At 71.7% G+C, this 42730-nt stretch carries 36 protein-coding genes (1 of these 36 only partly in view); 21 read left to right on the plus strand and 15 right to left on the minus strand.

Features of this window, described 5'->3' with window-relative positions; all coding sequences use genetic code 11:
* Together ACZ6TI_RS37880 and ACZ6TI_RS37885 are read right to left on the minus strand one after the other, a co-directional pair.
* Window positions 1-1414, minus strand: partial view of an AfsR/SARP family transcriptional regulator gene (locus ACZ6TI_RS37880; RefSeq protein WP_465350063.1) — the 5' end (the start) only. The gene continues 1508 nt to the left of window position 1, outside the view; only the first 1414 of its 2922 coding nucleotides appear in the window; the start codon lies at window positions 1412-1414; its stop codon lies beyond the left edge, outside the window.
* Window positions 1415-1510: 96 nt separating this feature from the next.
* Window positions 1511-2557: a class I SAM-dependent methyltransferase gene (locus ACZ6TI_RS37885; protein WP_465350064.1), complete on the minus strand. Its 1047-nt coding sequence runs from the start codon at window positions 2555-2557 to the stop codon at window positions 1511-1513.
* Between the two features lie 95 nt (window positions 2558-2652).
* Between ACZ6TI_RS37885 and ACZ6TI_RS37890 the strand changes: the two genes are divergently transcribed.
* Window positions 2653-3555, plus strand: coding sequence for an NADP-dependent oxidoreductase (locus tag ACZ6TI_RS37890; protein ID WP_465350065.1), 903 nt, complete (start codon window positions 2653-2655; stop codon window positions 3553-3555).
* On the opposite strand, the gene ACZ6TI_RS37895 is transcribed toward ACZ6TI_RS37890, so the two are convergent.
* A complete protein-coding gene (locus tag ACZ6TI_RS37895; protein ID WP_465350066.1) occupies window positions 3539-5851 on the minus strand; it encodes a putative bifunctional diguanylate cyclase/phosphodiesterase in 2313 nt (770 codons plus the stop codon). The genes ACZ6TI_RS37890 and ACZ6TI_RS37895 overlap by 17 nt on opposite strands.
* 174 nt (window positions 5852-6025) lie before the next feature.
* Here ACZ6TI_RS37895 and ACZ6TI_RS37900 point away from each other — a divergent pair, with 174 nt between their 5' ends.
* Window positions 6026-8056: an N-acetylmuramoyl-L-alanine amidase gene (locus ACZ6TI_RS37900; RefSeq protein WP_465350067.1), complete on the plus strand. Its 2031-nt coding sequence runs from the start codon at window positions 6026-6028 to the stop codon at window positions 8054-8056.
* 137 nt (window positions 8057-8193) lie between these two features.
* On the opposite strand, the gene ACZ6TI_RS37905 is transcribed toward ACZ6TI_RS37900, so the two are convergent.
* Window positions 8194-8853, minus strand: coding sequence for a sigma factor-like helix-turn-helix DNA-binding protein (locus ACZ6TI_RS37905; RefSeq protein WP_465350068.1), 660 nt, complete (start codon window positions 8851-8853; stop codon window positions 8194-8196).
* A gap of 553 nt (window positions 8854-9406) precedes the next feature.
* Between ACZ6TI_RS37905 and ACZ6TI_RS37910 the strand changes: the two genes are divergently transcribed.
* The 6 genes from ACZ6TI_RS37910 (at window position 9407) to ACZ6TI_RS37935 (ending at window position 15123) form a co-directional block, all read left to right on the plus strand.
* Window positions 9407-9637, plus strand: coding sequence for a DUF5999 family protein (locus tag ACZ6TI_RS37910; RefSeq protein ID WP_465350069.1), 231 nt, complete (start codon window positions 9407-9409; stop codon window positions 9635-9637).
* 53 nt (window positions 9638-9690) lie between these two features.
* A complete protein-coding gene (locus ACZ6TI_RS37915; RefSeq protein WP_465350070.1) occupies window positions 9691-12018 on the plus strand; it encodes an ATP-binding protein in 2328 nt (775 codons plus the stop codon).
* 34 nt (window positions 12019-12052) lie between these two features.
* On the plus strand, window positions 12053-12454 hold the full coding sequence (locus ACZ6TI_RS37920) for a VOC family protein (protein ID WP_465350071.1): 402 nt from the start codon (window positions 12053-12055) through the stop codon (window positions 12452-12454).
* A gap of 69 nt (window positions 12455-12523) precedes the next feature.
* A complete protein-coding gene (locus ACZ6TI_RS37925) occupies window positions 12524-13111 on the plus strand; it encodes an ArsR/SmtB family transcription factor (RefSeq protein ID WP_465350072.1) in 588 nt (195 codons plus the stop codon).
* A 48-nt stretch (window positions 13112-13159) separates the two neighbouring features.
* Window positions 13160-14365 carry an MFS transporter gene (locus ACZ6TI_RS37930; protein WP_465350073.1) on the plus strand — a complete coding sequence of 402 codons (1206 nt, stop codon included), beginning with the start codon at window positions 13160-13162 and terminating at the stop codon, window positions 14363-14365.
* Complete coding sequence (locus ACZ6TI_RS37935; protein ID WP_465350074.1) at window positions 14362-15123, plus strand: polyphosphate kinase 2 family protein; 762 nt, start codon at window positions 14362-14364, stop codon at window positions 15121-15123. Before ACZ6TI_RS37930 ends, ACZ6TI_RS37935 begins: the two co-directional genes overlap by 4 nt.
* Window positions 15124-15147: 24 nt before the next feature.
* On the opposite strand, the gene ACZ6TI_RS37940 is transcribed toward ACZ6TI_RS37935, so the two are convergent.
* A complete protein-coding gene (locus ACZ6TI_RS37940; RefSeq protein WP_465350075.1) occupies window positions 15148-15639 on the minus strand; it encodes a TspO/MBR family protein in 492 nt (163 codons plus the stop codon).
* An 87-nt stretch (window positions 15640-15726) separates the two neighbouring features.
* Between ACZ6TI_RS37940 and ACZ6TI_RS37945 the strand changes: the two genes are divergently transcribed.
* Window positions 15727-15873, plus strand: a complete 147-nt coding sequence (locus ACZ6TI_RS37945) for a hypothetical protein (protein ID WP_465350076.1) — start codon at window positions 15727-15729, stop codon at window positions 15871-15873.
* Here ACZ6TI_RS37945 and ACZ6TI_RS37950 read toward each other — a convergent pair.
* On the minus strand, window positions 15863-17569 hold the full coding sequence (locus ACZ6TI_RS37950; RefSeq protein ID WP_465350077.1) for an alpha-glucosidase: 1707 nt from the start codon (window positions 17567-17569) through the stop codon (window positions 15863-15865). The two genes, ACZ6TI_RS37945 and ACZ6TI_RS37950, sit on opposite strands and share 11 nt — an antisense overlap.
* Before the next feature lie 151 nt (window positions 17570-17720).
* Here ACZ6TI_RS37950 and ACZ6TI_RS37955 point away from each other — a divergent pair, with 151 nt between their 5' ends.
* The 5 genes from ACZ6TI_RS37955 (at window position 17721) to ACZ6TI_RS37975 (ending at window position 24107) form a co-directional block, all read left to right on the plus strand.
* Entirely contained in the window at window positions 17721-18722 is a 1002-nt protein-coding gene (locus ACZ6TI_RS37955) for a glycosyltransferase family 4 protein (RefSeq protein WP_465350078.1), read from the plus strand.
* A gap of 134 nt (window positions 18723-18856) precedes the next feature.
* On the plus strand, window positions 18857-20005 hold the full coding sequence (locus ACZ6TI_RS37960) for a glycosyltransferase (RefSeq protein ID WP_465350079.1): 1149 nt from the start codon (window positions 18857-18859) through the stop codon (window positions 20003-20005).
* On the plus strand, window positions 20002-21090 hold the full coding sequence (locus ACZ6TI_RS37965) for a glycosyltransferase (RefSeq protein WP_465350080.1): 1089 nt from the start codon (window positions 20002-20004) through the stop codon (window positions 21088-21090). The genes ACZ6TI_RS37960 and ACZ6TI_RS37965 overlap by 4 nt, the downstream gene beginning before the upstream one ends.
* Before the next feature lie 8 nt (window positions 21091-21098).
* Window positions 21099-22577: a glycoside hydrolase family 130 protein gene (locus ACZ6TI_RS37970; protein ID WP_465350081.1), complete on the plus strand. Its 1479-nt coding sequence runs from the start codon at window positions 21099-21101 to the stop codon at window positions 22575-22577.
* 48 nt (window positions 22578-22625) lie between these two features.
* Window positions 22626-24107, plus strand: a complete 1482-nt coding sequence (locus ACZ6TI_RS37975) for a diguanylate cyclase domain-containing protein (RefSeq protein WP_465350082.1) — start codon at window positions 22626-22628, stop codon at window positions 24105-24107.
* Here the strand turns inward: ACZ6TI_RS37975 and ACZ6TI_RS37980 are convergent.
* On the minus strand, window positions 24019-24816 hold the full coding sequence (locus ACZ6TI_RS37980) for a response regulator transcription factor (protein ID WP_465350101.1): 798 nt from the start codon (window positions 24814-24816) through the stop codon (window positions 24019-24021). The genes ACZ6TI_RS37975 and ACZ6TI_RS37980 overlap by 89 nt on opposite strands.
* A 104-nt stretch (window positions 24817-24920) precedes the next feature.
* Complete coding sequence (locus ACZ6TI_RS37985) at window positions 24921-26300, minus strand: ATP-binding protein (protein WP_465350083.1); 1380 nt, start codon at window positions 26298-26300, stop codon at window positions 24921-24923.
* A gap of 129 nt (window positions 26301-26429) precedes the next feature.
* On the opposite strand from ACZ6TI_RS37985, the gene ACZ6TI_RS37990 reads away from it, so the two are divergent.
* Window positions 26430-27107 (plus strand): YqeB family protein, encoded by a 678-nt coding sequence (locus ACZ6TI_RS37990; RefSeq protein ID WP_465350084.1) that lies wholly within the window; start codon window positions 26430-26432, stop codon window positions 27105-27107.
* A gap of 188 nt (window positions 27108-27295) precedes the next feature.
* Here the strand turns inward: ACZ6TI_RS37990 and ACZ6TI_RS37995 are convergent, their stop codons facing one another.
* Entirely contained in the window at window positions 27296-28123 is an 828-nt protein-coding gene (locus ACZ6TI_RS37995) for a methyltransferase domain-containing protein (RefSeq protein ID WP_465350085.1), read from the minus strand.
* 180 nt (window positions 28124-28303) lie between these two features.
* Between ACZ6TI_RS37995 and ACZ6TI_RS38000 the strand changes: the two genes are divergently transcribed.
* Window positions 28304-29323: a Gfo/Idh/MocA family protein gene (locus ACZ6TI_RS38000; protein WP_465350086.1), complete on the plus strand. Its 1020-nt coding sequence runs from the start codon at window positions 28304-28306 to the stop codon at window positions 29321-29323.
* 1 nt (window position 29324) lies between these two features.
* On the opposite strand, the gene ACZ6TI_RS38005 is transcribed toward ACZ6TI_RS38000, so the two are convergent.
* The 5 genes from ACZ6TI_RS38005 to ACZ6TI_RS38025 all read right to left on the minus strand — a co-directional run bounded on the left by ACZ6TI_RS38005 (window position 29325) and on the right by ACZ6TI_RS38025 (window position 34200).
* Entirely contained in the window at window positions 29325-30164 is an 840-nt protein-coding gene (locus tag ACZ6TI_RS38005; RefSeq protein WP_465350087.1) for an SDR family oxidoreductase, read from the minus strand.
* 322 nt (window positions 30165-30486) lie between these two features.
* Window positions 30487-31569 carry an amidohydrolase family protein gene (locus tag ACZ6TI_RS38010; RefSeq protein WP_465350088.1) on the minus strand — a complete coding sequence of 361 codons (1083 nt, stop codon included), beginning with the start codon at window positions 31567-31569 and terminating at the stop codon, window positions 30487-30489.
* Window positions 31566-32771 (minus strand): kynureninase, encoded by a 1206-nt coding sequence (gene kynU, locus ACZ6TI_RS38015; RefSeq protein WP_465350089.1) that lies wholly within the window; start codon window positions 32769-32771, stop codon window positions 31566-31568. Before kynU ends, ACZ6TI_RS38010 begins: the two co-directional genes overlap by 4 nt.
* Complete coding sequence (locus ACZ6TI_RS38020) at window positions 32771-33628, minus strand: tryptophan 2,3-dioxygenase (RefSeq protein WP_465350090.1); 858 nt, start codon at window positions 33626-33628, stop codon at window positions 32771-32773. Before ACZ6TI_RS38020 ends, kynU begins: the two co-directional genes overlap by 1 nt.
* Window positions 33629-33825: 197 nt before the next feature.
* Entirely contained in the window at window positions 33826-34200 is a 375-nt protein-coding gene (locus ACZ6TI_RS38025) for a YchJ family protein (RefSeq protein ID WP_465350091.1), read from the minus strand.
* Between the two features lie 140 nt (window positions 34201-34340).
* Between ACZ6TI_RS38025 and ACZ6TI_RS38030 the strand changes: the two genes are divergently transcribed.
* From ACZ6TI_RS38030 to ACZ6TI_RS38040, 3 genes are read left to right on the plus strand one after another with little or no spacing between them, the layout of a single operon-like run.
* The gene (locus ACZ6TI_RS38030) at window positions 34341-34799 is read left to right on the plus strand and encodes a hypothetical protein (protein ID WP_465350092.1); all 459 of its coding nucleotides are present in this window, start codon (window positions 34341-34343) and stop codon (window positions 34797-34799) included.
* Window positions 34800-34858: 59 nt separating this feature from the next.
* A complete protein-coding gene (locus ACZ6TI_RS38035) occupies window positions 34859-35848 on the plus strand; it encodes an ATP-binding cassette domain-containing protein (protein WP_465350093.1) in 990 nt (329 codons plus the stop codon).
* Window positions 35845-36657, plus strand: a complete 813-nt coding sequence (locus ACZ6TI_RS38040; protein WP_465350094.1) for an ABC transporter permease — start codon at window positions 35845-35847, stop codon at window positions 36655-36657. Before ACZ6TI_RS38035 ends, ACZ6TI_RS38040 begins: the two co-directional genes overlap by 4 nt.
* Here the strand turns inward: ACZ6TI_RS38040 and ACZ6TI_RS38045 are convergent.
* The gene (locus ACZ6TI_RS38045; RefSeq protein ID WP_465350095.1) at window positions 36639-39920 is read right to left on the minus strand and encodes a BTAD domain-containing putative transcriptional regulator; all 3282 of its coding nucleotides are present in this window, start codon (window positions 39918-39920) and stop codon (window positions 36639-36641) included. The two genes, ACZ6TI_RS38040 and ACZ6TI_RS38045, sit on opposite strands and share 19 nt — an antisense overlap.
* 130 nt (window positions 39921-40050) lie before the next feature.
* Between ACZ6TI_RS38045 and ACZ6TI_RS38050 the strand changes: the two genes are divergently transcribed.
* Window positions 40051-41052, plus strand: coding sequence for a LacI family DNA-binding transcriptional regulator (locus tag ACZ6TI_RS38050; RefSeq protein ID WP_465350096.1), 1002 nt, complete (start codon window positions 40051-40053; stop codon window positions 41050-41052).
* 193 nt (window positions 41053-41245) lie between these two features.
* Window positions 41246-42607, plus strand: coding sequence for an ABC transporter substrate-binding protein (locus ACZ6TI_RS38055; protein WP_465350097.1), 1362 nt, complete (start codon window positions 41246-41248; stop codon window positions 42605-42607).
* The last annotated feature ends 123 nt before the right edge of the window (window positions 42608-42730 follow it).

The following is a 42730-nucleotide window of genomic DNA, read 5'->3' on the forward strand; positions in this document are numbered from 1 at the left end:
GCCCGTCCACGATGTCCGCCACCGCCGCGGAGTCGCCGTCCTCGACCGCGCCGCCGGCCCGGTCCGCGAACAGCCGCACCCCCGCCGCGACGCTCAGCGGCCCCAGCGCCAGCACCCGCTCGCCGTCCACCCGCAGCCGTTCCTGGCTGGTGACGACGACGCGCGCCGGCAGCAGCGCCTCGACCACCTCGGCCGCCGCGTCCAGCAGATGCTCACAGTTGTCCAGCACGATCAGCGTTTCACCGGCCCGGGCGCCGATCACCGCGAGCGGATCGTCGGTCGGCCCGAGGCGCGCGCCGACGCCGACCGCGACAGCCTGCAGGAAGTCGTCCCGCCCGCGCACGTCGGCCGCGTCCACCCAGGCGACGTCGGTGCCCGCGCGCACGGTCTCCGCGACCAGCCGGGTCTTGCCGACGCCGCCCGGCCCGACGACGGAGACCAGGCCGGGCTCGGCGAGCAGTCGCGCCAATCGCGCCTGCTCGGCGTCGCGTCCCACAAAGGACGAAAACCTGATGGGTACGCGTCCGGAGAAGTCCCGTCCTCCACCACCGGCCACACTGCCCGGTCCGGGCCGTGGGGCGGCATCCGGCCCGGCGGTGGGCGCCGCTGCCGGCGGAGTCCCGGTCACAGCAGCCGCCAGCGGCTCGCCGACCGTGGTCGCCCCTCTTGCAGCCGCCGGCGCACCGAGCACGGCCACCGCTTCCGCGGCCCGTGCCGGAAGGTCCAGGGGCTCGCCGCGCAGGAGCGCCACCTGCATGCGCTTGACCGCCGGTGACGGGTCCAGGCCCAGGGCGTCCACCACCGCGTCGGCGTGCCGGCGCAGGGCCGCCGCCGCATCACCGCGTCGATCCGCGCCGGCCAGCGCGCGGGCCATCGTCAACGCGCCGGGCTCCCATACCGGATCCGCCTCGACGGCCGCATGCAGCCCGGCGACCGCTTCTTCCGCACGCCCGGCGGACAGCAGTTCCTGAGCCTGCCGCACCAGCGCGCCTCGATAGCCGTCCGAGAGCCGCGCCGCCCACCCGGCGAACGGCTCGCCCGCGAACTCCGGCAGCGGCGCCCCGCGCCACAACTCCAGCGCCGCCGCCACCGCGCCCTCCCGCAGGTGCTGCTCGAACCGCAGCGCGTCCACGCACGAGGGCGGCAGCGCCAGCCGATAGCCGGCCGCGTCCAGCACGATCAGCGACGCGTCCCCCAGCGCCGACCGCAGCCGGGCCACATGCGACTGCAGACTGTTCCGCGCCGACTCCGGCGGATCCTCCTGCCAGACCGCGTCGATCAGCCGGGCCGGCGGCACCGGCGCCCCCGCGTGCATCGCCAGCGTCACGAGCACGGCACGCTGCCGTCCGCTCCCGATGGCCACCGGCCCCGCGGCGCCGTCCACCTGAAGCGGCCCGAGCAGCCGAATCTCCACCCCCAGACCTTACGACCGCGCACCGCCTCGACCGACACGATGCGGGACGACACCGTCCGCATCGACACCCCCGCAGCCGGGCCGGCGGCCGCGGCCTCAGTCGGTCAGCAGATAGAAGCGCCAGAAGTCGTTGGGGAGGTCCAGCACCTCGGGCGACGCGAAGCCGGCCCGCCGCGCCCACTCCACCAGCGTCGGCGCGCGCAGCACCGTGCCGTGCGCGGACTCGCCGCCCTCCGCGCGGGTCGCCGGCAGGCAGTGCAGCACGCTGAACGCATATTGCAGGCGCTCGATCTCGCCGGTCGGCGCCACGAACTCGTCGGACACCTTCTCGTCGCCGATGAACACGCTCGCGCCGGGGGCCAGCACCGAGCGCGCCGCGGCGAGCACCGCGACCGGGTCGGCCATGTCGTGCAGCGCCTCGAAGATCGTCACCAGGTCGACCGGGCCGAAGCCGTCGAGGTGGGCCGCGTCGGCGCGGATGAAGGTTACCCGGTCGGCGACGCCCGCGGCGGCCGCGTTGCGGCGCGCCTCGGCGATCGACGTGTCGTCCAGGTCGACGCCGCGCACGGTCAGATTCGGGTACGCCCGGGCCATCGCGATCGACGAGTGCCCCACCCCGCAGCCCAGGTCGAGCACCCGCGCACCGGCCCGGCACAGGCGCTGCTCGACCCCGGGCAGGGCGGGCAGCCACTCGCCGGCCAGCGAGTGCACGAACATCGGGCGGTTGAACCCGGCGATGCCGTGCCGGAAGTGGGTGCCGTAGTCCGCGTACGCGATGCCCTTGCCGGTGCGGAACGCCTCGATCACGGCCGGCGTGAGCAGTCCCAGGCCGAGCGCGAACTCGGCCGCCGCGCCCAGATAGCTCGGCCCCTCCTCGTCGAGCAGCACCTCGGCCACGTGCGCGGGCAGGGCGAACGAGCGGTCCGCGGCCACGGTCAGGATGCCGGCCGCGGCCTGTTGTTCGAGCCACTCGCGGGCATAGCGCTCGTCGACGCCGGCCGCCTCGGCCAGCCCGGCGGGGGTGCGCGGCCGCGCCCGCAACGCCTGATAGAGGCCGAGCCGGCGGCCCAGCTCGATGGTGTTCAATTCGGCGGCGCCGGTCAGGGCGGTCAGCAGCCGTTCGGCGAAAGCTTCAGCAGTCATGACCGGAACACTCCCGTGGGCCGCGTGCAGCGTGCTTGTGGCGTACATGAGAAGGGTCTTGACCTGAAGTTCGCTTCAACTTGCAGCATTCCCGGATGAGAGCTGCGGTGTTCGAGGAGTTCGGTCCGCCCGAGGTGCTGCGGGTGCGGGAGATGCCCGACCCCGAGCCGGGACCGGGCGAGGTGCGCGTGCGGGTGCGGGCCGCCGGGGTCCAGCCCTTCGACGTGTACGCGCGGATGGGCAAGATGCGCCTGCCGATCACCTTCCCGTCCACGATCGGCCAGGAGTACTCGGGGGTGGTCGATCGGGTCGGCGCGGCCGTGGTGACGTTGCGGCCGGGCGACGAGGTGATGGGTTCGACGATGCTCCGTGGGCAGGCGTCCGCGCTGGTCACGCCCGCGGAGACGGTGGTGTTCAAGCCGCCGGGGCTGGATTTCCCGACCGCCGCGGCGATGGTGGCGGCCGGGCAGACCGCGTCCGGCGCGCTGACCGAGTTGTCCCTGGGCCCGGCCGACGTGCTGCTGGTGCACGCGGCGGCGGGCTCGGTGGGCACGATGGCGGTGCAGCTGGCCCGGCTGGCCGGGGCGACCGTGATCGGCACCGCGAGCCCGGCCAACCACGCCTATCTGCGGCAGCTCGGCGCGGTGCCGGTGGCCTATGGTCCGGGGCTGGTCGCCGAGGTGCGGGCGACCGGGCTGACCCCGACGGTGGCGCTGGACGCGGCCGGCGCCGAGGCGATCGCGGCCTCGGTCGAACTGGGCATCGCGCCGCAGCGGGTGGGCACGATCGTGGACGACGCGGCGGCGGCCGCGCACGGCGCCCGGGTGGTGCGCGCTCCGCGGTCACCGCAGCGGCTGGCCGAGATCGCGGCGCTGGCCGCCCGGGGTTCGCTGACCATGCCGGTGCGGGCCTATCCGCTGAACGACGTGGTGGCCGCGCACGCCGCGGTGGAGACCGGGCACGGCCGCGGCAAGGTGGTGCTCATCGTGGAGCCATGACGACCTCGAGGTCGGCGGCGGCCCGGGGCCGGCCGAAGTGCCAGCCCTGGGCCAGGTCGCAGCCCTGCGCGCGCAGCCAGGCCCGCTGCACCTCGGTCTCCACGCCCTCGGCCACCACCCGGTGCCCCATCGTGTGGGTCATGGCCAGCACGGCCCGCACGATCGGCTCGTTCGCCGAATCCTCGCCGACCCCGGCCACGAACGCGCGGTCGATCTTCACCACGCCGACCGGGAGCCGGTGCAGATAGCTGAGTGACGAGTAGCCCGTACCGAAGTCGTCGATGCACAGCACCACGCCGAGCTCGCGCAGCGCGCCCAGGGTGACCAGCGCGGTCTCGATGTCCTCCATGACCGCCGACTCGGTGATCTCCAGCCACAGCGCCTCCGGCGGCAGGCCGGTCTCGGCGAGCACGTCGCGTACGATGTCGACCAGCGCCATGTCGCGCAGCTGGCGCACCGAGACGTTGACCGACACGTGCAGCTGGGCGGCGCCGGCCGGCCGGGACGCGGTCCACCGGGCCAGTTGCCGGGCCGACTCGCGCAGCAGCCAGGCGCCGCTCTCCACGATCAGGCCGGTCTCCTCGGCGATCGGGATGAAGTCCACCGGCGACACCGCGCCCAGCTCGGGGTGGGTCCAGCGCATCAGCGCCTCGAAGCCGGTCAGCTCGCCGTCCCACAGCTCGTGGATGGGCTGGAAGTGCACGGCCAGCTCACCGTTCGCGAGGGCGCCGCGCAGCGCCTGCTCCAGGTTGACCCGATGCTTCACCTGGTCCCGCAGCGAGGTGTCGAACATCGCGTACGCGTTGCGCCCGGACCGCTTCGCCTGATACATCGCGGTGTCCGCGTCCCGGATCAGCTCGAGCGCCTGGGCGCCGCTGTCGGTCCGGGCCACCCCGATCGACGCGGAGATCGCCACCGTGCCGACGGACAGGTCGAACGGCCGGGTCAGCTCGGCCAGCACCCGCCCGGCCAGCGTCTCGGCCGGCGTCGTGTGGGCGCCGCCGGCCAGCGCGATGACGAACTCGTCGCCACCGATCCGGCAGACCAGGTCCTCGTGCCGCACCTGGGCGCTGAGCCGCCCGGCGACCATGCAGAGCAGCTCGTCGCCGATCTGATGCCCCCAGTGGTCGTTCACCCACTTGAACCGGTCGAGGTCGATGAAGAGCAGGCTGATCCGGCGTCCCTCGGCCACCGCGGTGGCGGTCCACCCGCCGACGGTCTCCTCGAGCAGCTCGCGGTTGGGCAGGTCGGTGAGCGGGTCGTGGGTGGCCCGGTGCCGGGTGGCGCGTTCGGCGCGGACCCGGGAGTTGTTGGAGCGAACCACCCGGGCCACCACGGCGAGCACGAGCAGCACCAGCAGGGTCGCCCGGATCAGGTCGTTGGTCATCGAGGTGCGCGGGCCGAGCGCGGCGACCAGCGCCGGCACCACGACCATCACGGAGAGCACCGCGGTACGCAGCGGGCCCAGGTCGCGGGTCTCCACCCGCTGCGGTTCGGTCAGCGCCCGCATCGACGGGTGCAGCAGGGTCGCCCCGATGATCAGGAACGACGCCATGAAGATCGAGTCGACGGTGTGCAGCGGGATGTCGGCCAGCTGGCCGTCCCGCAGGGCATAGAGGAAGTCGCCGGCGAACAGCAGGCTGGACGTGCTGAGCAGCAGCCACAGCGCGGGATGCCGGGCACCGCCGCCCAGCGCCACCTGCACCACGATCACCATCAGCACCACGTCGATGGCCGGGAAGAAGGCGTTGGCCAGCCGCAGCGCGGTCAGGTCGGTCTGCTGCACGCTCGGCGCGATCATGAAGGTCCAGGCCAGGAACGCCGACGCGAGGCCGATCAGCACCGAGTCGACCCGGGCCGGGTCGTCGTCCATGGCCCGCCGGCGGCGCAGGATCTCGGTGAATCCCATGCCCATCAGCAGGTAGCCGGGCACCACGAAGGCGTCCGGGATCAACGCCCAGGTGGTCGGCGGCGAGACCGCGGCCTGCGGGAACACGATGCGGGACACCAGCGCGCCGACGAACAGCCAGCACGCGGCCAGCACCAGCTTCCACGGCCGGCGATCGTTCGGCGGGGCGTTGCGGCGCAGGCCGAGGTGCATGACGGTGAGGCTGCCGACCACGATCAGCAGGGCCATCGGGGTCTGCGCCCAGCCCGGCCCGGCGGCATAGACGCCCACCGCGATCGCGCCGAGCGCCAGATAGAGATGTGTGACGACGGCCGGGACCACGCGATCGGCCGGCGGCTCGGGGTCCGCGACGGCCGCTTCGGCCGGTGCTGCCACAGCGGAGGTCACGCTTCTCCATCGGCACGACCACTGCGGGGATTAACAAACCATCGGGTACGCGGGGCCGACGCGCGCGCCCTCCGGCGTGACGGCGGTCACGGGAACCGGCAACCTGGCACCTTGGCGTTCCGCACGATTCATCCTGTATTACGCCATTGGTAGCCATTCTGCGGGGGGACACGCGTGAATCTGGTACCTCGACTGATCGCGGCGGCAACCGGCGTCGCACTTCTCGTTCTGCCGGCACCGGCGGTGACCTGGGCCGCTCCGGCGGCGCCGGGCATCCCGGAGCCGGTCCCGGACGTGGTGCGGCCCGGCCCGGCGCTGCAGGCCATCGAACTCACCACGCCCACCGGGCGGTCGGCGTCCGTTTCGCTCGCGCGGGCCACCGAGCCGTTCGCGATGGCCGGGGTGACCTGGGCGGATCCCCAGGCCACGCTGGGCGCGAGCGTGCGGTTGCGGGCCCGGTCGGTGTCGACCGGCGCCTGGTCGGCCTGGCAGGAGCTCGAGAGTGACGGCCGCTCCCCGGCCGGGGACGTCGGCCGGGGCCGCACCGACCCGCTGTGGTTCGGCACCTCGGACGCGGTCCAGGCGCGCACGGCGGGCCCTCTCCCGGCCGGCCTGCGGCTGGATCTGATCAACCCGGACGAGAAGGCGGCCCAGGCACGAGCGGCCCAGCCGCGAGCGGCCCAGCCGGCGCGCGTCGCCGCCGCGCCCGCGGTGGTGGCCCGGCCGGTGCCGCGCTACGTGACCAGGTCCGCCTGGGGCGCGAACGAGAAGATCGTCGAGGACGCCCCGGAATACACGCCCAGCGTCCAGGTGATGTTCGTGCACCACACCGCCACCACGAACAGCTACAGCTGCGCGGACTCGGCCCGGATCGTCCGCGGCATCCAGGCCTACCACGTGCGCAGCAACGGCTGGAACGACATCGGCTACAACTTCCTGGTCGACCGCTGCGGCACACTCTTCGAAGGGCGGCGGGGCGGCGTCACCCGGGCCGTGCTGGGCGCGCACACGCTGGGTTTCAACGCGTACAGCAGCGCGATCGCGGTGATCGGCAACTATGACCAGGTGACCGCGCCGGCCCCGGCGCGCACCGTGATCGCGCAGGTGGCGGCGTACAAGATCGGGATGTACCGGAACTCGCCCTACGGCCGGGCGTCGATGCTGTCCGGCGGCAGCGACCGCTACCCGCGCGGCACCCGGGTGGCGCTGAACCGGGTCTCCGGGCATCGGGACACCGGGCGCACCGAGTGCCCGGGCGACGCCCTCTACGGCCAGCTCTCCTCGATCCGGCGGATCGCCGGCACCGGGCCCAGCAACCTGCGCCTGGCCAGGGTGGCCGGCGCGACCGCCTACGGCCCGGCCTACTACACCCGCGGGCTGATCCGGCCGACCTGGGCCCTGAACACGCCCTCGACCCTGCTCCACAAGTTCGACGTGTACGTGGACGGCAGGCTCTACACGACCGGCCGCGCCGGCACCCGCATCGCGACCGTCCGGCTGGCGCCCGGGCGGCACACCCTGACCGTCCTGGCGGTGCACCTCAACGGGCGGACCAGCCGGGTGGTGCGCACCGTGATCGCCGACGTCACGCCGCCGGAGTTCGTGCGGAACCCGGCGCTGGTGCTGCGGACCGGGTCGCTCAACGGGAGCGTGCCGGTGCGGCTCGGCTGGGGTCTGGGTGACTCGAGCGGGCTGCGCGCCCTGGGGCTGAGCAGCCCACGGCCGGTGGTGCTCGGGGTGTCCCGGCAGTACTACAACACCGTCGCGCCGCCCAACGTGCCACGGACCTGGGCGGTCAAGGCGATCGACCGGGCCGGCAACACGGCGGTGGGCACCGTGCGGCGTACCCCGGTGATCGTCTCGGACGCCGCGGGCACGCGCCGCGGGCCGTGGACCCGCCTGCGCAACCCGGCGTATCTCAGCGGGAGCGCGTTGCAGAGCGGGGCCCGCGGATCGAGCATCGCGTGGACCTTCGACGGGCGCTCGGCGTCGCTCGCGATGAGCCGGACGCCGGGCTCGGGGGCGATCGCGATCTATGTGGACGGGGTGCGGACCGGCGCGCTTAGCCTGCGCTCGGCCACGACCGCCGACCGGCTCGCGGTCTGGTCGCGGAACTGGGGCGTGAGCGGCCGGCACACGGTGCGGATCGTCAGCGCCGGCGCCGCGCCGGGCATCGTCAGCGACGGCCTGGTGGTGCTGCGCTGACCTCGGGTCGATGGGGGGCGGGCCGGCGTCGTCGGAGGGTACGACGCCGGCCTGCCACCGTCGGGGCACGGGCTTCAGGGGGCAGAGCCCGTCCCCGGGAACGAGCCACCCCGGGGGGCGAGGAAGGCTCGAGGTCTTCAGTTGTGACGGTCCGCGACCTGCTGGTCGAGCACCGTGCGCAGGGAGCGCATGGCGAAGTAGAGGCCCGCCTTCACGGTCTCCACCGGGACACCGCGGGCCTGTGCCGCCTCCTCCAGCGACACGCCGCGATAGAACAGTTCGACGAGGATGTCGCGGTGGGTGGCCGCGAGCTCCTCCATCGCCCCGATCACGGTCGTCGGCGGCGCCCCGGGCGGGGTCGCGGAGCGCTCTACCGGCGACCACGGCGACGGGCGGTCGTCGTGGCCGGCGGGGGCCAGCCGCTCGCCGTCGCTGAGCACGGTCCGGGCGATCAGCACCAGCCAGGGCCGCACCGCCGAGGTCCGCTGGGGATAACGTGCCGGGTCCTGGCCGGCGCGGTAGAGCGTCTCCTTGACGACGGTGTCGGTGATCGACTCGTCGCCGCCGGTGAGTCGCAGCACGTAATCGCGCAGGCCGTCGCGATGCGGCCGGATCATCAGGTCGAACGCGGCGGCGTTCCGCGCCTCCTCGAAGCGGCGGGCGCCGCGGCCCGGGTTCGGCGCGAACAGGTCGGCGTGCGCCGGCTTGCGGCCGGGCACACCGGGGTCGGGCACCGGCTGGCGAGCCGGTGTGGCGGTGGAGTCGGGCGCCGGCCGGTCGGCGGCGTGGCGGCCCATCGCGTATCCCCCTCTCCGGTCCTGTGTCGTGGCTTCCCATGGTGCTCGGACTGGCGGTACCCGGACACGGGATAACTACCCGGATCACTACCCGTGTTCTGCCCGCCAGCACGCGTTGTAATCTTCCGCCCTCGCATCGAGTCGTCGACCAGCCCGTTCACAGGATCGTGAGCAGGACTTTTGTGCAGTCGCGGAGCATTCTCGCGGCCGATCCGGGTTTCGGACCCCACTGCGACGTTGGCATCGCCTGCTCACGCTGAGCACCCGTATGGCCGTACTGGAAAGCGTGTCTTTTGCGCGGCTGGTGCACGTCCGTCCACGACCGACTCCGGGAAAGCCCTCCTGCATGGACGCTGAGTGACGACCGCAATGCCGGGAGCGCTTCCACCACCGTCACGAACCGGGGCGCATCGTGTTCTTCCGGGCGGATATCACGGAACGTAGTTGTCGAACGGCGGACAGAGAGTTAAGGAAAACCGGGTAGCGCTCAGGTAGTTCGACCGTGTCCACTGGTAGATGTCCGGGCCATTCTGGATGTCGGAAAGGAGTAATCATGTGCCAGCACGTGCCGCTCTGCCCGGGGGCGGCCGACACCGACCACGACGCGGCGAAGGTTGTCGCGACGCATCCCGAGCAGGGGTGGAGTCTCCTCTGCAACGGCGTGGTGACGTTCGACGACACCGGCGAACTGCTGCCCGACGGCAGCGCCGTGGCGCCGCACCCGCCGCTGATTCGCACCCCCTGCGCGCCTCTCGCATCGACGCGGAGCGCCGTGCTCGCCTGATTGTCGTGATTCCGGCCATCCCGGCACGGGCGGTCAACCACTAACGTGCTCCTATGAGCACCGCCACGACCGCGCGCGGTTCCCTCGGCAACCTGCCGGCCGAGGTGACCAGTTTCGTCGGCCGGCGCAGCGAGGTGACCCAGGTCCGGCGCATGCTCTCCAGCAGCCGCCTGGTCACCCTGACCGGCGGCGGCGGGGTCGGCAAGACCCGGCTGGCGCAGCGGGTCGGCGGCGAGATGCGGCGCGCGTTCCCGGATGGCGTCTGGTTCGTCGAGCTCGCCGAGCTGCGCGACCCCGACCTGGTCGCGGTCACCGTGGCCGAGGCGCTCGGCATCCGCGAGGAGTCGGTCAGCCCGGACGCGCCCGGCCTGGCCGGATTTCTGGCCGACCAGCAGGCGCTGCTGATCCTGGACAACTGCGAGCAGCTGATCGGCGCCTGCGCCGACCTGGCCGCGCTGATCCTGCGCAGCTGCCCCGACGTGCGCATCCTGGCGACCAGCCGGCAGGCGCTGCGCACCGCCGGCGAGGCCACGCTCACCGTGCAGCCGCTCTCCGTGCCCGACCCGGATGTGCCCGCCACCCCCACCGAGCTGGCCCGCAGCGAGTCGGCCAGCCTGCTCGCCGAGCGGGCCGCCGCGGTGCTGCCCGGCTTCGAGGTCACCGAGGACAACTCAGCCACCGTCGCCCGGCTCTGCCAGGCGCTCGAGGGGGTGCCGCTGGCGATCGAGCTGGCCGTGGCCCGGCTGCGGGTGCTCTCCCTCGATCAGATTCTCGAGCGGCTGACCGACCGCTACCAGTTGCTGACCAGCGGCACCAGGAACGCGCCCGCGCGGCAGCAGACGTTGCGCGCGCTGATCGACTGGAGCTGGGAGCTGTGCTCGCCGGCCGAGCGCACGTTGTGGGCCCGGGTCTCGGTCTTCTCCGGAGGGTTGGAGCTGGACGCGGCGGAGCAGGTCTGCGCCGACGACACCCTGCCGGCCGGGTCCATCCTCGACCTGATCGCGTCGCTCGTGGACAAATCCGTGCTGACCCGGATCGGCGACGGTCCCCGGGCGCGCTACCGGATGCTCGAGGTGGTGCGCGAATACGGCTGGATGCGCCTGGCCGAGTCCGGCGAGCAGGCGACGATCGCCGAACGGCACTGCCGGTTCTATGCGGCGCTGGCGACCTATGGCGACCGGCACTGGGTGAGCCCCGACCAGGCCGCGGTGATGCTGCGGCTGCGGCACGAGCAGGCCAACCTGCGGGTGGCGCTGGAGTGCGCGGTGACCGAGGGGCCGGCCAAGGTGGCGCTGCGCTTCGCGGCCGACCTGGAAAATCACTGGTTCGTGCGCGGCTTCCTCTCCGAGGGCCGGCACTGGCTCGACCGCGCGCTCGCGATGCCGACGCCGCACCACTGGACCAGGGTGAAGGCGCTGCGGGTGACGGCGTTCATCGCCACCGTGCAAAATGACTTCTTCCGGGCCGACGCGCTGATGGCGGACGCGCGCACGCTGGCCGCGGAGCTGCCCCGGTCGGTCGAGCTGGCATACATCCCGCTGATCGAGGGCAACATCGCGATGTTCCGCACCGACCACGTGCGCGCGCTCGAGTTGTTCGAGGAGGCGCTCACCGGGTTCCGCGAGTTCGGCGCCCGCAGTGGCGAGATGTGGACCCTGGCCTGCCTGGGCCTGACCCGGGGCCTCTCCGAGAACCCTTCCGACGGATACCCGGACCTGATCGCCTGCCGGGACATCGGCATCGCGCACGGCGAGGTGTGGTGGCGGTCGTTCGCGTTGTGGGCGCTGAGCGTGCTGCGCTGGCGTGACGACGACAACGCCGGCGCCACCGCGGCCGCCAAGGAGAGCCTCGACGTGCACACGCTGGTCGAGGACGAGCAGTTCGGGCTGGGCCTGTCGCTCGAGGCGCTGGCCTGGGTGGCCGGCAGTGAGCGGCGCGACCAGCGCGCGGCCCGGCTGCTCGGCGCGTCCCGCCGGGTGTGGCAGGCGATGCACGCCTCCCTGTCGCCCTTTCGCAGCCTGCAGGACTTCCATGAGGAGACGACGGCCTCGGTGCGGGCGCGGATGGGCGACCGCGCGTTCGAGGCGGCCCTGAAGCGGGGCTCCGAGCTCAGCACGGCGGACGCGGTGGCGATGGCCATGGAGCGCACGGTCGCACCGGCCCAGCGCGCGTCGACCGACGACTCCGGGCTGACCAAGCGCGAGCGCGAGGTGGCGGCGCTGATCGGCGAGGGCCTGAGCAACCGCGAGATCGCCGCCCGGCTGGTGGTGGCGCAGCGCACCGCCGAGGGGCACGTGGAAAACATCCTCAGCAAGCTCGGCTTCAGCTCGCGGGCCCAGGTGGCCGGCTGGCTGGCCGCGCAATCTTCCGGGGATTCCTGACACGCCCTGTCAGTCTTGCCCGGCAAGATCGGTCGTGTTCGAGATCCGTCCTCCGGAGAAAGGCACCGACATGCCCGGCTTCGCATCACTGGCGATGTTCAACCTCGACGCCGACGACCCGGCCGCGCTGGCCGCGTTCTATGCCGCTGTGCTCGGCTGGGAGGTGCAGCACAGCCAAGAGGAGTACGCGATGATCGGCGACGGGTCGGTCAGCATCGGCTTCGGCAAGGTGCCCGGCTACTCCGGCCCGGGCTGGCCCGACGAGGGCACGCCGAAGCGCTACCACCTCGACTTCTACGTCGAGGACCTGGACAAGGCCGAGGAGCAGGCGCTGGCCGTGGGCGCGACCAAGGCGGCCGAGCAGCCCACCCCGGACCGCTGGCGCATCCTGCTCGACCCGGGCGGCCACCCGTTCGACATCTGCCTCAAGTCCTAGCCTTCCCCGAAGCCCGGATGCCAAGCAACTGCTTGACATCCGGGCTTTCCTTGCGCCACGATGCCAAGCATGTCTTTGGAATCCGGCCGCCGGTCGATCTCCGATCCGCTCGCGCTGCGCGCGCTGGCCCACCCGCTGCGCCTCAAACTGCACGCCCTGGTCGGCCGCGAGGGGGCGATCACCGCGGCCGACGCCGCCCGCCAGCTCGGGATCAGCCAGGCGCTCGCCTCGCACCACCTGCGGCAGCTCGCCAAATACGGCTTCGTCGAGCCGGCCACCGCCGGCGACCAGCGGGAGCGGCCGTGGCGGGTGACCGCCACCTCGCAGGACTTCAAGCCCGACTCCCCGGACGCGTGGGAGTCGGTGGAGATGCTCGAACGGCACATGCTGGAGCGCACCACCGCCCAGTTCGCCGATTGGCAGGAGCGACGGCCCGAGGCCGGGGCGGTGTGGGCGGAGAACACCGGCATTTCGCAGAACCTCGTCTATCTCACCGAGGACGAGATGGCGGCGTTCTCGCAGGCCTGGGACGACCTGATCACGCCGCTGATCACGCGGCGGCCGCTGGGTGACACCGCGAAGCGGCCGGCCGGCACGCTGCCGGTGGACATCACGCTGATCGCGGCGCCGGTGCGGGCCACCGAGTCGGGCGGCTGAGCGCGATGTCGCCTCATTGCTCTCCCATCGACCGGGCGCGGCTCCGCCATGCGTGATCTTCTTCGCAGCCGCGATCTGCGGAGCCTGCTCGTCGCGTCGCTGATCTCGTCCACCGGCGACTGGATTCTGCGCACCGGGCTCGCGTACCAGATCTATGTTCTGACCGGATCGACCCTCGCCTCGGCCGGCGCCTTCCTCGCCTCGCTGATCCCGCAGATCGCCTTGAGCTCGATCGCCGGGGTCTATGCCGATCGCTGGGACCGCCGCACGCTGATGATCGGCACCAACCTGCTGCACGCGGTGGTCCTGGTGCCGCTGCTCGCGGTGCGCGACGCCGGGCAGGTGTGGATCGTGCTGGTGGTGCTGGCGGCGTCGAGTTGCCTGGCGCCGTTCTTCCAGTCCGCCGAGCAGGCGCTGCTGCCGAGCCTGGTGCCGGCCGACCGGCTGATCACCGCGAACTCGCTGAACGCCCAGGTGCGCGACGTGTCCCGGCTGATCGGCGCGGCGCTCGGCGGGGTGGTGGCCGGGTTCGGCGGGATCGCGCTGCTGGCCGTGGTGGACATCGTGACGTTCGTGGCGGCGGCCGGGCTGCTCGCGCTGATCCCCCGGGTTTCCCGTGCGGTCCGTTCGGCGCGACCCCACATCCTGCGCGAGTGGGTGGCCGGGGCGCGGATCTCGGTCGGTCGCCTGCCGCTGCGCGTGATCATGGCGTTCGTGCTGATCACCGGCGTCGGTGAGGCGATCATGGGAACGCTGATGGCGCCGTTCGTGCGCGACGTGCTGGGCGGGGACGCGCGAGCCTACGGCACGATCATGTCCGCGCAGGCGGTCGGCGGGCTGGTCGGCGGGCTGGTGACCACGCTGGTCGGGCACCGGTTCCCGGCCCGGCTGCTGCTCGGCTGGGGGGCGGTCGCGTTCGGCGTCCTCGACCTGGTGCTGTTCCTCTATCCGCTGGTGTTGCGCACCTGGTGGCCGGCGCCGCTGCTGATGATCGTGATCGGGCTGCCCGGCGCGCTGACCATCGCCGGCCTGATGACGGTGTTCCAGACCGAGACCGCGGACGAGTTCCGCGGCCGGGTCTTCGGCTTCCTGACCGCGCTGGAAGGGGTGGCGATGCTGGCCGGCACGGCGGTGGCGGGAACGCTCGGCGAGCGGATCGGGATCGTGCCGGTGATCGCGGCACAGGGCTTCGGCTACGTTCTGGCCGGTGTCCTGGTGCTAGTTGCGCTCCGATCGGTGAAGATGGCCTCATGACGCGCCTCTCGAAGGTCGAACCGCTGGTGAAGCTCTCGAAGGAGAAGGGCGAAGCCCGGCTCGAGGCGGCCCAGCAACGCCTGCTGCGACTGCGGCTGCTGCTCGGCGGTCAGCTCGGCGAGCACAAGATCGGGCCGCCGCTGTGCGTGGTCTTCGAGGGATGGGACGCCTCCGGCAAGGGCGGCGCGATCAAACGCCTGGTGGCGCCGCTCGACCCGCGGCACGTGCGGGTGTCCCAGTTCGCCGCGCCGACCTATGACGAGAAGCGGCACCACTTCCTGCAGCGGTTCTGGAAGGTGCTGCCCGGCTGGGGCGGCATGACGGTGCTCGACCGGTCCTGGTACGGCCGGGTGCTGGTGGAACGCGTCGAGGAGTTCGCCACCACGGCACAGTGGACGCGGGCGTACGACGAGATCACCGAGTTCGAGCGCACGCTGACCGCCGAGGGCATGATCCTGATCAAGTTCTGGATGCACGTGTCGGCGGAGGAGCAGCTGCGGCGGTTCGAGGACCGCGCCGGGGATCCGCTGCGCTCGTGGAAGCTGACGGACGAGGACTGGCGCAACCGCGACCGCCGCGACGACTACGAGAAGGCCGTCGAGGACGTGCTGGAGCGCACCGATCGGCCGCAGGCCAGGTGGCACGTGGTGGCCGGGGACAACAAGAGGTATGCGCGGGTGGCCGTGCTCGAGCAGGTGTGCCACACGGTGGAGAAGCAGCTGACCAAGCGCGGCTACGACCTGCACGACGCGGACTGACCCGTCCCAGGTGTCCGATGGTGCTCAGTTCGCCTGCCAGATCGCGAAGTTGAGAGCGGTGGCGAAGGTCACCCAGGCCCAGTAGGGCACCAGCAGCAGCGCCGCCGGGCGGGAGATCGGGCGGAAAAGCCAGATGGTCGCGCCGATCAGGAGCCACAGCACCGCGATGTCGGCGAGAGCCAGGCCGTATCGGCCGAAGCCGAAGAAGATCGGGGTCCAGATCGCGTTGAGGGCGAGCTGCGCGGCGTACACCGAAAGGGCTCTGGTCCATCCGGTGCGGCGCCAGACCAGCCAGCCGGCCACCGCGATCATGACATAGAGCGCCGTCCACACCGGACCGAAGAGCCAGGACGGCGGAGCCCAGGAGGGATGCTCGAGACTTTGATATTCGGCGGCGGTGCCGGCCACGCCGAGCCCGCCGATCAGGGCGGCCACCGCCACGGCCAGGCCGAAGCCGGCGAGGCCGACCCAGGTGGCCGACTTGGTGCGGGGCGGATGCGCGGCGTGAGTCGTCATGAAGGGGGACTACCCGCCCAACCGGGTTTGGCACACCTCGATCCCGGGGTAAGGCTGCGCCGCCAACCCAAAGATCGAGGAGTCCCAATGTCCATCCAGGCAGTGTTCTATCTGATCGCGGTCATCCTGCTGGTGCTCGCCGCACTGCCGATCGGCACCCGCGGCGTATCGCTCGTTCCGCTCGCCGCGGCGTTCGCCCTGCTGGGGTATTCCTGGGACATCATCACGCCGTGATGGTCCTCCGGTAGACCACGACCTGCCAGCCGCCGATGGTCCAGTCCGTCGGCGGCTGCTCGTCGTTGTTGAGCAGCAGCTCGGCCCCCTCCCAGGCGCCCGGGTCGGGCAGTTCGGCCCGGGCGGGCGCCGGGCCGAAGTTGCCGATCACCAGCAGCTCGGTGGCGTCCAGCCGGCGGGTGAACGCGTACAGCCGCTCGTCGTTCGGCATCAGCATGCGGAAGTCGCCCTCCACCACGGCCGGCTCGGTGTGCCGCAGCTCGATCAGGCGGCGGTACCAGTGGAAGACCGAATCCGGATCGTCGACCGCGGCCGCCGCGTTGATCTCCTTGTAGTTCGGGTTCACCGCCAGCCACGGCACGCCGTCGCCGGTGGTGAAGCCGGCCTGCGGCGAGGCGTCCCACTGCATCGGCGTGCGCGCGTTGTCCCGCCCCCGCGCCCGGAGCACCCGCAGCACGTCCTCCGGCGACCGGCCCTCCTGGCTCACCGCCTGCGCATATTGCCCGAGCGCCTCGATGTCGCGGTGGTCCTCGATGCCGTTGAACGGGTAGTTCGTCATGCCGATCTCTTCGCCCTGATAGACGTAGGGCGTGCCGCGGTGCAGGTGCAGCACGGCGCCGAGCATCTTGGCCGACGCCACCCGGAACTCGCCGTCGTCGCCGAACCGGGAGACCACCCGGGGCTGATCGTGGTTGTTCCAGTAGAGACTGTTCCAGCCCACCTCGGCGAGGCCGGCCTGCCAGCGCCCGAAGATCGCCTTGAGGTCGGTGAGCTTGAGCGGCTGCAGCGCCCACTGGTCCGGGCCCTTGTCCACCGACACGTGGTCGAACTGGAACACCATGTCGACCTCGCCGCGGGCCGGGTCGGTGTAGAGCTTCGCCTGGTCCACGGTGACGCCGGGCATCTCGCCGACGGTCAGCAGGGCGTCCCGCCCGGCGAAGACCCGCTCGTGCATCTCGTGCAGGAACTCGTGGATGCGCGGGCCGTTCAGGAAGGCGGCGCCACCGTCCGCGTACGCCGAGCCCATCGGAAGCTCGCCGTCGGGCAGCGCGGTGTCCTTGGAGATGAAGTTGATGACGTCCATCCGGAAGCCGTCGACGCCCCGGTCGAGCCACCACCGCATCATCGCGTGGATCGCCGCGCGGACCTCCGGGTTCTCCCAGTTCAGGTCGGGCTGCTTGCGGGAGAAGATGTGCATGTAGTACTCGCCGCTGACCGGGTCGAACTCCCAGGCCGGGCCGCCGAAGAACGAGCCCCAGTTGGTCGGCTCCGCGCCGGGCGCGCCGGGCTCCATCCCCTCCCGGGCCGGCCGCCACCAATACCAGTCCCGCTTGGGCGAGGCCGGCCCCGACCGGCTCTCCACGAACCAGGGGTGCTCGTCCGAGCTATGGTTCACGACAAGGTCCATGATCAATTTCATGCCACGCTCGTGCGCGCCGGCCAGCAGCTCGTCGAACACCTCCAGCGAGCCGAAGACCGGGTCGATGTCGCTGTAGTCGCTGATGTCATAGCCGTTGTCGTCCTGCGGGGACGGATAGATCGGGGAGAGCCAGAGCACGTCGACACCCAGGGCCGCCAGGTAATCGAGCCGGCCGATGACGCCGCGCAGGTCGCCCATGCCGTCGCCGTCGGAGTCCGCGAAGCTCCGGGGATAGATCTGGTACACGACCGCGCTCTTCCACCACTCATCCGTCATGTCTCCTCCATAACACGTGGGAACCGCACCAAACCCGCGAAACCTGCTCGCAACAAGATCGTGCGGTCACATACTGGCTGGGTGATTTAGGCCGTCCTCAGCCCTGCCGCCGCTCTTGTCCGGACCATGGCTGAGCCGTTTGGGAGGCGAGATGAAGATTGCCCTGCTGGGACCGATCGCGTGGCGAACACCGCCGCTGCACTACGGCCCCTGGGAACTGATCACCAGCCTGCTGGCCGAGGGGCTCGCCGCGCGCGGGGTGGACGTGACGCTCTTCGCCACGCTCGACTCGCAGACCAAGGCGACTCTGGACGGCGTCTGCCCGAGCGGCTACGAGGAGACGCCGGAGATCGACGGCCGGGTGTGGGAGGCCATGCACGTGGCGCACGCGTTGCGGCGCTCCGGCGAGTTCGACCTCGTGCACAACCATCTGGACTGGCTGCCGCTGGCGTTCTCCCAGCACTGCGCCGCGCCACTGGTGACCACGATCCACGGCTTCTCGGGCAGTCGCATCCTGCCCGCGTACCGCAAAGCGGACTCCTCCTACGTCTCCATCTCGGACAGCGACCGCTCCCCCGACCTCGACTACGTGGGCACCGTCTACCACGGTGTCGACCTCGAGGCGCTACCCTTCGACCCGGACGGCGGCGACGGGCTGGTCGCGTTCGGGCGGATCCACCCGGACAAGGGCACGCACACCGCGATCGAGATCGCGAAACGGTCCGGCCGGCGACTCACGCTGTGCGGCATCGTGCACGACCAGCGTTACTTCCACGACCTGGTCGAGCCGCACATCGACGGCGAGCAGGTGGTCTACCTGGGCTCGGTGGGACCGTCGGACCGCGGGCGGATCCTCGGAGGCAGCGCGGCGTTGCTGCATCCGATCGCGTTCGCCGAGCCGTTCGGGCTCTCGGTGGTGGAATCGATGGCCTGCGGGACGCCGGTGATCGCGTACCGGAAGGGGTCGATGCCCGAGGTCGTCGACGAGGGTGTCACGGGACGCCTGGTGGCGGGCGTGGACGAAGCGGTGGATGCGGTGCGTGAGATCGAGGCGATCGATCGGGGCGGCTGCCGCGTGCGGGCACGGGAGCGTTTCGGCGCCGATCGCATGGTCGACGAATACCTGCGGGTTTATCAGAAAGTAATCCGCTAACAAACCATTTTGGTACGCTCGAAATGCGCAAATTGGACCAATTACCCACCTTAGGTTTCCTCGCGCCTCGCCGGATCCGCGTCGCCGAGAGATCGTGCTGCGGGGAGGCAGCCGCCGAGTCAGAAAGGCCTGTCATGCCCGCCACCTACGGCTTTCTCAGCACCTATCCGCCGACCCAATGTGGTTTGGCGACGTTCAATGCGGCGCTCGCCACGCATCTCAATACCGGCGGCGCGAAGAGCAACGGCGTGGTCCGCCTGCTGGCCGGCAGCAACCAGGGCGGCAAGCCGATCGACCGGGCGGCGCCGCGGGTGGTGCACACCTGGGACACCGATCGGCCCGGCGGCTGGGTCGCGGCGTCCAACGCGCTGAACCGTTTCGACGTGGCGATCGTGCAGCACGAATACGGCATCTACCCGGGCGCCACCGGTGACGAGGTGCTGCCCCTGCTGCGGGCGCTGAAGAAGCCGAAGATCGTGGTGCTGCACACCGTGCTGGCCAATCCGGACCCGCTGCAGCGCTCGGTGCTGGAACGGATCGTGGCGGCGGCCGACGCGGTGGTGACGATGACCGACACCGCTCGCCGCCGGCTCGCCGAGGGCTACCGGGTCGACCCGGACAAGATCTCGGTGATCCCGCACGGCGCGACCAGCCACAGCAGCGCGCCGCGCGACCGCCACGACGTGCCGCACCTGCTCACCTGGGGTCTGCTGGGGCCGGGCAAGGGCATCGAGTGGGCGCTGCGGGCGCTCGCCGAACTGACCGACCTCGACCCGGCGCCGGTCTACACGGTCGCCGGTCGCACCCACCCCAAGGTCCTGGAACAGCACGGCGACGTCTACCGGGACGGCCTCAAGAAGCTCTCCGCCGATCTCGGCGTCGCGGGCGCGGTGCGCTGGGAGGACGTCTATCTCGACCAGGCCGCGTTGAGCCGGCTGATCCGGTCGGCGGACGTGGTGGTGCTGCCCTACGACTCCACCGAGCAGGTCACCTCGGGCGTGCTGATCGAGGCGGTCGGCGCCGGGGTGCCGGTGGTCGCGACCGATTTCCCGCACGCGGTCGAACTGCTCGCCGACGGCCCCGGGCTGCTGGTGCCGCATCAGGACCCGGCGGCGATGGCGGCCGCGGTCCGGCGGCTGCTCGCCGACCCCGAGACGACCAGGCTCGCCGGGCTCGCCGGTGGGCCGACGCTGCGCTGGCCCGCGGTGGCCGCCCGCTATCAGGCGCTGGCCGGCAAACTGCTGGCCGCGCGCACGCCCGCCGCGGCGGGCGTCCCCGCGTGAGCGCGCAGACCCTGCGGCTCGTGCCGCCACCGCCACGTCTCGCCGACGCACCCGCTCCCACCTGGTCACACGTGGCCCGCCTCTCCGACGATGTGGGCCTGCTCGAACACGCCCGCAACGCCATCCCGCGGCGCGAGCACGGTTACTGCGTGGACGACGTGTCCCGCGGCCTGCTCGTCGCCAGCCGGGAGCGGCAGCCGACCGCCCAGGTGGTCGCGCTCGCCGAGCACTACCTGGCCTTCCTCACGCACGCGGCCGGCCCGGACGGCGGCTTCCGCAACCGGCTGAGCTATGACCGCCGCTGGCTGGACGAGCCCACCACCGGCGACTGGTGGGGACGCGCCGTGTGGGGCCTGGGCACGGCCGCCGCCCGCAGCACCGTCCCGTGGATCCGCCGAGAGGCGATCGAGGCCTTCCGGATCGGGGTGCGGGCGCGCTCGCCCTGGCCGCGCGCGATGGCCTTCGCCGGGCTGGGCGCCGCCGAGATCCTGCGCGTGGATCCGCGGGACACCGACGCCGCCTCGCTGCTGGCCGACGCCGCCACCGCGATCGGCACGCCCGCCGCCGACCCCGAGTGGGAATGGCCGGAGCGCGAGCTCACCTATTCCAACCCGGCGCTGGCCGAGGTGGTGATCGCCGCCGGTGACCTGCTCGGCGACGAGGCGCTGCTGGCCGACGGCCTGCGCATGCTCGACTGGCTGTGCCGCATGCAGGAGCACGACGGGCACCTGTCCACGGTGCCGGTCGGCGGCTGGCGCCCCGGCGTGCCGAAGCACCGGCACGACCAGCAGCCGATCGAGGCGGCCGCCACCGCCGACGCCTGCGCCACCGCGGCGACGGTCACCGGCGACGACCGCTGGGACCGGCCGCTGTTTCAGTCGATCGCATGGTTTCTCGGCGACAACGACACCGGCGTGGTCATGTACGACGCCCAAACCGGTGGTGGTTATGACGGATTGAAGGCGGATGGTCCTAATCTCAATCAAGGTGCCGAATCCACTCTCGCGCTGGTCTCCACGCTGCAGCACGCTCGTGCGCTGACGGCCCGGCGAAGCGCGACTCGACCGTCAGGCGGCTTAGCATGACCGCAACCATGAATTCCGCTGAGCTGGCCATCCGGATGGACCTCACCATGGCGCCGGACGACCGGCGTGTGGTGATCAAGCTGTTTGTCCCCGGCGAGGACGCCCAGCTCGTGCAGAACAGGGCTTCCGGCCTGATCGAGCGCATCCTGCAGCTCGACGAGGACGAGACCACCCGGCTGCTCGACGACCTGCTGGCGCGTTTCGCCGGCCGGCACCACGACCTGCTCGGCGTCTTCCAGCACCACTACGAGCTGGTCAGCCACCGCGTGCCGGCCGAGATCGAGCTGTCGCCGAGCGCACGCACGCTGATCGGCGCCTATTTCAGCCACGAGTTCGCGGTCGAGGCGGCGGCACTGTGCAACCCGTCGATGGTGCCGCACCCCGACCAGACCGAGCTCGGGCCCGGCGAACTGCGCGTGGCGATCAGCCTGCGGCAGATCGGCGAGGGCCACATCTCCTCGATCGGCTTCGTCGCCGCGGTCCTCGGCCCCGGCCCGCTGATCCGCCTGGAGGACCGGAACGGGCCGCTGATGATCGGCCAGCGCACCGGGGCGAAGCACCTGCTCGAGCAGCTCGCCGCCGGCCTGGCCGACGAGGAGATCGACAACGAGGCCTCCGCGCACGTGCTGTCGGCGCTGCCGGAGCGCTTCGACGACGAGGAGTTCGAGGACGTCATGGGTCACATGCCGGCCGAGCTCTCCGCCCGGCCGACGGCGGTGGAGACGCTCGAGGTGATCCGGCGCATCGTGAACACGGACTATGCGGTGAACTTCCCGTGCACGGTGCCGCTGGGCCAGCGGGTGCTCTGGCCGGCCACGCCCGCGGAGAGCAACGGCATGGAGGACGCCCGCTTCGTCCAGGAGATCGAGCCCGACGGCCGGGTGATCTACCACGCCACGTACACCGCCTATGACGGGCGGCACATCGGCGGGCGGATGCTCACCACCAGGGACATGCGGCACTTCGAGGTGACCGCGCTGCACGGTCCGGCGGCCCGCAACAAGGGCATGGCGCTCTTCCCGCGCCCGGTCGGCGGCCGCCGGCTGGCGCTCTGCCGCAACGACGGCGAGACCCTCGGGCTGACCGCGCTGGACCAGCAGAATCGCTGGCAGCCCGCGGTGCCGCTGCTCACACCGCATCGCGGCTGGGATCTGATTCAGGTGGGCAACTGCGGCTCCCCGGTGGAGACCGAGGCGGGCTGGCTGGTGCTCACGCACGGCGTGGGCCCGATGCGGCGGTACGCCATCGGCGCCATGCTGCTCGACCTGAGCGAGCCGGAGCGGGTGATCGCCGACCTGCCGCACGGGCTGCTGGACCCGGACGAGATCGAGCGCGAGGGCTACGTGCCGAACGTCGTCTACTCGTGCGGTGGTGTGGTGCACGACGGCCGCTTCTGGCTCCCGTACGGCGCCAGTGACGTGCGGGTCGGTTTCGCCTGCATCGACCTGGACAGCCTGATCGGCGCGATGGTCCCGGTTCAGCACTGAGCCGGCCCGGTGCCTCAACTCGGGGCTCCCGGTGCCGACTGGAAGTCCATGCGCACGCCACTGGACCGGACCAGGCTGATGGCCGGCCTCGTCTCCATCGGCGTGGTGACCGCTCACGCCTGGCCGCTGCTGACCACACACGGTGACCCGAACCGAACGGGCGCCTCGATGCTGGCGCTGTGCCTGCTGCTGGTGGTGCTCGTCCTGACCATCCGGCTCGATCGCCCGGTCGCCTTGGAGTCGGTGCTCGTGCCGGCCCTGCTCGTGGCGGTCGGCGCGGGCCTGGACGATCCGCTGCGCATCCTGACGATCACCATCGCGGTCTACGCAACACTGGCATTGCACGGGTCGGCGCGGGGCTGGGCGATCCGGACGGTCCTGGGCCTGGCGATCATCCCCGGCAGCGTCGCGCTCGCCGAAGCGCTCGGCGGTTCCGGCCCGGCGTGGCACTCCAAGCAGGTGCTCGGCATGGTGCCGTTCGTGCTGCCGGTGGGCCTGGTGATGCGCAACATCCGCCGGATCCTCGTCAATCAGGAGCTGGTCTCGAACCGGGACGCGCTGCTCTCCACCGCCGGCTCGCGGATCCTGGCCGCCACCGATGTGGCAGAGGTCCACGGCATCGGCGCCGAACTCTCGGCGCGGATGCTCGAACAGACCCCCGGCACCGCGATGATGATCATCCGCTCCGAGCCGGACGGCCTGCGCGTGCTGCGCAACCTCGGCATGGAGAAGCCGATCCGCGGCGAGATCGTGCCGCCGGCCGCCGTGGAGGACCCGGTCAGCTACTTCGCGGAGCTGGCGCCTCGGATGCGGCACTGGCGCGTGGAGGCGACCGCCGACCGCTATCTGCTGCTCGGCGGTATCCGCCCGGTGCGGGACGACGTGCTGGTCGCCTTCCGCAACCTGATGCACCAGATCGTGCTGGGCGAGACCAGCCGCAGCGTGCTCGCCGAACTGCAGCACCGCGCCCATCACGACGACCTCACTCAGCTCGCCAACCGCGAGCTCTTCCGGCAGCGCCTGGACGCGGCGCTGGCCGAGGCGCCGGCCGGGACGGTCGCCCTCTGCAACGTCGACCTCAACGACTTCAAGCAGGTCAACGACACCTTCGGCCACGCCGCCGGGGACGAACTGCTGGTCGAGGTCGCCGCGCGACTCCGAGCGGCCGCGGGCGACACCGGTCTGGCGGCCCGCCTCGGCGGCGACGAGTTCGCCCTCCTGCTCACGGGCCTCAGCGGCCCGGATGATGCGGACCGCCGCGCCGCCGAACTGAGCGCCCGCATCGACGGCCCGGTGCACCTGAGCGCAGCAACAGTCCGGGTGAGCGCCAGCGTAGGCCTCGCGACCACCACCCCGTCGGTCGCGGCCGCCGACCTGATGCGCCGCGCCGACACCGCCATGTACGCCGCCAAGGTCGCCGGCAAGAACCGCGTCGAGCACTTCATCGGTGGGCATCGTGGACCAGCAGAGCCACCTGCACCCGGTTGGTCAGTTCCAGCTTGGTCAGGATCCGCGATACATACGCCTTGACGGTGGCCGTGCTCATCCGCAGCGTGGTGCCGATCTCCTGATTGGTGCGCCCCCGCGCCACGAGAAGCGCCACCGCCCGCTCCCCGGTGCTGAGCCGAGCCAACGCGGCTTGCGCCCGAACCCGCCCCGGATCGGTATCGGCCCGCGCCACCAGAGTCATCATCCGGCGCAGAACCTCAGGCGACAGCATCGGCTCCCCAGCCGCCACCCGCCGCACAGCATCGGCGATCTCCTGCGGCGGCGTGTGCTTGAGCAGAAACCCACTGGCCCCGGCCCGCAGCGCCCGCAACACATGCTCGTCCGCGTCGAAGGTGGTCAGCACGATCACCTGAGGCGCATCCCGCCGCTGCCGCAACGACTCGGTGGCGGTCAGGCCGTCCATCCCCGGCATCCGGATGTCCATCAGGACGACGTCGGGCTTGTGGGTGTTGACGGCCGAGGCGACCTCGGTGCCGTCGGAGACCGCGCCGGCCACCTCGATCCCGTCGAACGCCCCCAACATCATGGTCAATCCGGCCCGCACCAGCGCATCGTCATCAACCAACAGCACGCGCACGACCTCCGGCACCACCGACGCCCCATCTCCCGCCGGCCCCACGGCCGTCCCGCCCACAGTCGCCCCATCCCGCGCCAGCCCTACGGCCGTCTTACCCACCGTCGCCCCATCCCCCGCCGGCCCCACGGCCGTCTCACCCACCGTCGTCGCCACCGAGTCCTTCGCGGGCTGCTCCCCCTCTCGCCGCTCGGCGGCGGGTGAATCTCCCGCTTCCGGCTCGTCCACCGGTGGGGTGCCTGCCTCGATGCGTCCCGGCATCATGTCGCCCACGGCAGCCGAGCCGTCAGGCGAAACTCACCGTCCGCCGTCGGGCCGTGCTCGAGACTCCCGCCGGCCAGCTGAACCCGCTCCCGCAGGCCGATCAATCCGGCACCGGCGCCGGGCACGCCGCCAGCCGCCACGACCGATTCGGCAGCCCTCGTCGGCAGGTCCGGCATGGCCGCCTCCCTCGCTCCCGCTGCCTCCCCAACCTCAGCCGCAGCCGGTTCATCCACCGATGCGCGGAACCCAGCCGACCCAGCCGATTCCCTGGTTGGTGCCAGCACCGCGGATCCGGCCGGGCCTGCCGTCCTCGCCGGCTCTTCCGCGGCCGACCCGTGGCCGGACGCCCATGCCTCACCTGCGGCGGCCGAGCCGGCTGGGCCGGCTGGGTGCGAGCGCCCGAGCAGGGCGTTGTCGACTTTGACCACCAAACCCCAGGTGTCAAGGTTGCTCACGGACACCCGGACCGGCGCTCCCGGGGCGTGCTTGCGCGCATTGGTGAGTGCCTCCTGCACGATCCGGTAGGCGTTTCGCCCCACGGCCTCGGGCACCTCGGCCTCGTCGTCCAGATCAAGGTCGATCGAGACACCCGCCTGCCGGCACTCGTCCACCAGCGTCGGCACGTCACCCAGCGTCGGCAGCGGGCGGTCCTCAGCCGGATGGTCGCGCAACATCCCGATCACCAGACGCAGATCCTCCAGCGCGTCATAGGCGCACTGCCGGATCACCCCGGCCGCCGCCCGCTCGTCCTCCGGCGCGTCCCGTCGCACCTCCATCGCGCCGGCATGCAGCGCCAGCAGCGAGATGCGGTGTGCCAGCACGTCGTGCATCTCTCGTGCGATGCGCTCACGCTCGGCCAGCCGGGCCTGCTCGATGCGCATCCGCTGGCCCTCCTCGGCCTGTCGGGCGCGCTCGGCCCAGGAACGCACGAGCAGCCGGTGCGAGCGGATCAGCATCGCCACCGCCAGCACGCTGATGTGCAGGAGCACGAGGAAGACGACGGCCTCGCGATAGGAGCGGTCGTCGGCGATGGCCAGCCGATAGACCGTGGTCACCGCAGCGGCATAGAGGACGAACAGGACGATCGCGGTGCGCGCCCGCCGGTGCAACCCGACAGCGAACAATGCGATCGGAAGAGCGCCCATCGGCATCGCGAACATGATGGCCAACGGCATCAGACCGAGGGTGAGCGCGACCGGATGCTCACGGCGCAAGAGGATCAGCGCGACGACCGAAATCGCCCCGGTGACGAACTCGACCCGGTGCGGCGGATCCTGCCCGACCGACTCGAACGCGAAGAAGACGCCGAGCATGAGAGCGACCAGCCCGAGGGTTACCTCGAGCAGCCACTGCTTCGCTGTCCGTCTGCGCCACATGCCGAAAACGTACCGGCGGGGGATGCGGCTGGACAGTCGCCGACGGTCGACGTCGTCGTCGACTTTGGTCTATCCGACATAGCCGCCAGACCGTAGCAACGGCCGTGCGACGCCGCGAAGACTGATCCCGTGCTCGACGAGACGACGACTGTGACGACCCCGCTCTGGGCCCGCATCGCGGTGTGGACCGTGTTGCCGGCGGCCGGCGCGGCGCTGCTGCTAGGTCTCGATCGGCTCGCCGATTTCGCGGTGCGGTTCCCCTGGGCGCCGATGCGCGGGGTCTTCAAGCTGGTGCAGGGGTTGCCGGAGCCGCACGCGACGATCGGCGCGCTGGTTCTCGGCGCGATCGCCGGGCTGGTGCTGGCGGGCTTCGTGCAGGCGGAGTCATTGACGGTGCGGGTGAGCAGGACGGAGGTGGAGATGACCAGACCCGGGGTGCGACGAGTGGTGCCGCGCGGCGATGTGGCGGTGGTGTTCCGCGACCGCGACCAGCTGGTGCTGCTGGGCCGCATGGGGCAGGAGCTGGCTCGCGAGCCCTTCCATCTGTCCCCGAAACGGATCATGCCCGCGCTGCGGACACACGGCATCGCCTGGGCCGACAAGGATCCCTATGCGGACGCCTATCGGCGATGGCTGCCAGACCTGCCCGAGATCTCCGCCACGGCGAGCGCGGTCTTCGCCGCCCGGCAGAAGGCGCTCGACGGCGGAGACAGCCGCGACGTCACCGAACTGCGCGACGAGCTCGCCCGCCTCGGCTACGTGGTCCGCGACGACCACAAGCGCCAATACTGGCGCCGGGTGTCCTGATGCCGACCCACCAGGCGTCGCCTGTCCTGCCGCCAGGCCCGAGGTCGCCTGTCCTGCCGCCAGGCCCGAGGTCGCCTGTCCTGCCGCCAGGCCCGAGGTCGCCTGTCCTGCCGTCAGGCCCGAGGATGTTCCGCCGCAGGCCGGCGGGGTCCGCCGCGGGTCGGTCCAGATCGCTAACCGCCAGACAGCTACTGCACCGTGCCGGCCACGACCCAGATCGTGAGGACCGCGAGGAAGTCGCCGCGGCCGCCTGCGTGGTCGACCTCCGTCAGCCAGGCGTCGCGCACGTCTCCGCCCGGCCACATGCCGGTTTCCGCCGGAACCATCGGGTTGACCATCGGAAGGACTACGGCGGCCGAGGCGGGCGTGTCGAAGAAGAGGGTGAGCGGGGTCGCCTCGACCTCGGTGAGGCCGGCTCGCACCAGCCGGCCGCGCAGGGTGCGGCCCATGTCGACCTGGCTGGCGGTGAACTGCGCCAGCATGTGCGACCGCACGGAGCCGGTCAGGCCGGGCGGCATGCCGTCGAAGGCGAGCGAGTGCCAGTCGGTGTCGATGAGGCAGATGCGGCCACCGGGGCGGGTGACACGGATGAGTTCGCCGATGGCGCGGTCGGCGTCGGCGACGTGTTGCAGGACGCGTTCGCACCAGACGCCGTCGACGGTGTCGTCGCCCAGGTCGATGTCGGAGACGTCGCCTTGGATGTAGTCGACGTTGCTGCCATCGTGCCGCCGGAGGGCGGCCTCGATGGTGACCGCCGAGTAGTCCAGCGCGGTCACCCCGCCGGTCGGGCCGGCCAGCGCGGCCAGGCGCCGGGCCACCTCGCCGCCGCCGCATCCGGCGTCCAGCAGGCGCGCGCCGGCCGCGGGGTGCAGCGCGTCGAATCCCGCCTGGCGGACCCGTTTGATCTCCGGATGCCGGGACATCTCAGCGAGCGCCTCGATCAGCATCGCCAGCATCGGCGGTGGCATTCGGTCGAGATCTGCGAACGGCGTGCTTGTCCCCGTGGCATGGTCCATTGCGCAATTGTGCGGTCGAGATACCCCTTGAGCAGGGACTGGTCAGCCATCCGACAACGGCGCGCTCAGAGCCGGGCTGCCGCCACCGCCGAGGCGGACAGGATCGGCCTGCGTGCGTGCATGCCGAGCACAAGCCCGACGGAATACATCTCCCCACCCCAGCCGCCTAAGATCGGAAACATGGCTGAAAGCGTGCGGTATGGCTTGGTGGGATACGGCCCCGGCGGGCGGATATTCCACGCCCCGCTGATCGTCTCCGTGCCGGGCATCGAGTTCGCCGGGGTGGTGACCCGGTCGCCGGAGCGCCGGGCCGAGCTGCCCGCCGGGCTCACCGCCTATGACTCGATCGCCGCCGCGGCCGCCGACGGCGTTCAGGCGGTGACCATCTCCACGCCGGCCGCCACCCACGCCGAGCTGGCCCGTGAGGCGATCGGACTGGGCCTGGCCACGGTGGTGGACAAGCCGTTCGCGTTGGACGCCGAGGCCGCCCGCGAGGTGACGACCGCCGCCGCGGAGGCGGGGGTGTTGCTGTCGGTCTATCAGAACCGGCGCTGGGACTCCGACTTCCGCACCGTCCGCCGGCTGGTCGCCGAGGGTGCGCTTGGTGAGGTGCGGCGTTTCGAGTCGCGGTTCGAACGCTGGGAGCCGGGTCGCATGCCGCCCGCCGCCGGCGGTGGAACGCTGCTGGACTTCGGCTCGCACCTGGTCGATCAGGCTCTGGTGCTGAACGGCCCGGTGGCCCGGGTCTATGCCGAGGTGCGCGGCGACGGCGACCTCGACGACGACGTGTTCGTGGCGCTGCACCACGAGAACGGCGCCGAGTCACACCTGTCCGGCAGTTGGCGGCAGGCCGCGCCGGGCCCGCGGTTCCGGGTCAGCGGCACCACCGGCACCTACATGGTGGACGGCATCGACGGCCAGGAGGCGGCGCTCAAGGCCGGCCGGACCCCGGCGGCACTGGGCGAGCGCTGGGGCGTCGAGCAGGAGCACGCGTGGGGCCGGCTCTACCGCGGCGCGACCGGCGCGCCGGTGCGATCCGAGCGCGGACGCTGGGACGAGTACTACAAGCTGTTCGCGGCGGCGGTCCTCGGCGAGGGTCCGGCGCCGGTCGACCCCTGGGATTCGGTGCGCGGCCTGGACATCCTGGACGCGGCCCGGATCAGCGCGACGACCGGAGAGACGGTCAACCTGGGCTCATGAATCACCGTGACGAGGCGAGCAACCGCGCCAACGAGGTCGCCGGGTGCCCACTCAGCTCCTCGACGGCAGGCGACACCGCGGCCAGCTCCCCCGCCGCAACCGACGTATAGGTGCTCACCCAAGCCGTGACCTGCCAGTCCGGCGCCCCGAACCCGGCCCGCGACGCATAAGCCTCGTCAACCGTCTCCTCGTGATAGCGCACCGCCCGCCCGGTCTCCCGGGTGACGATCTCCGCCATCTCCGCGAACGACAACGCTTCGGGCCCGGTCAGGTCGTAGGTTTTCCCCACATGCGCACCCGGCGCCCGCAGCACCGCCTCGGCGACGTCCGCGATGTCGTCCTGCGCCACGACCGCCGCCCGCCCATCGCCACCGGGCCCGCGGATGACCCCGTCCTCGCCGACCATCAGCGGCAGAAAATCGGCATACAGGTTGTCCCGCAGGAACGTGTACGGCACCCCACTGCCCTTGATGTGCTCCTCGGTGGCCCAATGATCCCGAGCCAGCGTGAACACCGAATCCGGCGCCGCCCCCACGAACGACGTGTAAACCAACTGCCCGACCCCGGCCGCGGCCGCCGCATCCACGAACGCCCGATGCCGATCCACCCGATCCACACTCTCCGCCCCGGAAACCATCAGCACCGTCTCCGCGCCCTCGAGCCCCCGCCGCACCGCCTCCCGATCGCCATATTCCGCGACCGCGACCTCAGCCCCATCCAGCCGAGGCGCCCGCCCGGCATCGCGCACCAGCAACCGCTGAGCCACTCCACCAGCCGCAAGCCGCCGAGCAACCCGCCCACCAAGCCGCCCGGTAGCTCCAGAAACCACGATCAACCCCATTCCCCCTGTCTACGCGAAGACCCCCGAATCCACCCCCTCCAACGCCAAAACAAACCCCCAAATCCCAAACCCTTTCCAGATACGCGCACCCCTGAGGCCCTCGTGACACCCGCCCAAGCCGAGCGCGGAGAGACCTCCGCGCGCACCCGCCGGGCTGTCCCGACCGGCAAACCCCCGCCGCACGATGGGGCGGAGGCAACACATCAGGGCATAGGTGGCGCGCGGCAGTCTCGCCAAGGCCGGAAGGAGGTGCGCGACTCCGAGCATGCCTGAGCCGGGCCGCACCGCGGAAACCGGCGGGCAAAGGCAGAGCTGGGGAGTGTTACGGGCCGGGGAAGGCGGGGCGGACCTCGGGGCCGACCACCCGGGCGGTCGCCAGGACGTCGGCGAAATGCGCCGGCTCCAGGTCCAGCCCGCCCGGGATCCATGCCGGTGGCAGGTCTTTCGAGTCCCACGTCATCGCGGTCAGGATTTCGGTTGGGGACAGGCCCGCGCTCAGCAACGCGGTTATCTCGCGGGGGTTGATTCCTGGGATCAGTGGGCCGTTGCCCAGATCTGTGCCGTAGACGACGCTGCCTCCGTACCCCAGGAAGCGCCTCAGGTTGTCGACTGCGGTGACCGCAGCGGGGGTTGATCTTCCGTAGCCGTGGATGTCGAGGGTGCTGATCCAGCGCATGCCCGCGGCGGCCGCGGCACGGAGCAGGCCGTCGTCCTGGGCTTCCGTCCACGGGGTGTGCGCCAGCATGTCGACCCCGGCCGACACCGCCGCCGCGACCGTGCCGGGGCCTTCCGCGTGCGCCACCACCGGCAGACCCCGCTCGTGCGCCGCCGACACGATCGCCGCCACCGTCGCCTCGGGCAGCAGCGGGCCACCGGCGTGCAACGTCACCTTGATCAGAGCGGCGCCGTAAGACGCCTGCTCCGCGACGGCGACGTCCGCGTCCGCGGCTGTGCTCACAAACCGGCAACACCCGGCCGGCGCCCACTCACGGTCGCTCGGATATCCACCCGGCGCGGTCAGGAACTGACCCGCGAAAGCCAGCCGCGGAAGCGACCCAACCACCGGCCGCGGATCCGACCCAACCGCCGGCCGCGGACTCAACCCGACCGCCGGCCGCGGACTCAACCCGACCGCCGGCCGCGGGATTGAACCGCCAAGCCGCCGCAGAAACGACGGGTTTCCGCCGAGATCCCAGACGCCGGCGATGCCACCGGCCCGGACCGTGGCCAGGTCGACCAGCTGAGCGTGCACGTGCGCGTCAGTCAGCCCAGGCAGCAGCGTGCCCGGAAACCGGACCCGCCGCGCCCCCGGCGCAGGCGACGGAACGAGCCGGCCGCCCCGCACGGCGGACCCGGCGACGAACCCCCCGTCCCACCAGATCGAATCGGCGACGAGCAGCGTCACGAAGACTTCACGATCAGATCACGCAGCACGCTCATCCCCTCGTGCACTTCGGCGAAACTGGTGCTCAGCGGCGCCGGGCCGATCCGCAGCCCGTCGGGGCGCCGGTAGTCCGGGATCACCCCGGCCGCCCACAACGGCTCGAGCAGCGCGTCGAAGCCGGGACGCCGCAACGTCACGTGCCCGCCGCGCAGCGCCGGCTCCCGCGGCCCGGCCACCTGCACGCCCAGCGGCTCCAACAGCGAATCAGCCAGGGCAAGCACATAGTCGGTCAGCCGCAACGACTTCGCGCGCACAGCCTCGATCCCGGCCGACTCCAGCATGTCCAGCGACGCGCTCAGCGGCACCATCGCCAGGATCGGCGGCGTGCCGCTCAGCAGCGCCCGCACGCCGGGCGCGAAGTCGTGGCCGGGACCCATCTCGAACGACGCCCGATGCCCCATCCAGCCCCAGATCGGCTGCCGCACCTCGTCCTGCAAGCCACTGCGCAGGTAGGCGAACGCGGGCGCCCCGGGGCCGCCGTTCAGGTATTTGTACGTGCACCCGACCGCCAGATCCACCCCCCACTCGTCCAGCCGCACCGGCACCGAGCCGGCGGAATGGCTCAGGTCCCACATCGCCAGCGCCCCGGCGTCGTGCGCGATCCGGGTGATCTCGGCCGCGTCCGCCAGCCACCCGGACCGATAGGCGACGTGGCTGAACAGCACCAGCGCGGTGTCCGGACCGACCACCGCGGCGACCTGGGACGGCTGCACGCCGGCCTCCGGATCGGTCGTGATCCAGCGCAGCCGCAGGCCACGCTCGGCGGCGATGCCTTCCAGCACGTACCGGTCGGTGGGGAAGTTGTCCGAGTCCAGCACGATCTCGTGGCGGCCGGGACGGGCGCCGACGGCGGCCCGGGCCAGCTTGTAGAGCAGCACCGTGGTGGAGTCCGCGACCACCACCTGCCCGGGCGCCGCACCCAGGGCGATCTCGCCGAGCCGGTCCCCCAGGCGCAGCGGCCACTCGAGCCATTCGTCGGTCCAGCCCTGGATCAGCCGGCCCGCCCACTGCCCGCGGATGAACTCGTCCATCCGCTCGGCGGCGGCGATCGGCGGCTTGCCGAGCGAGTTGCCGTCCAGATAGGCCAGCACGCCGGGCGCGGGCAGGAACTGCGCGCGGAAGGACGCGAGCGGGTCGGCCGCGTCGAGAGCTCGAAAGTCCACTACGGAAGAACCCCAATCTCGGTGCGCACCGCGTAAAGCTCCGGGAAGAACGTCAGATCCAGGGCCTTGCGCAGGAAGTCCACTCCACTGGACCCGCCGGTGCCGCGCTTGACGCCGATCGTCCGCTCCACCGTCTTGAGGTGCCGGAATCGCCAGAGCTGGAAGTTCTCCTCCAGGTCGACCAGTTCCTCGCACGCCTCATACGATTCCCAGTGCTCATCGGCCGCCGAGTAGATGCCCACGAACACCGGCACCAGGTCGGCGTTGAACCGGTAGGGCAATGTCACGTCCCGCTGCAGGATCTCCACCGGCACGTCATGCCCGTGCCGGTGCAGGTATCGCAGGAACTCGTCATAGACGCTGGGCGCCTCGAGCGCGTCGGTGAGCATCGCCTTGGCCGCCGGGTCGTCGTCGAAGAGCGACAGCATCCGGGCGTCCTTGTTGCCGAGCGTGAACTCCACCGCGCGATATTGGTAGGACTGGAATCCCGACGAGGTGCCGAGGAAGCTGCGGAACTCGGCGTATTCGCTCGGCGTGAGCGTGGCCAGCACCGACCACTGTTCGGTCAGGCACCGCTGGATGTGCTTGACCCGCGCCAGCCCCTTGAGCGCCGGCCGCAACTCGTCCGCCGCCAGCCGCCGCAGCACCTCACGCAGCTCGTGCAGCACCAGCTTGAGCCACAGCTCGGAGGTCTGGTGCTGCAGGATGAACAGCAGCTCGTCGTGGTGCGCCGGCACGCTGACCGGGTGCTGAGCGCTGAGGACCTCGTCCAGGTGCAGATACTTCCCGTACGAGAGATTGACCTTGAAGTCCCGCACGATGCCGTCGTCGAGCGGGCGCTGATGCCGGGTCGCCATTGACCTCACCTCCCTGCCGATGATCCTCCGGTAACAAGACCACACCATCGCGACCCCTCCGGAAAATCAAGGGCATGAGGTCGCAGCCGGGTGGGTGGGCGCGCGTCGCAGCTCCCGCCGGGCCGGGCGTGCGCATCATGGCCGCTGGCGCGTCCAGGACGATGCGCGCACCCTTCACTCTGGTCGGCTCTCACCCTTCACACCGAAGGACCCCAGTAGAGCCAGGCGCCGTCGACGCGGAGAAATCGGCTGCGCTCGTGCATCTCGCCCGGCCGGCCGTCGTCCCGATAGTGGGCCGTGAACTCGACGAAGCCGTCGCGGTCGAACAGGCCGCCGGCCTCGGTCTTCAGCACGGAGAGCCCGGTCCAGCGCAGGCCGGAGTCCCCGGCGAGTGACGGCGGGCGGGTGTCCGGGTGCCAGGACCGCAGCACATAGGCCGTGTCGTCCAGCGCATAGGCGCTGTAGCGCGAGCGCATCAGCGCCTCGGCCGTGGCCGGCGCCGAACCCCGATGGGCCGGCTCGCAGCAGTCCGCATAGATGTTGCCGCTGTCGCAGGGGCATCGTCGAGCCATGGCACGCAGCGTAGATCCCGCCCAGCGGGGTGTTGCGTATAGGTGTGCAGAGCAAGGACAGGACGTACGTCACGGGGCGTAGGCGGGATTGCGTTTCGTGCGGCATGTCCCGGCCGCCGTGAAGCGGCAGGGTCGGGGGCATGAAGCTCACCCCGCGCCTGCGCAAGCTGATCCTCACCGTGCACGTGATCACCGCGGTCGGCTGGCTCGGCGTCGACCTGGTGCTGCTGACCTTCGGCATCGCCGGGCTCGCCGGCGCCGACCCCGAGGTCGTCTACCCGGCACAGAGCTTCATCGGGCGGGTCCTCTTCACCCCGCTCAGCGCCCTGGTCTGGCTGGTCGGCGTGGTGAACGCGATGCTCACCCCGTGGGGCCTGCTCAAGCACTGGTGGGTGGCGATCAAGCTGCTGCTCACCACGGTGATGCTGGGCCTCGTGGTGTTCCTGCTCTATCCGGGCCTGCAGCAGGCCGGCGAGCTCGGGAGCGACCTGCCGAGCCGGGACCGGGTCAACATGGTCGTCGCCCCGTCCGTCTCGTCCAGCCTGTTGATCTTCGCGACCGTGCTGTCCACCTACAAGCCCTGGGGCAGGCGACGCTGACAGCGGCGTATCAGCGCCGTGTGCGCGCCGTGTCAGCGGGCCGGGCCACTCTGCCTCTCATGGATGATCTCGTGGTGCGGGCCGAAGGGCTCCGCAAACGATTCGGCAAGACTCAGGCGCTGGACGGCGTGGACCTGGCGATGCGCCGCGGCACGGTGCTCGGCGTGCTCGGGCCCAACGGCGCGGGCAAGACCACCGCGGTACGCGTGCTCGCCACCCTCCTGCGCCCCGACGAGGGATACGCCGAGGTGGCCGGCATCGACGTGCTCAAGCAGCCCCAGCGGGTGCGCCGCCGCATCGGCCTGACCGGCCAATATGCCAGCGTGGACGAGGACCTGACCGGCACCCAGAACCTGGTGCTGATCGGCCAGCTGCTCGACCTGACGACGAAGGACGCCCGGCGCAGGGCCGCCGAGCTGCTCGAGTGGTTCGACCTCGCGGAGGCGGCCGGACGCCGGGCGAAGACCTATTCGGGTGGCATGCGCCGCCGGCTCGACCTGGCCGCGAGCCTGGTCGGCCACCCCGAGGTGATCTTCCTGGACGAGCCCACCACCGGTCTCGACCCGGCCAAGCGCGAGGACATGTGGGGCGTCGTGCGCACCCAGGTCACGCAGGGCGCCAGCGTGCTGCTCACCACGCAATATCTCGAGGAGGCCGACGCGCTGGCCGACGAGATCGTGGTGATCAACGAGGGCCGGGTGATCGCGCACGACTCGCCGGACGGGCTCAAACGCCGGTCCGGCGGGCTGACCCTGCGGGTGCGACCGGCCGACCCGGCCCGGGTGCCGGACGCGCTGCGGGTGCTCGACGCGGTCGCCGCGCCCGGCACCTCGGCGTCGGCGGACACCGCGGCGGGCGCCCGACCGGGAGCGGTGTCGGTGCCGGTCAGCGACGACACCGCCCTCGATCACGCGGTGCCCGCGTTGCGCCGGGCCGGCATCGAGGTCACCGACCTGGCCCTGCACCTGCCCAGCCTGGACGAGGTGTTCCACGCGCTCACCGGCCGTGTGACCAAGCCCGCCCTGTCGCGAGAGGACGAACTCGTATGACCACGCTCACCCTCGACCGGACCCTGGACCGGCCGCGCGGCGGTGCGGTCGCGGCGCTGGTGCGGCACAGCGTCGCGCTCGCCCGGCGCAGCCTGATCAAGACCGTCCGCACGCCGGAGGCGCTGATCGACGTGACGCTGCAGCCGGTGATCTTCCTGCTGCTGTTCACCTACCTGTTCGGCGGCGCGCTCTCCGGCGGCGACCGGCAGGCCTACCTGCAGTTCCTGTTGCCCGGCATGCTCGCGCAGTCGCTGGCGATGGGCGGCATCGCGCTCGGCCAGAACCTGAACGCGGACATCGAGAAGGGCGTCTTCGACCGCTTCCGGTCCCTGCCGGTGGCACGGTCGGCGCCGCTGGTCGGCGCGGTCGCCGCGGACATCGTGCGCTATCTGACGGTGTGCGCGGTGATGCTCGGCTTCGGTTTCGTGATGGGGTTCCGGGTGGAGACCGGTTTCGTGCCGGCGCTCGCCGCGGTCGCCCTGTCGATCGGCTTCGGCCTGTGCTTCTGCTGGATCTCGGTCTGGGTCGGCATGCTGGTGCGCACCTCGGGCGCGGTGCAGGGCGTGATGTTCCTGCTGGTCTTCCCGCTCTCGTTCGGCAGCAACGTGTTCGTCGCGACCGACACCCTGCCCGGCTGGCTGCAGGCCTTCGTGCACGTCAACCCGATCACGCCGCTGGTCGGCACGATCCGCGGGCTGCTGGTCGGCGGTCCGGTGGCCAATCACCTGGTGGTGACGCTGGCCTGGATGGCGGGCTTGCTGCTGGTCTTCGTGCCGCTCGCGCTGCGGGCCTACGCGCGCCGGGCCTGAGGGTCCGGCGCGGGCAGCGCCGCCCGGCGCAACCGCGCCGGATCCACCTGGGCCGAGGCCGTCTTCCCGTCCAACTCCCAACCCTTGCGGTACGCGTCCGCGAAGACGTCCTCGCCCAGCGCCTCCCGGGCGCTGCGGCTCAGGTCCCGGATCTGCGCGTCGGTCCGGTCGTGCGCACCCCGCAGCCGGGCCGCCGCGCCGAGCAGCCGGGCCACATCCCGGTGCTGCCCGTAGAGGTCGGCCAGGCCCGCCGCGGTCACCGTCACCATCGCCAGGATCGGCATGTCGCGGGTCTCGATCCCGGCCGCGTACGCCGTGGTCAGAGCCACCTCCGCACCGGGCCCGTCGCCGCGGACCACGCACAGCCAGGCGCGCACGCAGCCGGTGATCGCCCGCCCGTGATCGCCGGCGAAGCGGACCTCGCCGTTCATCGCGGCCTCGGCCCGGCCGACCAGTTCGGCGGCCCGGTCCAGGTCGCCGGTCCGCGCGTGCAGGCCGGCCTCCAGCGCGTCGATCAGGACGATCATCTCGGGCGACCGGGACCGCAGCGCCTTCTCCCGGGCCGTCTCGACCGCGGCGAAGGCCCGCCCGGGGTCGCCGCGACGCATGTGCAGGTCGATCCAGCGCAGGTCGATGAAGATCTCGTCGTTCAGGCTCAGTGACCCGAACTCACGGGCCAGCATCCCCGCCTCGCTCAGGTCGGCCCGGGCGCCGTCCAGATCGCCGTCGTATTGCCTCAGCATCGCGCGTATCGGCAGTGCGATGGCCAGGCCCCAGCGGTCGCCGACCGCGCCGAAGCAGTCCAGCGCGGCGACCACGTCGACGCGCAGCCGGTCGAGGTCGCCCTCGTTCTCGGCGGCCTGGGCCCGGAAGATGTGGGCCAGGCCGGCCAGCCACACGTCCGACCCGTCGATCAGGCGCTGGAGGATGGCCAGCGCCTGCTCTCGCTCCTGCAGGAAGAACATCGTCATCGCGGTCAGCGCCCCGGCCAGCCCGGGCAGCGGCGGATAGGCGATCAGGCGGTCGGCGAGCCTGCGCAGCTCGGCCTCGCGGGCCTTGACCGCCTCGGGAACCAGGCTGTGCTCGCCGCTCATCCGGTTCAGCACCAGCACCGCCTCGGCACAGTCCCGGTCCACGGTGCGTCTGCCACCCGGCAGCGCCAGCGCCTCGCCCAGCCAGTAGGTGGCGTCCTGGTAGCGGCCGAACATCTGCCAGTACCAGGACAGGTTCAGCGCCAGCCGGAGCGCGCCGGTGCCGTCGCCGGTCGCGCAGAGGTGCCGCAGGGCGGCGAGCGCGTTGTCGTATTCGGCCCGCATCTCGCGGAGCGCGGCGAGCTGGCCGGCGCCGCGCAGCTGCGGGTCGTAGCGGGCCACGAGGTGGCTCAGGTGGGCGGCCGCGAGACCTCGCACCGCGCTCAGCGTGCCCTCGTCGGACAGCCGCCGGGCGCCGTATTCGCGCAGGGTCTCGAGCATCCGGTAGCGGCCCGGCTCGGGCGCGAGCTGCAGCAGCGAGCGGTCGACGAGGCCGGCCAGCAGTTCCGGGATCTCGGCCGGCGGCACGTCGGTGCCGGCGCAGACCGCGGTCGCCGAGGCCGCCGTCACGCCGCCGGGCAGCACCGCGATGCGGTCCGCCACGGTGCGCTCGTGCGGGCCCAGCAGATCCCAGCTCCACGCGATCACCGCGCGCAGCGTGCGGTGCCGGGCGGAGGCCGTGCGCCGGCCGGTGCCGAGCAGCCGGAACCGGTCGGACAGCCCGCCGGCGAGCTGGGTCAGCGACAGTGTGCGCAGCCTTGCCGCGGCCAGTTCCAGGGCCAGCGGCATGCCGTCCAGCCCGCGCACCACCCGCACCACGTCGCCGAGCGTCTCGTCGTCCACATCGAACCCGGGACGCACCGCCGCGGCCCGGTCGGTGAACAGCCGCACCGCCGGACTCCGGCGTGCCCGCTCCACAGTGGCTTCCGGCTCGGGCAGCGCGAGCGGGCCGAGCGGCACCAGCGCCTCACCGTCCACCGCGAGCGGCTCGCGGCTGGTGGCCAGCACCCGCAGCCCGGCGCAGCGCGGCAGCAGCGCCGCGATCAGATGCGCGATCTCGTCGATCAGGTGCTCGCAGTTGTCCACCACGAGCAGGCACTGCCGGCCGTTGAGCTGCTCGATCAGCACGTCGAGCTCGCCGTTCTCGTCCCGGCTCCGGCCGGAGCCCTCGAACAGCGCGGCGCCGCGCAACCCGATCGCGGCCAGCACCGCCGCGCCGGCCTTGGCCGGCTCGGTCACCGCGGCCAGGTCGACCAGCCAGGTGCCGTCGCGGTATTCGTGCCGGTGCCGCCGGGCCGCCTCCACGGCGAGCCGGGTCTTGCCCGCGCCGCCCGGCCCGACCACGCTGACCAGCCGCCCCGCGGCGAGCAGGCCGTCCAGCCGGGCCAGGGCGTCATCCCGGCCGAGGAAGCTGGTGAGCGGTGCGGGCAGGTTGCTCGGCGGCGGTTCGTCGCCGGTCGGGGCGACCGTGGCCGGCGAGCGCAGCAGGCGCAGGTGGCGCTCGCGCAGGGCGGCGCCCGGGTCGGCGCCGAGCCGGTCGGCGAGCGTGTCGCGGACCCGCTCGAAGAGGTCGAGGGCCTCGGCCTGGCGGCCCTGGGCGGCGAGTGCGTCCATCAGCAGCGCGGCCACCCGCTCGTTCTCCGGGTGCCCGGCCAGCAGGGTGGTCAGCCGCGCGCCCGCGGCCCGCGGATCGCCCAGCGCCAGGTCGGCCTCGGCCAGGTCGGCGCCCGCCTCGACCGCCGATCGGGCCAGCTGGGTGGCGACCGCCGGCGCCACCGCGACGATCGCGGCCGGCTCGTCGGAGGCCGGCTCGGGCCAGAGCGCGACGGCCTCGGCCAGCATGGCCCGCGCGGATCGGGCGTCGCCCGCGCGCAACCGGTCGCGGCCCTCGGCGGCCAGCCGCTCGAAGCGCAGCGCGTCGACGTCCTCGGGGCGGATCTCCAGCCGGTAGCCGCCGTCGGACTGGGACACCGCCGCGGCCGAGCCCAGGACCCGGCGCAGCCGGGACACCAGTGACTGCAGGGCGTTCGCCGGGTCGCCCGGCACCTCGTCGGGCCAGAGCGCCTCGACCAGCGGACCAGGTCCGACCGCGCGGCCACCGGCCAGCGCCAGCCGAACCACCAGGCCACGCAGCCGCGCGCCGGGCACGGGCACGACGGTCTCGCCCCGGCACACCTGGAAGGCGCCGAGCATCGTCAGCCGCAGCCGAGCCGCGTCCCCGTACCCACTCACCCGACGATCCTCCCGCGCGCCGCCCCGCGTGCCCAACGCGGCACCTGCTTGCGGTAAGCCGTTGAAAGCGGACGCCTGGGGCAGCAAACCGACGTTCGTTTCTTGCAAGATTCTGACGTAGGATTCCGTCGTGACCAAACGACTGGCCGAGGTGGCCAAGAAGGCGGGCGTCAGCGAGGCGACGGTCAGCCGGGTGCTGAACGGGCGCAGCGGCGTCTCCGAGTCCACCCGCGCCTCTGTGCTGACCGCCCTCGATGTGCTGGGTTACGAGCGGCCGACGAAACTGCGCGGCGAGCGCGGCCGGCTGGTCGGCCTGGTGCTGCCTGAGCTGCAGAACCCGATCTTCCCGGCGCTGGCGGAGGTGGTCACCGCGAGCCTGGCCCAGCGCGGCTTCACTCCGGCGCTGTGCGCCCGCACGATCGGCGGCGTCCCGGAGAGCGACTACATCGAGATGCTGCTGGACCACCAGGTGTCCGGTGTGGTCTTCGCCGGTGGGTCATACGCGCTGGCCGGCGCCGAGCACGACCACTACCGCCAGCTGCTGGACCGCCGGATGCCGGTGGTGATGGTCAACGCCGGCGTCGATGGTCTGGGCTTCCCGCACATCTCCACGGACGACGCGGTGGCCGTCGAGCAGGCCTACGGGCATCTCCGTTCGCTGGGGCACGAGCGGATCGGCATGGTGATGGGCCCGGAGGACCACATGCCGTCGCGCCGCAAGCTGGCCGCGGTGGCCAAGCTGGCCGGCTGGGAGACCCCGGACGAGTGGGTCGAGCGCACCAACTTCTCGATGGAGAGCGCGCGGCTGGCGGCCGGCCGGCTGATCCAGCGTGGCGTGACCGGCATGATCTGCGCCTCCGACGTGCTGGCGCTGGGCTCGATCCGGGCGGCCCGCCGGCTCGGCCTGGACGTGCCGGGCGACGTGTCCGTGGTGGGCTTCGACGACTCGGTGCTGATGACCTGCACCGACCCGCCGCTGACCACGGTGCGCCAGCCGATCGAGATGATGGGCCAGGCGGCGGTGGATCTGCTGGTCAACCAGATCGAGGGTTCCGGCGTGCGGCCGGACGAGTTGCTCTTCGAGCCGGAACTGGTGGTGCGCGGCTCCACCGGGCCGGCAAAGGCGGGCTGAGCAGGACATTTACGAACGTCAGCGGGCGGACCCATGGGGTCCGCCCGCTTCTTTGTGCCTCACGCCACTAAAGTCAAGTTTTTTCTGTCTTACGTTCACTTCTTGCGGCTACCCGTTTGACTTAGTACCGTCATCGCCACGAAACATGAAGCTCACGAGCCATCGAAATAAAGCGAGCAGGAAGGTGTCCCCCATGTTCACAACCAGGCTGCGCACCGCCCTCGGGGCGTTGCTGGTCGCCGGGCTCGGTCTGTCCGCGGCCGCGTGCGGCAGCGACAGCGGCGACGCCCCCAAGGCTGCCGACGGGCCGGTCACCCTCGTCATCAACGGGCTTCCGCCGGCCACCGAGAAGGCCAACCACGACCGGTTCATGGCCAACGTCGCCGCGTTCGAGGCGGCCAACAAGAACATCAAGCTGGACGTCCGCGAGGGCAAGATGGACCCGCAGACGTTCCCGGCAAAGCTCGCCGGCGGCCAGCTCGAGGATGTCTTCTACGTGTACTTCACCGACCCGGCCAGCCTGATCGCCAAGCGCCAGGTCTCCGACATCAGCAAATACCTGAAGGACTATCCGGTCACCGGGGAGATCAAGCCCGAGGTGCTCAAGGTCTTCCAGGACGACAAGGGCGGCACGTACGGGTTGCCGTACAAGAACTACTCGATGGGTCTGCTCTACAACCGCGACCTGTTCACCAAGGCCGGGCTGGACCCGAACAGCCCGCCGGCCACCTGGGCGGACGTCCGCACCGCGGCGCAGAAGATCTCGGCGCTGGGCAACGGCACGGTCGGCTACGGCGACTACAGCAAGAGCAACACCGGTGGCTGGCACTACACCGCCGAGCTCTACTCGATCGGCGGCGACATCGCCACCAACGAGGGCGGCACCTGGAAGGCCGCGTTCAACAACGAGAAGGGCAAGCAGGTCCTGCAGCAGCTCAAGGACATGCGCTGGACGGACGACTCGATGGGCCAGAAGCAGCTGCTGGAGTGGGCCGACCTGCTCAACCAGATGGGCTCCGGCAAGCTCGGCATGTACGTCGCCACCGCGGACAACGTGCCGACCATCGTGAACCAGTACAAGGGCAAGTACGAGACCTACGGCCTGGGCCCGATCCCGGACGGCCAGGGCACCCTGGGCGGCGGCGAGGGCTACATGTTCAAGGCCGGCCTCAGCCCGGAGAAGATCCAGGCCGGCCTCAAGTGGCTGACGTTCTGGTTCACCTCGCCGGACAAGGTCGCCGAGGAGAACAAGTGGGCCAGCGAGACCGACCAGCCGGTCGGCCTCCCGGAGCCGGCCATCTACACCGGCGCCGCGGCGGAGAAGCAGGCCGCGTCCGACAAGCAGTACGCGAACGTGCCGCAGCAGAACTACGCGCCGTTCGTGGCGAGCATGGGCAAGGTCCCGGTGAAGCTCGAGCCGCCGAACGCGCAGCAGATCTACGCGGTGCTGGACGTGGCGATGCAGAAGGTGCTGACCGACAAGAACGCGAACATCGACCAGCTGCTGGCCGACGCGGAGACCCAGGTCAACTCCATCCTCGCGAGCGTCAAGTAATCGAGGCGGGGGGCGCCGGCGGGGGCCCCGCGGGCCCCCCCCCCCACGGGAAGGGACGACCCGGCGGTCAACCACGCCCCGCGGAGGGCCTCTGAGCCCGCCACCCCCGACCCCCCCTGAACA

The organism is Actinoplanes sp. NPDC051388, from assembly GCF_055586225.1.

Bases quoted from the DNA above. Each gene is read 5' to 3' on its own strand.
- ACZ6TI_RS37985 (WP_465350083.1), bottom strand. From the start codon at position 26,300: ATGTGGCGCAGACGGACAGCGAAGCAGTGGCTGCTCGAGGTAACCCTC.
- ACZ6TI_RS38035 (WP_465350093.1), top strand. From the start codon at position 34,859: ATGGATGATCTCGTGGTGCGGGCCGAAGGGCTCCGCAAACGATTCGGC.
- ACZ6TI_RS38025 (WP_465350091.1), bottom strand. From the start codon at position 34,200: ATGGCTCGACGATGCCCCTGCGACAGCGGCAACATCTATGCGGACTGC.
- ACZ6TI_RS38005 (WP_465350087.1), bottom strand. From the start codon at position 30,164: ATGGGGTTGATCGTGGTTTCTGGAGCTACCGGGCGGCTTGGTGGGCGG.
- ACZ6TI_RS37960 (WP_465350079.1), top strand. From the start codon at position 18,857: ATGCCCGCCACCTACGGCTTTCTCAGCACCTATCCGCCGACCCAATGT.
- ACZ6TI_RS37885 (WP_465350064.1), bottom strand. From the start codon at position 2,557: ATGACTGCTGAAGCTTTCGCCGAACGGCTGCTGACCGCCCTGACCGGC.
- ACZ6TI_RS37935 (WP_465350074.1), top strand. From the start codon at position 14,362: ATGACGCGCCTCTCGAAGGTCGAACCGCTGGTGAAGCTCTCGAAGGAG.
- ACZ6TI_RS37930 (WP_465350073.1), top strand. From the start codon at position 13,160: ATGCGTGATCTTCTTCGCAGCCGCGATCTGCGGAGCCTGCTCGTCGCG.
- ACZ6TI_RS38055 (WP_465350097.1), top strand. From the start codon at position 41,246: ATGTTCACAACCAGGCTGCGCACCGCCCTCGGGGCGTTGCTGGTCGCC.
- ACZ6TI_RS37995 (WP_465350085.1), bottom strand. From the start codon at position 28,123: ATGGACCATGCCACGGGGACAAGCACGCCGTTCGCAGATCTCGACCGA.
- ACZ6TI_RS37950 (WP_465350077.1), bottom strand. From the start codon at position 17,569: ATGACGGATGAGTGGTGGAAGAGCGCGGTCGTGTACCAGATCTATCCC.
- ACZ6TI_RS37945 (WP_465350076.1), top strand. From the start codon at position 15,727: ATGTCCATCCAGGCAGTGTTCTATCTGATCGCGGTCATCCTGCTGGTG.
- ACZ6TI_RS37940 (WP_465350075.1), bottom strand. From the start codon at position 15,639: ATGACGACTCACGCCGCGCATCCGCCCCGCACCAAGTCGGCCACCTGG.
- ACZ6TI_RS37925 (WP_465350072.1), top strand. From the start codon at position 12,524: ATGTCTTTGGAATCCGGCCGCCGGTCGATCTCCGATCCGCTCGCGCTG.
- ACZ6TI_RS37910 (WP_465350069.1), top strand. From the start codon at position 9,407: ATGTGCCAGCACGTGCCGCTCTGCCCGGGGGCGGCCGACACCGACCAC.
- ACZ6TI_RS37955 (WP_465350078.1), top strand. From the start codon at position 17,721: ATGAAGATTGCCCTGCTGGGACCGATCGCGTGGCGAACACCGCCGCTG.
- ACZ6TI_RS37890 (WP_465350065.1), top strand. From the start codon at position 2,653: ATGAGAGCTGCGGTGTTCGAGGAGTTCGGTCCGCCCGAGGTGCTGCGG.
- ACZ6TI_RS37905 (WP_465350068.1), bottom strand. From the start codon at position 8,853: ATGGGCCGCCACGCCGCCGACCGGCCGGCGCCCGACTCCACCGCCACA.
- ACZ6TI_RS37975 (WP_465350082.1), top strand. From the start codon at position 22,626: ATGCGCACGCCACTGGACCGGACCAGGCTGATGGCCGGCCTCGTCTCC.
- ACZ6TI_RS38040 (WP_465350094.1), top strand. From the start codon at position 35,845: ATGACCACGCTCACCCTCGACCGGACCCTGGACCGGCCGCGCGGCGGT.
- ACZ6TI_RS38030 (WP_465350092.1), top strand. From the start codon at position 34,341: ATGAAGCTCACCCCGCGCCTGCGCAAGCTGATCCTCACCGTGCACGTG.
- ACZ6TI_RS38000 (WP_465350086.1), top strand. From the start codon at position 28,304: ATGGCTGAAAGCGTGCGGTATGGCTTGGTGGGATACGGCCCCGGCGGG.
- ACZ6TI_RS38020 (WP_465350090.1), bottom strand. From the start codon at position 33,628: ATGGCGACCCGGCATCAGCGCCCGCTCGACGACGGCATCGTGCGGGAC.
- ACZ6TI_RS37915 (WP_465350070.1), top strand. From the start codon at position 9,691: ATGAGCACCGCCACGACCGCGCGCGGTTCCCTCGGCAACCTGCCGGCC.
- ACZ6TI_RS37970 (WP_465350081.1), top strand. From the start codon at position 21,099: ATGAATTCCGCTGAGCTGGCCATCCGGATGGACCTCACCATGGCGCCG.